Below are 57,671 nucleotides of genomic sequence, written 5' to 3'. Positions count from 1 at the left end.
ACCAGCGCCAACTTTTCAACGAACCAGCGGCGATCCGCGCGATTCTCCGCAAGCTTCTCATGCGTTTGCACCAACGTCTCGGCTTCGACGAACCTCCCGGCTTGGATCAAGAAGCTCACGTACGCAGCGAAGGGTTCGTAGTCGGCGCGCGGAAGCCGGCCGCCGCGAGCCTGCACGTAGTCGGCGAGTTCGGCTTGGAAGAGCAGTAGCGCTTCGTCTCGAAGTTCATAACTCTCGAACAAGAGCCGGCCGAGGTCCGCCGCGATGTTCAGCCGGTCGCGCGAACCCGGCTTCGCTTCCTGCCGCAACTGCTTCAGCTGTCGCAATTGCTCGTCGCGCAGCGCCACGTGCTTCGCTGTACCGAGCCCCTTCAAGAGCCCGGCCCTTTGGCGCGTTTCCTCTTCCGACCTCGGGCCTGGTTTCGTCCGCTCGAGCAATGCAAGACACGCCGCCGCGTGAGGGCCGGGCTGATCCAATACCTCCGCGGCTTTCCATTCGACGACCAGTTCCAACAAGTCGAGCGCGCGGCGATCGACCGGCGTCAACTCTCTTTTGCGTAACTCTTCGATTCGGGCTCGAATCTCATCGGTCGCTGCTTCGTTGCGCACGGCCGTGAGCAACCCGCTCGAAAGCCCTTGCAGATACTCATAAATCTGCTGGGGGGAACGTCCCAGCGCCCCGTCGGGAATCCAGCGCAACAATCGCGGATCGCGCACCGTTTCGTACGTCTCGCGCAACGACGAAGGGTAATGTTCCGGGCTCGCCGCCTTCGTCAACAACGCTCCGAACGCGAACAGCGTATCTTCGTCGAACGAGATCGGAAGCCCTTTCGCCGTTTCCGCGTTGCGCCGCTGCTCGGCGCGATAGAGGATGTTCGAGAGAATGTTTTCCGGCAACCGGGCAAACGATTCCAGCTTGGCGCGCCGATAGTCGTCGGGCCGCTTCGTCGCCAGATACCAATTCGCAAGTCGGCGGTAATCCTCGGGCGAAAGCAACCGATCTTTCTCGGCCGCTTCGAACAGCGCGATCGCCTCCGCAAGGTCGCCGCGCTCGGCGCGGACTAAGGCGAGCTCCTGCCGCCACGGAGCAGTCGTCGAGCCGGCCCGAATCCACGCGCGCAGCTCGCGCTCCAAATCGTCGGGCCGATCCAGCGCCGTGAGCAACCGATACTTCTCCCTGCGCCACGCATCGGCGAACTCTTCGCCGCCGGCTCGATGCTTAAGATCGTCTGCGCTTCGTCGCGCGATCTCCGCATCGAGATAACGCAAGAGCTGCTCGGCAAGCTCCGGCTTCGCGCTCTTGCGCGTTGCGAGATACATCCATGTCGCCAGCATGCGCTGTTGCAGCAGCTCCTTGATTTCCGCTTCGACCCGCACTTCCGCAGCGATCTCTTGGTCCTCGGCATCGGGTATCGGTGTCGCGGCAGCTTGGTCGAGCGCGGTGCGACAGAACTTCAGCACCCCTTCCGTGTTGCGCTCCAATTGCACATCGAGCCAAGCCCTTTCCATTCGGAGCCAATCGGTCGGCAGCTTCGCTTCTCGCTCCGGCTGGTCGACGCTCCCCAAGCGCTTCGCGACCCCTGCGAGCGCTTCCTTCCGCAGCGCAGCTTTTCTTTCCGCGAGCTCCTTGCGCGTGAGCTTGTCGACTTCCCCACGATCGGCGAGCGCTTTCATCGCGGCCTCTTGTCGGCCGCGCAGCATCGCATCGACGAAGCGCTGCAACGCGCCGATTTCCGTCGCCACTCGGATGTCCGAGCCTTCGTTCCCGAGCGCGCCTATGAGCCCGAACGCTTCGGCTTCTTTTTCTTCCGTCCACGCGCCGGAGACGAGCGTCTCGAACAGATCCTGACGTTCGTCCTGCTTCCGCGCCGGCGGTGCGACTTCCAGCTTGCGCCGGAGAAACGGCAGCAGCTCCGTCTCGGCGAAGCGGCTCGCATAGATCGATCGGAGCGCTCCGGCGAGCTCGCGCCGCTCGGTGTTTGTCGGCAACGAGCCGTCGAGCGGGATCTCTTCCGGCGGCATCTTTTCCCACCGCGCGCGCAGCCCGTCGGCGATCGGCTTCCAGACCTCGTTCGGAATCGCGGCGGCGTTCATTTCCTTCCGTCCGGCGAGCCGATTCGGAAACACCAGCCGATCGTTACCGACCTCCCTGAGCAGGAACCGGATGCGGTGTTGCGCGAGGGTCGCAACTTCCTTTTGTAAGATCGTGAAGAACTCGCCCCGAAGCCGATCGCGGATCTCTCCGGAGAAGTCGATCGCCTCGCGCACGATCGTCCGTTCGTCCGGATCGCGCAAGAAGAACCGCGCGGTCTCGGCCATCGGCTCGAACCACCGCTCGTCCATGCGCCGACCGTAACCTCGGTTCCCATCTTCTTGAGCGAAGGAGATCGCTCCCAGCAATCGCGCGCGTCGTTCATCGCTCAGCTTGCCTCCCGAGCGGGCCTCGCGCATCCATCGCAGCGCGAGCTCGTCGGCCTGCTTCTCTTCCCCGGCATATTGCAAGGCCGTGAGATGTTGCAGATAGGCATATTCGAGATTCGGCCGATGCGCGATCCAACCCGCCGTGAACTTCACCAGCTCCGGCTTACGAGAAAGGGTATAGAGCAGGTCCACATACGCTCGTCGCAGCGATTCATCTTCCGCGCCGGCTCGGCGTGTCCGTTCGACGATCGCCTGGTCGAGCCAAGCGAGCGCGCCGTCGAACTCTCCTTCTCGCTGGAGGAGTTGAGCATACGACACCTGCAAATGCTCGCTCCACGGTTCCCGCTGCGCCGCACTTTTATGCTGCGCTAATGTTTCTTCGCCGCGGTCGGTTCGGGCCCATGCTTCCCGTTCCTCGGTTTGCCATTTCGGGAGCGCGTGCAGGTCGTCGGGATGGCGCTCGTAGACCGGTTTCAAGAGCGCAAGGAATTGCAGGTGCTCGTGCGTCTCGGAAACGCCGGCGTGCTCCGCGAGCAAGAAATCGGCCGTCGCACGCTCTGCGGCTTTCGGTTCCGCGACGAGGCGCTGCGCTTCTTCCGACAGCAAGCGCCGGGCCTCTTCATTGCGCCGCATCATGCCGAGCAGCGCGATCCGCATCCGGCGCAGGCCCGGCTTCGGCGTGTCGTTTGCTCCTCGGCCGTCGAGCTTCTCGATCGTGTCGTAGAGCGCGAGCGCTTCCGCCCATTGCTGCTTCCCGCAATAGCCCGAGAGCAATACCATTCGGTCTTCGAAACCTGCCGAACCTTCCGCTTGCCTTCGCCGCGCGGCGGCCAACGTCGGCAGTCGGCCGTGCAGGAAGCAAACGTCGTCTTTCGCTATCGACTCAGCCTTTAGGCGGGCCTCGTAGTGCGCCGGTTCGAGTGATTGAATCGCGAACCGAGTCTCCGATAGCTTTCGACTTCGGTCGTCGGTCGCAACGACCTTCGTGGCCCACCACGTTCCGCCGACTTCGACGAACTCGCTCCGCTCGCTCGTGCCGTGGAGTTTGTCATCGTGGAACCATTGCGTGCCGAGCAGCACGTGTTTCGCCGTATCGATCAGATAGCGCCAGCTCGAGTGTTGATGGGGCTCCGAAACGATCAGCAGCGCCTGATTCTGCGCCGGATGCTCGACGCGCGCTTGTTGATACGGATGCGCTTCGTGCAACGGCTCGATAGATCCGTCGTCGCGCACGAGCGGCTGCGGACGCAAGTCCCCCTCGACGGCGGCCCGGCTTCGGCCGAGCAGCAGCGACGGAAAATACGTCCCTCGTTCCCGCTCGTTGCCGTAGTCGACCGTGAAGAGCCCGTCGGAATGAACGGTTTTCGTCAGCCAGGCCTTGGGGGCGTATAGCGCCGTCGCAGACGAGTGCGAGGTGCGCCGGTCCCAGATCGGATCGAAGTCGTCGTGCCGCTCCTCGACGAGGATCCCGCCGGCGAGCTTCGCAAGGGCCGATGTGCGGAGCAGACTCTCGGAAAGTTGCAACGCTTCCGGCGACCACGCGGCGAGCCAACGTGGAGGATTCTTTTCCGGCGCTCGCGCCGCCAGGGCCGGCTTCGGCGGGAGCGGGGGGAAGAACCGTTGCAGGTTACGCGCTTGATCGGCAGGGTCGAGATAGCCCCCTCCGACCATTCCACCGGCGAATCCGCCCCCTCCCCTTCGATTTACTTCCGAGGCCCAACCTCGCGGCTCGAACAACATCTGCGCCTGCCGTTCGCCCCCTCCGAAGCCGAGCGATAATCTTCCCTCGCCTGCTTCGGCGAATGTCGCTTCACGGGAGATCCGAAAGGAATCGGCGTCCCCATGCGCTCGCAGCAGGTCCTGCTCGCCGGGTCGAGCGTACTCTTCATCGCCGTCGACGACGCTCTCATCCCGATCCTCCCGTTCCAAATTCTCATCACTCTCACTCCCCGCAAGTTCTCCTGAAGCCGCCAATAATAAAGTCCGGCTCACGGAACTATCGTCTCCCGCGGCGCCTCCGAGGGTGAGCGATCCCTCCGAGATCACGAGCGAACCACTACCCGTGAAGGTGTTGCTCATCCTGAACGGAGGAACGCCGTACAAGTCGGCCGGATAGTATCCGCGGCGATGAAACACGTCGCCGTCGCGCCCGAGCGCGGCGAGTTGGCGTAAGACGCTGCGGCGCATGTCGAGCCGCCAATCGCCGGCGCGGCGCATCTGCTCGGCGGCCAGCTCGAAATCGGCCTGCGCTTTTCCTTCGCGAAAGAATTGCTCGCCGTCGCGCATCTCGAAACGCCGCTTCACGCCGAAGCGTTCCCGATCGGCGTCGGTTTCCAAGACCAAGAGCGACGTGTACGGCGTGATGATGTGGAACTCTTCGGAGAGCGCGATGATCGCGCTTTGCAACGCCGGGCTGCTCCCCTGCTCCAACAGATGATCTAGATGCGAGCGAGCCCAGAGCCGGGGAATAAACGAGTTGCCGGCCTCGGCGTCGCGAAATTCGACGCGCGCCGCGTAGCGCACCGGCTCGTTGTTGAGTCGGCCCGTCACGACGATCTCGCCCGACTGATCCTTCCCTTCCGGCAAGTAGCGGGCCACGAGAATTTGTTGCGTGCCGACGGCGATGTTCGGCAGCCGCTCGGGATACATCGCGCCGACCTTCACGCCGCGAAACTCGACGGCCAGATCGCGCAAGCCGGGCCGCGCGATCTCGTTCAGCAACTCGCGCGCGACGACCTGCGGCGTCTGCTCGCCGGCGATCGCGCGGATCGAGCCGCCGCCGACCGTGGCGATGCCGCGCATCACGACCGCTTCATGGATGTTGCCGATCGTGACGGCGTGCAGCGTCGGGCCGGCGACGTCGCCCGAAGCAGACCCGTTCGTCGCGCGCCGCGCTTCGAGCATCTTCTTGAGCCGACGCACGAACGCCGCCGGATCGCGATCGCCGGCGGTGGGGATGCCGTCGCCGATGTAGACGATCTGCGCGCCGGCCGGCGCTTTCGCCAAAGCGGCCTCGAACGCACGATCGAGGTTCGTCCAACCGAGCGAGACGCGCTCGTCGAGAAATAGGCATGCGCGGCGAATGTTGTCGGCGGCCGGCGAAAGCAAATCCGGCAATGCCCAAACCGTGCCGACGTCCGTCGCACCGAGCAGAAATCGATCTTTGTCGCCGAGCGATCGGAGCATGGTCGCGACGAGCTCGGCCTGTTGCTTCCGTTTTTCGGAATCGATCGAGCCCGAGGTGTCGCACAGCAAGACGAGCGTGATCGGCTCGCCGTCGGGAACCAGCTCGCGTTGCCAATTGCCGGCGCTGCCCGGCGGCGAGAGTTGCACGAACAAGTAGCCGTCGTCGCCGCGGCGATGCGGCACGACGACGACGTCGTTTTGCCGGCCGTCGACTTCGCAGACGACCTCGAAATCGCGATCGGGCGAGGTTCCCTGCGCCGAGTAATCGACTTGCGCCGAGTGTGCGGTGCGTTGCGTTCGAGCAGAATGCGTCGTACAGGCGACTTGCTTCAGGGCGCGCGAAGATTGGATCGTGACGTTCACCGATAACTGGCGCAGCGGCTTCATCCGGAGCAGGTCGCTGCGCAGGCCGTATTGGTAGCGAAACTTATCGCCTCGCAGCGGCAACACCTGCGTGTAGACGATCTTCACGCGCTTCTCGGAATTCGCTTCGATCGGAAACACCCGGGCCTTAAACAGATTGCCGCTCGTCCATTCGAGCAGACCGGGATCGCGCCGCTCGCGCAGAATCGTTTCGTAGATCTCGCGAGCCCGTTGCTTTTCGACGACGTCGGCCTCGACCAATTCGTTGCCGATCCACATGCCGAAGCCGGAGATCGACGCGTCTTGCGGGAGCGGAAAATGAAACGTTCCTTCGAGCCGTGAGGAAGTGTGATTGACGAACGATTCCTCGATCGTGGTCCGTGCGATCTGATCGCGAATCTCGACGTCGACTTTGTGGTAGCCGATCGTGAGGGGCTCGTTGCGCCCGTCGGGCAAGTTCACGATGAGCGACCCTAGCGATTCTTGAGTCGACGACCCCTCGAAGCCCGCGAGCCATTTCGGCAACGTGCCGGCTGCGGTAAGCGTTTGGAGCGAGTGTGTCCGATCGACGACGCGATGAAACGTCTTCGTACCGCCGGCCAGCGACAGTTTGTCCGCTTCCTTGCTCGGGTTGTTCTTATCGGGCCCGAGCAATACGAACGGCGAAACATTGCCCGGCGGTGCCCGATTGGCCGTGGACAACGGCAAGTAGTTGACTTGCAACTCACCGGTTTGAATGTGAGCATGAAGCGGCGCAACGCATTCGACGAGCGTGCCGGGCCCAAGCGTGAGTTCCACGCCCGACGTGAGGCGCAGCTTCACGGCGTTCGGGCCGCGAATGTCGGTTCGGAGCCGATCGCCCGGCCGGAGCGCAACGCCGCGCCCGATCGGCGTCCAGCGTTCGGCGGCCGAGGGACGAAGCGAGACGAGCCCTTGCACGTCGACGATCTTGCCGATGTGTCCGTCGTCGGAAAGAGACGCGCTCGGCTTAACCTCGCCGGCAACGGGATCTACGGCCGAAACCGAGCCGCCGAAATACGCGAGGCCGCCGGCAAGAAAAGCCGCCGAGATTGCAACGGCCATTCCACGGCGAAACGTGCGCGAAACCATAATAAAACTCGATGCGTTTCGAGAGAGATCGAGACGAGGCGTAACACGGGCCGGCGGCAGCGCCCACCGCGCTCAGACGCGCTGAACCGGCAAATAATTCCCGCAATTCCGAGCGATTCGCGTCCGCGGACGATCCGATCGGCGACGGGTTACTTGCGCGGTGACCAATCGATCTTCGCGGCGATCACCTTATTTCGCTCCGCCTTCCGCTGGCCGAACGCCAGACCTTCCGCCGCGACGACCCACGTTTCGGTCGGGCTCACCTGCACGACGCCGAAGTTGCCGAGGTCGGCATGGTCGTGCGGAATCAGAATTTGCTCGGTCGCGCGAAGGATGCAGAGCCGGTCCGGGTCGACCTTCGCGATGAACAACGGCGCGCGATGCCGGAAGATATGATCGTTTCCCGCGCCGCGGCGGGTGTAGACGAGATAGAGCCCATCGGGTTCGTGTGCGACCCAATGTTGCTGCGTGTTGTAGGTGCCGATGAGGGTGCCGTCGTCGTATTTCCAATCGATCGGCGGCTCGTACGTGAGGCCATCGTCGCTGCGTGTGACATAGCCGGTCACTTCGTTGCGGATCGTGAGAAAGTAGCGATTGCCGAACTTCACTAGCGACGGCTCGCCATAGCCACGGCCGTTGGTCTTCACGAGTTCGTTGCCGTGCTCGACGTAGCTCAAGGTCTTGCCGTCGAACTTGCAGCGGGCGACGAATGCCGTGTAGTCGGTCGCTTCTCGACCGCGGCGGTAGCGAATCGGCAACAGAATATCGCCATCGGGAAGATCGACCCGCTGCATGCAACCGGAGTTCGGCGAAACGAGCGGATAGCCGGCCTTATCGACCTCGGGCAATTTCAAGATCCGCAGTTCGCTCCATTGGCCGCTCGAGGCCTTATCGGCGTTCCCCGGCACATACACGGCATACGATACTTGCTCGGCGAGCCGATCTTCCTTGGTGCCGCCGCGAAAGGTGAACGTCTTCCCTGTCGCGAGCACGGTCTTCGTCCGGGCGTGCCAGGTCGGCGTGACGTCGCCGATCGCCAGTTCGTCGCCGTTCGGTAGCTTCGTGCGCGCTAGGCTCTCGATTCGCGCCGGCTCGCTCCACGATGTCCCGTGGTCGCGGCTTTCGATCGCCCAGAGATCGCGATAGCCGTGCGAGCCCTCTTTCTCCGTCTCTTGCGAAACGATCATGATCCGATCGCGCGGCGCGCCGGGAATCACGGCGCCGCGCGATTGCGTGAAGTAATATTTCTCAAGGCCCTTGAGCACGACGGCCCGCTCGATGCGCAGCGCCGGCTCGTCGGCTTGCGCCGGAGAAGCGAGCGCGAGCACACCGAGAAGCAGGGCCGACCTCTGCAGGAAGCTTCCCATCGCATGGTTCTCCTGTCCGCAAAACCACGAGCGGCGCGGCGGTTCGGTTTCAAGCCATCACGGCGGTAACGTTAGTGGCCGAAGAGCGAGCGCAGCAGCCGAGGCCGCGCTCGGCCGGTCGGGCGCACGGCGGTCGTCGTGTCGGGATACGTCTCGAACTTGATGTTGCGATACCAAACCTCGGTGCCGTGGTCGGTGAGCATGAGTTTGCCTTTCGGGTACATGCCGAAGTTTTTCACGTCGTTGAATTTGCTCTCGGCGACCCGCTTGTGCCAATCGGCCGTGCCGACGTTCGCCGCGGCGATGAGCTCGCCGTTGAGCCAATGCTCGAGGCGGTTGCCGCGTACCGTGATCTTGGCCGTGTTGAACTCTCCGACCGGTTTCAATTTCTTCGCGGAGTTCGGCGCGTAGAGATCATAGATCGAGCCGGCCGAGCCCTTCGCCGGCGACTGCGGGGGATCGTCGTAGATCTGATACTCGATGCCGAGCAGCTTGCCGTCGTAATCGCGCACCCGATATTTGATGCCGCTGTTGCCCCCCTTCGCGATCTTCCACTCGAACGAGAGGGAAAAGTTGCCGTACTCTTTCGCCGTCACGATGTTGCCGCCATGCGCACCCGGCGGCAAAAAGATTGCGCCGTCTCGGGCGACCCAACCGGTGACGGGCTTGCCGGCCGGCGTCGTCCAACCGGCGAGCGACTTGCCGTCGAACGGATTCGCATCGGACGGCGGCACCGCCGGCGATGATTCAGCGGACGGTTGCTCGGAAGCTTTGACAACGGGCTTTTCGACCGTCGGCGGCGCGGGCGCGGCAGCCGACTTCACCGTTGCGGGCTTCACCGTATCGGGCTTCACAGTTTCCGGTTTTACAGTCTCGGGCTTTGTTTCCGGTTTCGTTTCGGTGGGCTTCCCAGTCGCCGATTTCGGAGCAGTCGGCTTTTCGACGATGGGCTTCTCTTCAACAGTCGGCGCGGCGGAAGGTTTCTCGGTGGCAGGCTTGGCGGCGGGAGGCTTCGGAGCGTCCGATGGGACGGCAGCGGGTTTCGCGGCTTCCGGCTTCGCGGCTTCCGGTTTCACGGTGCTCGTTGGCTTCGGAACAGATGGTTTCGCCGTGCCGGTCGGGGCCGGATCGGCCGCCGCGACTTGCGCACTCTGCGCTTCGCCGGCGATCAACGACAAACCGAATACGAAAAGTCCGGCGACGAAGAGTCGACGAACCAGCGACGAAGGAGAGCGCGAGGCGTGCATAAAAACTTTCTTGAACGGAAGGAGTGTGCGATGTGCCCTGCGGCGGCGGAACCGCATCTATAGGTCAATCACCGCGCGATTTCAACCATTTCGACGGACGAACTTGCCGAACGTAACCTGCTGCCGGCCTTGTGTTTTCGGGCGAAAGCTGATATTTGTCGAGCTTTGGTCGGCCCCGTGCCGCCTTTCGCCGTGGAGACGCGTTTCCGGAACCGGGGGCTCATGCCCGGCGGCTGACGACCGTGGTCTCCTCCCCTTCTCGGCCGACGTAAGCTTCATCATGTCATCCCCTATCCAGCACGAGGTCGCGCGACGTCGCACCTTCGCGATCATCTCGCATCCCGACGCCGGCAAAACGACCCTGACCGAAAAGCTGCTGCTCTACGGCGGTTGCCTCGAGATCGCCGGCAGCGTGCGCGGGCGCAAGACGCAACGGGCCGCCACGAGCGATTGGATGGAGCTCGAAAAGCAGCGCGGCATCTCCGTCAGCAGCACCGTGCTGCCGTTCGAATACGACGGCTACCACATCAACCTGCTCGACACGCCGGGGCACCATGACTTCAGCGAAGACACCTACCGCACGCTCATGGCCGCCGACTGCGCCGTGATGGTGATCGACTTGGCGAAGGGAATCGAGACGCAAACCGAAAAGCTGTTCCGAGTTTGCGCGCTGCGGAAGATTCCCGTCATCACGTTCGTCAACAAAGTCGATCGCGCGGGGTTCGCGCCGCTGGCAATCCTCACGGAGATCGAAAGCAAGCTCGGCATCGAAACGGTGCCGCAGAATTGGCCGATCGGCACGGCCCACGAATTCTGCGGCGTGATCGATCCGGCGACCTCCGTGGCCGACATCTTCGACGAGCGCGACGGTCAGCGCCGTATCGAGCCGCGCTCGATTCCGCTCGCCGACTTGCCCAACGAACCGAAGATCAATCCGAAGGTCGTCGCAGCGGTGCTCGAAGAGATCGAGCTATTGCAAGACGCCGGCGTGAAGTTCGACGAAGAGCGATTCTTGTCCGGTGCGATCTCGCCGGTCTTCTTCGGCAGCGCGCTGACGAACCACGGCGTCGCTCACTTTCTCACCGGCTTTCTTAAGCTCTGCCCGCCGCCCACGCCGCGCAACAGCGACCTCGGCCCCATCGAACCGACGCGTCCGGAGTTCGGCGGCTTCATCTTCAAGATCCAAGCCAACCTCGACCCGAAACATCGCGACCGGATCGCGTTTGCCCGCATCTGCTCGGGCCGGTTCGAGCGCGACACGGAAGTGCTCCATCCGCGCACCGGCAAGAAGATCCGTTTGCCGCGCGCTTATCGCGTGTTCGGCAAAGAGCGCGAGACCGTCGACGAAGCGTTCGCCGGCGACATCATCGGGCTCATCAACCCGGGCGACTTTCAACTCGGCGACACCCTCTGCACCGGCCCGGCCGTGAACTTCGAGCAGCTGCCGCAGTTTTCGCCGGAGTTCTTCACCGTGCTCCGCACGAGCGACACCGACCGCCGCAAGCAATTCGAGCGCGGACTGCAACAGTTGCTTGAAGAGGGAGCGATTCAGAAGTTCGTCGATCCGAAAGCTCAGCGCCACGAGCCGATGCTCGCCGCCGTCGGTGAGTTGCAGTTCGATGTCGTGCGGTTCCGCTTGGAGACGGAGTACAACACGGCAACCACGATGCAATGGCTGCCCTATAAACTGGCCCGCTGGATCGCGACGCCGGGTATCGAGCCCGATCAAATCAAGATTCCGTATACGGCGAAGGTCGTGCGCGATCAGCTCGGCTATCTCGCCGTGCTGTTTACCTCGACGTGGGAAGCCGACTACTGCAAGAAAGAGAACCCGACGATCGAGTTCGCCGCCGTGCGCATGGCGAACATGGGAGCCGCGGGAAATAAATTGAAACCGGCCGGTGCGACCTGATTACTACCTGCGCAGCAAACGGCCTCGCGGCGATCGGCGTAACGGCCGACTTATGATCACGCTGATAACCCAGGTTTACGTCGACGGTCTCAAGGCGAAACAGATTTTCGAGTTTCTGTTGAATGCCACGGACCGCGACTACCAAGCGTGGTGGCCGGGAGTTCACCTGCGTCATACGACGCTCAAGCACTGCCCGAACTACGTCGGCAACGTCATCTTCATCGATCAGTACATCGGCGACTATCGGGTCAAGGAAACGGATCTGATCGTCGAAGCGATTGCCGATCGAAAAATTCTGCGGCAAGTCGTGAATGGCGTTCGCTTGCCGGTGCGGGTCGTCATGGAGTTCGACGACGACCCTTCGGGCGTGACCATCACGCACACCATCGAAGCCGGCTTCGCGGGCCTGGGCCGAGTGCTGGATCCGTTGTTCCGCCTCTACTTTTCCCCGCGCTTCGCGGCCGCGATGGACGAGCACGTTAGAGCCGAGTTTCCCCGGCTCCGAGACTTGCTGCATTCCGCGAGCGAAACCTCGGCCTGACGGCGCCAACCTCCGCCTCGCGGCCGGCGAGAAAAAAGGAGCGACCGCGGCAATCGTGCGCGGTAAGCTTACGCCCAAGCAGACGGAGGCTTGGGCCCACGCATCGCACTGCGAACTGCCTCGTCCTCCGCTGCCGACATCTCACCACGCAACATCCCGCCACCCAACATAGCAGTTCCTACCATGCACGATTTCATCGCTTCCGATCGTCGCCGCTTTCTTCAAACGTCGTCGCTGCTCGCCGCCGGAGCGATGCTCCCTGGCGGCGCTTCGTTTGCCGCCGACGAAGGGAGCAAGAACCGCATCAAGAACGCTCTCGCCGGCAAACTCTATAAGACGCTCAAGATCGGCATGATCAAAGTGCCGGGCACGCTTACCGAAAAGTTCGCAGCGGCCAAAGCGGCAGGCTTCGCCGGCGTCGAGATGAACGCGCCGGGAATGGATGTCGCCGAGACGAAGAAAGCGATCGCGGAGTCGGGCCTGCCGGTCGACGGCACCGTCTGCGGCGATCACTGGTCGGTGCGGCACACCAGTCCCGACGCTGCTACGCGCGCCAAGGCGCTCGAAAGCTTGAAGACCGGCATTCGCGACACGCACGCCGTCGGCGGGCATAGCATTCTGCTCGTCGTCGGCAAAGGGGAAGACGGCGCGGAGAGCGAGATCTGGCCGCGCTCCGTCGAGAACATCGCGAAGGCGGTGCCGCTCGCGGCCGAGCTCGGCGTCTCGATCGTGATCGAGAACGTCTGGAATCAGTTTCTCTACGACCATGCCGGCGGCGCGGATCAGAACGCCGCGAAGTTCGTGAAATACGTCGACGAGTTCCATTCGCCGTGGGTCGGCATGCAATTCGACATCGGCAACCATTGGAAATACGGCAGCATGGGCGATTGGATTCGCCAACTCGACAAGCGCGTTTACAAGCTCGACATCAAAGGCTTCTCGCGCAAAGACAACAAGTTCACGCCGATCGGCGAAGGCGATATCGACTACGCCGATGTGCGCAAGGCGCTCACCGAAATCAACTTCCACGGGTGGATCGCGGCGGAAGTCGCAAGCGGCGACCTCGCATATCTTAAGGGCGTATCGCAACAGATGGACGAAGCGTTCGGGCTCTAAGGCGAGCAACCGATCAGCCGGAACGCGTTAGCGTCCGGTTACACGTGTTATTTCCAACTTGAGATTAGGCCGCAGAACCGGGGGCTAACGCCCTCCGGCTAATCAGAGTTGCCAGGCTGGAATTTGGCGTTCCTAGGAAGTCGACCTCTATGCGCATCTCGCTCTTACTTGTGTTCGCATGCGCGGCACTCTTTCCACTCGCACCGGTGACTACGATGGCCGATTCTCCTCCCGTCGCTCCGGTGAAGCCTGTCGTCGACGACTACTTCGGCACGAAGATCACCGACCCGTATCGCTATCTGGAAGCGTTCACCGATCCCGAGGTGCAAGCGTGGGTCAAAGGCCAAGCCGACTTCGCCGCCCACACGCTCGGCGCGATCCCCGGTCGCACGGCGCTCTTGAAACGGATCGACGAGCTCGACGCCGGGGCGCCGTACTCGATCTACGGCATCGCGCGCCGCCCGAACGGCGATCTGTTTTACTTCAAGCAACTCGCGTCGGAGAACGTCGCCAAGGTTTACGTTCGCGATGGCGCGTCGAACGTCGAGCGTTTGCTCGTCGATCCCGAGACGTTTCCCAAGGCCGAACCGAGCGATCACTTCACGCTGAGCTTCTACCGTGTCTCACCCGACGGCGCGTATCTGCTCTACGGCTTCGCGGCTTCCGGCTCCGAGCAAACCTCGCTCAAGGTGCTCGATCTGAAAACCGGCAAGGCTCTGCCCGATACGATCGATCGTCTCGAAGCGGAGTATGCGCTGCCGTCGTGGCTGCCCGACGGTCGCTCGTTCTACTACAGTCGGCGGCGCAAGCTGGGTCCCGCCGATCCCGTGACCGAGGGCTATAAGTTCACGCAGGCCTTTCGCCACACGCTCGGCACAGACGTCGAGAAAGATTCGCTCGTATTCGGTCGGGGAGCGGCGGGCTCGCCCGAGATGGGAGAGATGGATTTCCCGGCCGTCCTCATTCCGACCGGGTCGACCTTCGCCATCGGCCAAGTGAAGCATGGCGACGAGACCGACATCACGCTTTACGCTGCGCCGCAAAGCGCGCTCGGCACCGCCGACGTGAAGTGGACGAAAGTCTGCGATCGGGCCGATCTCGTCACGGAGTTCGCCGTGCGCGGCGACGATATATATCTTCTCACGGCACTGAACGCGCCCCGTTTCCAGGTGCTGCGCACATCGTTGGCGAAGCCCGACATCGCATCGGCCGCTGTGGTCGTACCGGCCGATGAATACGTCGTCGATTCGATCGCCGTAGCGCAAGACGCACTCTACGTCGGCATCTTGAGCGGCGTGCCGAATAAGATTCTCCGCGTCCCTTACGAGGCCGGTGCGAAAGCGGAGCCGATCGCGCTGCCGACGGACGAGCCCTCGGGCAACGTCGAAACTGCGCGGCCCGACATGCCGGGCGCGCTCGTTCGCACCCGCTCTTGGATTCGCGAAGGCCGGCTCTATCGCTACGATCCGGATACGAAGTCGCTCGTCGATACGAAGCTTTCGCCGGAGGGGAAGTACGACCGGCCCGCAGGTCTCGCGGCGACGGAGGTATTGGTCGCGAGTCACGACGGCGTGCGCGTGCCGCTGTCGATCATCCATCGGGCCGACATCAAACTCGACGGCTCGAACCCGACGAACCTCTCCGGCTACGGCGCTTACGGTCACACGGCGTCGATGGGTTACGACCCGACGAACTTGGCGTGGCTCGAGCGCGGCGGCGTGATCGCGGTGGCGCATGTACGCGGCGGAGGGGCCTTCGGCAAGACGTGGCATCATGCGGGTCGCAAATCGACGAAGCCGAACACCTGGCGCGACTTCATCGCCTGCGCCGAGTATCTCGTGAAGCAGGGTTACACATCGCCGGCGAAACTCGCAGGCCGCGGCGGCAGCGCCGGAGGGATTCTCATCGGGCGCTCGATCACCGAACGGCCCGAACTCTTCGCGGCGGCGAACATCGCGGTCGGCTGCACCGATATGCTGCGCTTCGAGACGACGATGAACGGCCCGCCGAACGTGCCGGAGTTCGGCACGGTGACTAAGGAAGAGGAGTTCCGCGGCTTGCTGGCGATGAGCACCTATCAACACATCCGCGACGGTGTGAAGTATCCGGCCGTCATTCTCACGCACGGCATCAACGATCCGCGCGTCGAGCCGTGGCAATCGGCCAAGACGACGGCCCGCCTACAAGCGTCCGAGGCGAATGTGTCCGACGCGCGACCGGTCCTGTATCGAGTCGACTATCATGCCGGCCACGGCATCGGCTCGACCCGCTCGCAGCGCCACGAAGAACGGGCCGACATTTGGTCGTTCTTCCTCTGGCAATTCGGCGCAGAAGGCTTTCAACCTAAGCGGTAGACCGCTCGTCTAGACCGGTGCGCTGGGCGCGGAGTCGATAGATCAGGTACGCGACGATCGCGAGATTCACTACGAGAATCGCGACCTTCTCGATGCTGACGTGCTTCGCGAGCGAGTACAACTCCAGCGGCACCAGCGAACCCGTCGCGACGACCGTGAGATACTCGGCCCAACGCCGTTCGAGATACAGTCCGATCCCTTCGGTGAGAAACACGGCGGCGTAAACGAAACAGCCGATGCCGAGCATCTTGAGTCGGGCATCGCTCAGGCCGCTCATACGCGCAAGGACGTATTGCAGCACTTTTCGTTCATCGGCGATCGCCAACTCCGCGGCCCAATGATCGACCCGTTCCGCAAACTCGGGCTGCAGCATGCGTAGCGCCCCGAAGCCGGTCGCGACGAGCAGCGCGACTTTCACGAACTTAAAGATCGCGATCAGAAGCAGGCCCCGATCGTGGCGCGCAGGCGGAACCGTAACCGGCCGTTTGATCGAATCTTCCGCCGCTCGATGTTCCATCGGTATCCTTACGCTCACGGCCCGCTCTCCTTCCTGCAGATCGTACGTCGTTCTATCTTCGCTGCCAACGGCTTACTTGCGCTCGCCGAGCTTGAGAACCCAGCGGCGAATCGTTTCCGAACCTTTGGGGTCGACAGCGAACGCTTCCGAGCCTTCCTGAGCGAATAGCGACCGAACCGCCAACACAACGGCAAGCGCGAATTTCGCGAAAAAATAACGTCCGGCTTATGTAGCAGGAAGTGAAGCAAACTCCGTACCGACCTGAGAAAGCGCTACCCCGTGTTGCGGGCTAGCTGTCGAGGGATCGGCATTGCGTGAAACTCGAGAATCGGTGACCTTGAGACCTTCACCGAAGCGACGTGAAACGCAGCGAACCGCCGAGACCTTCATGCAGCCGAACGACCAGCTCACGCCGACGGAACTTGCCGACCTCCATGAACTAGCGGAACTGTACGGAGTCGAACGGGAATACATCGATGCGATGTATCAACGCCGGCACGCCTCACCGGCCGCGCTGGTTCGCGTACTCCAAATTCTCGGCACTCCGCTCGCAAGCGCCGGCGACGCGCCGGTCGCGATTCGGGCCTGGAAGCAAACTTATTGGCAGACACCGCTCGAGCCGATCGCGATCGCTTGGGACGATCAATCGAACCACCTAGCGCTGCGCAGCGAGCAGAGCCGCGGCGGCGAACGCTTCGACGCGAGCTTGACGTTGGAATCGGGCGAGGTACGCACCTGGAGCGCAGTGCTCGACGAACTCCCGACGACGCGATGTGAACACTTCGACGGCGTCGAGTATGTCGTGAAGAGTTGCCCCCTTCCCGAAGGCTTACCGCCCGGCTATCACCAACTCGCGCTGACGTTGAACGGCACGGCCTATAGCTGCACGGTCGTCAGCGCACCGCGCCGGGCTTATGAGCCCGACGCCGGCGGGCAACATCGCAACTGGGGGAGCTTTCTACCTCTCTACGCGCTCCACTCTGCGCGGAGTTGGGGAGGGGGCGACTTCACGAACTTGAAAGAGCTGGCCGCTTGGGTCGGGCGCGAAGGAGGCGAAGCGGTCGGCACGTTGCCGCTGCTCGCGCAGTTGCTCGACGAACCGTTCGAGCCGAGCCCCTACTCGCCGGCCAGCCGACTGTTTTGGAACGAAGCATATCTCGATCTCGAAGCGATTCCGGAGTTCGCCGCCAGTGAAGCCGCGCAAGCAATCGTTCGCTCCGACGACTTCGTGCGCGAGCTGGCCGAACTTCGCGACGCAGCGCTGATCGACTATCGTCGGCAACTCGCGCTGAAGCGCAAGATTCTCGTCGTGCTTGCCGCCGAGTTCCTGCATACGGCGTCGGCAACGAGGCGCGCCGCGTACGAAGCGTTTCTGCAAGCACGACCCGACGCCGAACACTACGCCCGCTTTCGGGCCACGATGGAGCGGCGCGCGGCGCCGTGGACGAAATGGCCCGAGCCGCTTCAGAGCGGCACGATTCCCGAAGAGGCGTTCGACGCCGACGTGCGCGATTATCACTTGTACGTGCAATGGATCGCGGCGGAGCAGATGCAAGCGGTGGCGGACTCGATGCGCAGCGCCGGGGTGAGCTTGTATCTCGATCTGCCGCTTGGCGTGAACGGCGATGGTTACGATGTGTGGCGCGAGCGCGAAGCGTTTGCCGTCGGCGCGGCCGGGGGTTGCCCGCCCGACGTCGTGTTTCGCAACGGCCAGGATTGGGGCTTCCCGCCGATGCATCCGACCGGCATCCGCAACCAGCGTTATCGGTACATCATCGCTTACCTGCGCCATCAACTTCGTCATGCCGGGATGTTGAGGATCGATCACATGCCGGTCTTCCATCGGCTGTTTTGGGTGCCCGAGGGAATGACGGCCCACGACGGCGTGTACGTCCGCTATCCGGCCGAAGAGCTGTATGCGGTGTTCAGCTTGGAATCGCATCGGCACCGGACGCTGCTCGTCGGCGAAGACCTCGGGACCGTGCCGCCCGAGGTGCCGAGTTCGATGCAGCGGCACAACGTGCAAGGGATGTTCGTCGCGCAGTACGCATTGCAACCGAACCCGTGGCATCCGTTGCCGGACGCGCCCCGTACGTCGGTTGCCGGTTTGAATACGCACGACATGCCGCCGTTCGCGGCTTATCTGACCGGACAAGACGTGCGCGAGCGCGAGGCGCTCGGCATGCTCGGCGATCTCGATCCGCAAGCGGTGCTGGCCGAGCGGCGCGCGACCGTCGAAGCGCTGGCGAACCATCTCGGGGTCGGGCATTCCGGCGAGCGCGACTTCGCCGGCGCGACCGGCGCCGAGCTGCTCGTCGCCACGCTGCGTCGATTGAGCGCCGGGGCGACGCGCACGGTGTTGTTGAACCTCGAAGATTTATGGCGAGAAACGGCTTCACAAAACATTCCCGGCACCAACGACCCGACGTCGAACTGGTGTCGCAAAGCCCGCTATTCGTTCGAGGAATTCACAACCGACGAGCGCGTGTCGTCGTTGCTTCGCGAAATCGGGAAACGAGGCTCGAGCTCTTAAGATTCTTAAGCTGCGGCTCGACGGAAGTTTCCGGAGGGCCGGCCGATGCGCGCTCAGTACTCTATCCTAATGAGGCTCGACCGACCGCCGCCACGCTCACGGACCACCCCAGCCACGACATGTTCTATATCGATACGGTTATTCTCGTCGCAGGAGCATTGCTGCTCACGGGAATCGCATCGAGCAAGTTCTCGACTCGCTTCGGCGTGCCGGTGTTGGTGTTGTTCTTGGCGATCGGGATGCTCGCCGGCTCGGAAGGGTTGGGGGGGATCGAGTTCGAGAACTACAAGCTGGCTCATGCGATCGGCACCCTCTCGCTGGCGTTGATTCTCTTCGACGGCGGACTCAGTACGACGCTCGCCGGCATCCGCTCCGCTTGGCGCCCGTCGCTGGCGCTGGCGACGGTCGGCGTCGTAATCACGGCGCTGATTACGGGTCTGATCGCCGCGAAAATCTTAGGGATTTCGCTGCTGCAAGGCTTGCTGCTCGGCAGCATCATCGGCTCGACCGACGCCGCGGCCGTGTTCGCGGTGCTGCGCTTGGGCGGGGTCGCACTGCCTAAGCGACTGCAATCGACGCTCGAAATCGAAAGCGGCATCAACGATCCGATGGCGATCTTTCTCACGCTCGGCTGCATCCATCTGAGTACCGGAGACATGCAGCTGGGGCCGGATCTGTTTTGGCTGTTCACTCGGCAGATGACGATCGGTGCGTTCGTCGGACTCGCGGGCGGCTACGTCGCGGCAAAGGTCGTGAACCGGATCAATCTCGATATCGGCGGCCTGTACCCGATCTTGGTCAGCGCGTTTGCGCTGCTGATCTACGGCGTCGCCGCGCATTGGGAAGGGAGCGGATTTCTCGCCGTGTATCTCGCGGGCATCGTGCTCGGCAACGGCCGGCTTGTGTTTAAGCGCGGCATCTTTCTCTTTCACGACGCACTGGCTTGGCTCTCGCAGATCACGATGTTCGTCGTGCTCGGGCTGCTCGTGTTCCCGAGCCGGCTGCTGGCGGTCGCTTGGCAAGGGCTCGCCATCGCCGTCGTGCTCTGCTTGCTCGCACGACCGATCGCCGTCGTACTGTCGCTGTTGCCGTTTCGCTTCAAGCCGCGCGAGTTGGCGCTGTTGTCGTGGGTCGGGTTGAAGGGAGCGGTGCCGATTACGCTGGCGACGTTTCCGCTGCTGTACGGTGTTCCCCAAGCTTCGGTCTTGTTCGACGTCGTGTTCTTCGTGGTCGTCGTCTCGGCGCTCGTGCAGGGTTGGACATTGCCGCTCGTAGCGAAACGGCTCGGCTTGATGACCGCGGCCGAGCCGTCGCCGCCGGTGAGCCTTGAAATCAGTTCGCTTCGTTACGTCGAAGGAGATATCGTCGACTACACGGTGACGGAAGACTCGCGCGCGGCCGGCAAACATGTGCGCGAACTCGCACTTCCCGACGGCTGCACGATCGCGATGATCGCTCGCCAGGAGCAATTGATTCCGCCGCAAGGACAAACGCGGATCGAGCCGGGAGACCATGTGATCATCGTGCTCCGGCCGGGTGTCGGCGCGCTGGTGAATCAGGTCTTCGCCCGAGTCGAGGCGCGCGAAGAGCTGCCCGTGCGGCTCGAGTTTCCCTTGCGGGCCTCGATCTCGGTCGGCGAACTCGAAGAGTTTTACGGTTTCAGCCTCGACGCACCGCCGACCGACACGCTCGACGCGGCGATTCGGCGCATCCTCGGGGACGAGCCTCCGCGCGTCGGCAGCATCGTCCGCTTCCAAGAGATTGCGCTGCATGTGCGCGAACTCAACCGGGCGGGCACGATCACGCAAGTCGGCATGGTCGTCCTGTCTGCGGCCGACGAAAAACGCTAGCCGATCCGTTCCCGGACCGCGAAAACAGGCATTTCGACGTAAACCGAAAGTTTCACCTCGACAACGCCCGCGTACGTTTTCTGCTGTCATTCCCCCTGGTAAGCTCGTTATCATGAATCAATCCTTTTGGGGGAGCTCATCCGTAGAGGTGCATGAGATTCTCTGTGGCTTGGATCCGCACAGGTTATGGCTGTCTCGAGCGAACAATTCGGCAAGGCACTCACGACGTCGCAACTGATGACGGCCGACGAAGTGCGCGCGGCCTGGGGTGCGATTCCCGCAGGCGAACGCCCGAAAGACGGCGAAGCCTTTGCCCGGCACTTCATCGCACAAAACAAACTCACCGAGTTTCAGGCCCGTGAGATCCTCGCCGGCCGGGGGGCGCGGCTGATCATGGGCGACTACACCGTGCTGGCCGAGATCGGCGCGGGCGGGATGGGGCAAGTCTACAAAGCGCGGCATCGACGGATGAAACGAATCGTGGCGCTGAAGGTGATGTCCGGCGCGGCGATGAAAGACGAAGCGGCCGTGAAGCGGTTCCAGCGCGAAGTGCAAGCCGCGGCGCGGCTCGAGCATCCGAACATCGTCACGGCGTACGACTCCGGCGAGGCCGGGAGCGTGAAGTATCTCGTGATGCAATTCGTCGACGGCGGCGACCTCTCCGACTTGGTCAAGAAAAACGGTCCGCTCACGGTCGAAGTGGCGATCGACTACGTGTTGCAAGCCGCGAAGGGCTTGGCGTTCGCCCACGGCGAAGGAGTAATCCATCGCGACATTAAGCCGGCGAACTTGCTGCTCGACAATAAAGGGGTCGTCAAGATTCTCGACATGGGGCTCGCGCGCATCGAAGGGGGGGACGACGGTCTCACGGCGACCGAGCAGGTGATGGGGACCGTCGACTATATGAGTCCCGAGCAAGCGACGAATACGAAGACGGCCGATGCGCGGGCCGATATCTATTCGCTCGGCTGCACGCTCTGGTATCTGCTCACGGCGAAGAAGGCCTACGAAAACGACACGATGATCGGCCGGCTCATGGCGCACCGCGACGCGCCGCTGCCGTCGCTCGTGAAGACGCGCGACGACGTTCCCTGGCCGCTCGAGCAAGCCTTCCACAAGATGATCGCCAAGCGACCGCAAGATCGCTTTCAGTCGATGAACGAAGTGATCGCGGCACTGATGCCGTTTGCGAAAGACGGAAGCTCCGCGACCGGCGGCTCGCACGGCGGGGCCGGCGGTTCGCGCGTCGGGAACAATGCCGAGCTCGCGTCGTTCATGAACGCGATGGGAAGCGGGCCGACGAAGCCGGGAAGCGCGACCTCGCAAGTGAAACCGGCGTCGGCGTCGAAGGCTTCCTCCACGGCACAGTTCGACGCCACCGCACAGTTCGATCAAGCGGAAGTGGAAACCGATCCCAAGAGCGAAATGCTCGCTCCGGCGGCGAATGCCGCCACGCGCGCGAGGAACGCATCGACTTCGGCTCGGCCTCCCACGAAGAGTGCGAAGTTCACCGGCGCGAACAACAAGACGAAGCTCATCGCGGCCGGGATCGCAGGAGCCGTGCTGTTGCTCGTGGCGGGGATCATCGTGAAGGTCCGCGATAAAGACGGCAACGTGGTCGCGGAGTTGAACGTGCCCGGCGGGGCAAGTGTCGAAGTCGTGCCGACGACCCCTGCACCGGCCGCGACCATACTCGCGGCGGCGGAAGTGCAAAGGAATCGCGCCGCCGCGGAATGGTGCCTGTCCGAGAAGGCAACCGTCAGCTGCGACATCGCTTTGGCGGCGAGTGCCGCTTTCGGTTCGACCCAAGTACGGAACAAATCGGAGCTTCCGCGCGAGCCGTTCTATGTGCTCCGTATTATGCGCGATAACGGCAACGTCTCCTCGCTCAAGGTACTCAGCGGGTTAACTCGGCTTACATCCATCAGCATTAAAAACACCCGAGTTTCCGATACCGTTCTTCAGCAGTTGAGTGATTTACCTAAACTCGAAACACTCTGCCTCGCGGGAAGTGGGCTCACCGATGACAGCCTGAAGTGGGCCGCAGACCGATTTAAAACATTGAGCGATTTGGATCTTCGTAACGTCACCGGAATCACCGACTCGGGCCTCAAGCATCTTAGTCAGTTGCCGAACCTGAACTATGTGTGGCTCGACGGTACGGGTGTCACCGCGGCCGGAGTGGCGGAGCTAAAGAAAGCACGACCCAATTGCCTCGTCGAGTGGACTACGCCGACCGCAACGCCTTCGACCCTCGCAACCAATCCTCCTGCCATGCCGTTGACCGATGGTTGGCAAAGCCTGTTCAACGGCCGCGACCTCACCGGCTGGACTCCGCAAGGGCTCCACGGTTGGCGCGTTTCCGGCGGGGTGCTCGTCGGGCAAACGAGCGGTACGCCGGGCTGGTTGATGTCCGACGCCGAGTACGACGATTTCGAATTCGAAATGGACTATAAACTCGGACCCGACAGCAACAGCGGCGTCTTCTTTCGGGCCTGGCCCGAGGGAAAGATCTCCGGCGCCGACTTCCAAGAAGTTCAGTTGCTCGACGACAACTCGCCGAGGTTCGCGACGATCGGCGGGACGAGCCGAACCGGCGCCATCTACGGCTCCGTCGCGCCGCAGCCGGAAGTGCGCCCACCCGCCGGCGCGTGGCATCGATTCCGCTTAGCAGTCTTCAAAGACAGCGCACGCATCTCGATCAACGGCACGCTCGTCGTCGCCACGGAGCTTGCGCCGGGGAAGCGCACGCGCGGCCGACTCGGCTTGCAGCTCTATCCGTCGCAGCTGGAGTTCCGCAATCTCCGCCTAAGAGAACTAAACTCCGACGGCACGCCGCGCACGGCGTCCGGACCGTCCTTGAGCCAACCGGTCGCATCTTCTTCGCCGGCTCTAATCGCCGATGCGGCATTAAGTTTCAACGGGGTGACTAGCGAAATAGTCATCCCCAAACTCCAACGCGACGGCGAATCATGCACGTTGGAATGTCGTGTACGAGACTTCAGCGTTAAAACGATGCCGATCGTGCGCGTCAATGGCCGGGCCCCGGTCCAACTCCATTTTGCGAATCGCAATCCCCACGGCGCGGAACGAACCGCCGACGACAAAGTCGGTCGTGATCTATTCGGCCCGCCCGTGTCGGCGGACCGCTGGACGCATTTGGCGTACGTCGTCGATGCGGGCGAGTCGCGATTGTTCGTCGACGGAAAACTGGTCAAGAAGCAAACTGGGTCGTCAACGCCCTCAAACGCGGCAAAGTTCGACGGTACATGGATCGGTAGCGAGCGACTCGGGGGTTTCCCCTCGCGCTACGACGGCAAAATCGACGAAATCCGCGTCTCATCGACAGCTCGCTATGTCGTCGACTTTGAGCCTGACGAGCGCTTCGCGCCGGATGCGAATACGCTCGCTCTGTATCACTGCGACGAGGGTTCGGGGACCGAACTTCTCGATTCTTCCGGCCACGGACGACACGGACAAATCATCGGTACGACATGGGTGCGCAGTGGAACGACGCCCGCTGCTGCCGAAGCGCCGGCTTCGTCCGCGGGCGTCGTTCGGCTCTTCAACGGTGTCGATCTCACCGACTGGACCGGCCGGCCCGGCGTTTGGAGATGGGAAGCCGGCGAGCTGGTGGGAACATTGCAGCAACAAGGAATCACTTTCCTTTACGGCACGAAAACCTATCGCGATTTCGAATGCGAATACGAGGTGAAGTTGCAGGGCGATCGAGCCAACTCGGGATTGCAGTTCCGCAGCACGATCTTCGACCCGACGACGCTCATGATGACCGGCCCGCAAGCCGAGATCGGCGCCACCGGCAAAACGGGATACGGCGGACTCTGGTGGCAAAGCGGTCCGCGCAACGGAGTCTTATCGGCCGCTCCTCCCGAGACTCCCGCCAAGCTGCACAAAGAGAACGACTATAATCGGATGACGGTGCGCTGCGTGGGCAAGCACCTGACGATCACGGTCAACGGCAGCACGACTACCGACGGAGATTTCGACCTTCCCGATCAAGGCCTCCTCGGTTGGCAACTCGTCTCTCAAGGCACGCCGGTCGAGGTTCGTTTTCGCAACATCGTCTTCCGCAACCTTTCGGGCAAGGGTTCCGTTACGACCGTTGCGAAGCCTGCGGCGGCAGCAACGATCGATCTTCTCGCGGCCATCGAGATTCCGCGCGATGTCGTCGCGGGAGGTTGGACGAAGCAAGGCAGCGTACTCGTCACACCGAACAACGGCGGCGGCAACGGACAAGCTCGACTCTACTTGCCGACCCCGGGAGCGGTTCCGGCGGAGTATGAAGTCGAGCTTGTCATCGAGCGCAAGATGCCGGGAGGCACGGGAATGGTCCTAGGCTTCGTTTCCGGCGGCCGGCAAGCGACTGCGATGATGGACTCGTATAACGCTTCCGGACGCTGGGGGATCGAACTGCTCGACGGTGAAGGCCTGAACAACGATCGCAATCCGACGAAGAATCTCGGCTCTCGACTTCCGCTCGACCAGCGCAAGACGGTGCGCGTTGAAGTGCGCTCCGGCGGCGTCAAGGTATTTTGCGACGCCGAGAAGGTCGTCGATTGGCAAGGACGGCCGGATCAACTCTCGACCAAGTTTTGGGACCTCCCGAACAAGCAATCGTTGTTCCTCGGATCGCATACGCCGTTTCACATCCACTCGATTCGGCTCACCCCGCTCGCTACGAAGCGCTCGAAGTAACGGCCGGCTTACGCCGGTCGCCGGCCTCAGAGCTTAAGCTCGGGCAGCGTGTCCGCCAGGATCTCGCGCACTGCGCGGCGATCTTCCGGCGATAGATGTCGGAAATTCTCGCTCTCGTCTTTGCCGCTCAAGATCTCGGCCATGCGTCGAAACACGTACTCCTTCGCTTCCTTCGGCAGGGCCCGAAAGCTCGACGAATAGATCAGGTAGCTGCACGGATAGCGGAACATCCGGCTTTGCATATCGAGGTCGCGGAGCGAGCGCCCGCGCCGATCGCGCGGCCCCGGCCGCGCAAACTCCGCGGCGAATCCGCTCGTCCCCTCGAGCTTGTGCGTCAGCGGAGTTTCGTCGCTGAAGAAGAGATATTCCAACAGCGGCTCGCACACGCTCCTGATGCGGCTCTGCGTGCTCTCGCGCGGCTCGTCGGGCGGCAGACCCAGTTCGCGATTCAAGCTCTCCTGATCGTGCATCGCTTGCCGCGTCGTGAAGTTGGCGCGCGTGATGAAGTTGTGCGCTTCGGTCTGATGCGCCAGCACCATCAGCGCCACGATGTCGCTATGCGGCGTCGGGTAGTTCTTCGTTTCCAGCAGATGCCCGAGGTCGACCACGTTCTGCCCCGCGGCGTTGTCGGCTCGCTCGGGATTGCCGTAGCCGGTATGCACGATATTGCCGAGATGCTTCTGCTCGCCGTGCGTTCCGGTAACGTACCAACCTCCCCAGCGACGATCGAAAGGGCTCGACTGATCGGTGCGGTAAGTGCCCGACGACAGAATCGGATAGCCGGCCGCATCGCTATAGACGGAGCGCAGCGTGTGGCCCGGCACTCCCTTGGTCGGCGTGGCGGCATGGCAGATCAAGCAGGTGTCGGTCTGCCGGATGGCCGACGGAACTTTCTCCGGCTCTTGCGCAAGCGTGTAGAAGACCGCTCCCAGGTCGTCGTCGACGGTCGAGATCTCGAGCACGTCGCCGTCTTGGCAGTAGCCGATGTAAGTGTCGTCGTTGAAGTACAGGGCTCGCGGCGTGCTCGCCTTGATGTAGTGGCGCTGCAAACTGGTTTTGGAAAACACCAGCGTCTGCGACGAGACGGGCACGGCCAGCTCGGCCAAGAGCGAACGGAGATAGCCGAACTCCGCGTCGTGCTTCAACGTCTTCTTGCCGACCTGCACATCGGCCATCAATTCGGAGACCCGATTCCTAGGGACCCGCTTCGCGTACTCGATCGGCGCGCTCTCGAAATCCTGAGCCTGCCCGCTCGCAGCGAACAACCCGACGAGTAAACACGCCGCCGCCGAGCCGACCGAAAAACAACGACGAATCGCACGCTTCGACATCAGGCAGGGTCTCGTAGGCGGGAGCGCCGAGCAGGCTGTTCGCGGCGGCATCCCTCCATGTTGCCCACGGCCCACGCCGAACACAAGTGGTTTTGCCGCCGTACGACGCAACCCGCAGCCGGCACCGACGATGCAACGGAGCCGACTAGCCCGGCAAGTCCACGTTGTGATAGATCTCCTGCACGTCGTCGCAATCGTGCAACATAGCCAGCAGCTTTTCGAACGTGGCTAAGTCGTCCGGCTCGAGCGTCTTCGTGGTCTGAGCTAAGAAGGTGATCTCTTGCACTTCCAACTCGGTGCCCGGAAACGCTTGGAGCAATGCCGTCTTCGCTTTGAAGAACTCGGAGGGGGGCGCAAAGACCGTCACGTGGCCGTCCTTGCATTCGACGTCGTCCAGATTGACGTCGGCGTTCAACATCGCTTCGAGCACCGCGTCTTCGTTCCCTCCTTTGAAGGAGAGCACCGCCAGATGATCGAACGACAACGCGGCGGAGCCGGTCGCTCCCATCTTCGAACCGGTCTTCGTGAAACAATTGCGAACCTCGGAGATCGTCCGTTGATTGTTGTCCGTCAAGCAATCGACGATGACCAACGACCCGCCCGGCCCGAACCCTTCGTAGCGGGCCGTCGCGAAATCTTCCCCGCCGGCACCGCGGGCCTTCTCGATCGCCTTTTCGATCACGTGGGCGGGCACTTGATCTCGCTTGGCTTTCTCGATGAAGCTGCGCAAAGCCGGATTGAGGTCAGGATCCGGAGCGCCGTTCTTGGCGACGACGTACAGTTGCTTACCGTACTTCGAGTACAACTTCGATTTCTGCCCGGCCGTCTTAAAGATCGACTTCTTGCGATTCTCGAAATTTCGTCCCATAGCGATCGCCGACCTATCTCGTAGCAGAGTGCAAGGAATTTTCCGTATCGTAACACACCGAAGAACCGGCCCGGCGGTGAGCCGATTCTAAAGAAGAATCATGGCACCCCCGGCCACGACGATCAACCGCAGATCGGGACATTCGCTGAGGAAAGCATGCCCGCTGCTTTCCCAACTCGATTCTGCCGCCGCATCACAGGCCGATCGAGTTTGCTCGGCACACCGCCGCACGACCGCAATCACATCGAAATGTCGGGGTGGCAGGACGCGGAATGGCACAGATAACACCGTCGTCGAAAGGAAAAGGGATGTGCTACTTTGAAGTAACACATCCCTTTTTTCGTTAGCGACGACCTACCAACTCTATTCGGTAGGTGGCTTAAATGAGATCGAGCCATCCCCGAGCAGCCAAAATCGACTACCCCTCAAGTGACGAATCGTCTCGTGAGTAACCTCATATTCTTGATCGCCACCGACTTTACCGTTGGTCGGCTGAACGTACTTAAACTTCAATTTCTGTAATGCATCACCAATCAAAGATTGTTCCTTCGTCGCTGCGACGCCGCCAGCTCCGACGCCAGGAGGCTTCGTGAAGGTGATGGAACCGTCGCTCTTCACCCAGAATTGAGTTCGCCGAAGAGCGGCGATAGTTCCTTGAGTTGCCTTATACTCTTGCGGGCCGCCGATAGTTCCGTCCCTCGGCTTGATAAATTCAAATTCAAGTGCGTCTAAAGCACCGCTCACCGTTGCTTGGTCCGCAGTTGTGGCCAACGCGACACTCGTAGTCGCAAGTAATAAAAAGACACTAAAAAGTAGTTTTTTCATCGAGTCTATCCTTTAAATAATCCAAGAAAACAAACTGATGCCTAACGCGAACTCGTTCGTACCAATTCCCCCTCCTTTGCATTAAAATTCCATTTGACGCATTAAAATTGCGATGTAGACTTAAATTGCCATCCTGCAATTCCAATCGTAGCGCACAGGCCGCAGAATTGCAATAGTGAAATCGATTGCTAAATAGAAATTTTATGCCTAAGGGGATTTTCGACGCGGAAGGATTCTTTGCAGCCCTAGAAGATCAGCGACAATCGCGCGATCTAACATGGAAACAAGTTGCCGAAGAGTCCGAGGTAAGTGCGTCGACGTTAACTCGTATGGCGCAAGGCCGACGGCCAGACGTGGATAGCCTAGCTGCACTTCTAAAATGGTCCGGGTTGTCCGCCGATGAATACATCATCGATGGGGACAAAAATCAGCCCGGCCTTCTCTCACCGGTGGCCAATATCGCTGCCCAGTTTCGACGAGATAAAAACCTCTCCCCGCAAGGAAAGAAAGCGATTGAGGCAACGCTGAAAGCGATGTATCAACACTTCAGTTCCGAGAAATCCGAATGATCAAATTGCGGCGAGGTTTTAAAGCTGAAGCAAATTCACACGCCGTCGCGTTACGACGCGAACTGAATTTGGCTGCGCATGCGCCGATCTGCCCTTGGCGCGTGGCTGAGCACTTGGATATCCCGGTAGTGCAGCTGAGCGACGTAGAAAAATATGAGCCGGAGGGAGTTCGTTACTTAAGAGGGAAAGGGCGCGACCTATTTTCGGCCGTGACTATTTTTGTGGGAAGGCACGGCCGAAAGCGTATCGTTTTTCACAATGACGGCCACGTGAAAGCGCGACAAGCGGCTAATCTTGCTCATGAATTAGCACACGCCATCTTATGCCACGCACCGACGCTACCGTTTGTACCTGATTCAATTTTAGAAGCGGAGGCGGAATGGCTCGGGCCAACTTTGTTGGTGCCCGACGCCGCAGCGTTGCATATTCTTGAGCAGAAAATGTCGAATGAGACTGCGACTCGTGTTTACGGCGTAAGCAATCGACTTTTGGATATGCGCCTAAATTTAAGCGGTGCTCGTGTTCGCATCGCACGGCGGCAAAATAACTAACGTTCGCAATGGAGGCAGACATAGTTTTTGGCCACGGCCGCACCGACGCGAAACGACTTAGAGCAACTCAAGACAAAGTGGTTGGCCACGTTGAGACGTAGTGGTTGGCCACCGGATCGATTTGGGACAAAGTTTTTGTCACCTGGCGCGCAGTCGCTCCGCTTGTTTCGAACGATAGCACAAGCAGACTTCGCCAGCAATCGGCTGGCATCCACCCGCTGGAGCTGGGTATCAAAATCTCAGATCTTCGCTTCAGCCGTCGTCTTGCGGTACAGCGTCGGCGGATCACGGCGATGCATTCGCCGCTTTGAGCTTCATCGCCAACTGCGAGATGCGATCAACTTGCTTCACCAAACGGACGTAGCTGTCGACGCTCGGCATGATCTCGGCCAATTCAGCCAAGTTTTCCGGCGGCTGCTCAAGTGCGTCACCTAGAACTTGCCGATAGCGAAGGGCGAGCAACATGAGGTCGGCGTTGACCACGCCGACGTTGGCCTCGAACGGATCGCCCACCTCCAGAGACTGCGTCACATAATCTGCAATGCGTTGCTCGCGCGCCACCGCCGAGTCCGACGATTCCGGAGAGTTTTCAACTGCTTGCGTCGCTTCGGTAACCTGCTGTTCTTCTTCCATGATCTAAATCTCCTTTTGCATGATGGTCGGCTGCGCAATCGTCGCGTTGCGGCCTCGAGGGTTGCGAATTGCCATTCCGTGAAATTTCAATCCAGCTCGATCCAAAAACGGTTCCAGGCGTCGTTTCGTCTCTCCCAGCTTTTCGGTCAAATCGTGGTTGAGGTCTCGTAATTGCTTCTTGATGCGACGACCACGTTGCAGCGTCTGTATAAGTCTCTCGACGCAATCCGCTTTGTCGGCGTCAGTACCGAGGTACCGCACTCGCTGCCGACCCTGCAAACGGAATCGAAGCTTGTAGATCACGCGGCCGACCCGTACCTCGCCGGTTACGAATCCTTGCTGCCTCAGCGCCGCGATCTCTTCGCTGCCGAGTCCGAGGGCTTCAAGGTCGGCGGCAACTTCATCGACTTCAGTAACTTGGCGATATTCTTTGGCTTCTTGCCTCGGCATAAGTGAACTCCTTCCGCCATTGCGATCATATGGTCCGCGAGTGCGACGAATTGTCGAAAATCCTCGGTAGGCAGCTGAGTCGATGCCTTCAAGCCGTTATCTCGAATGGTCTTCGCAAACTTTACCGACATGAGCGTTGCCTGAGGGTGAAACATACGACTGACTCCACTCAGCGCCGTTAGCAGCATCTGCGGCAGCAGCTCCGATTCCTTGTGAGCCTGCTCTAACAAGGGCGTAATCAGTTCGGATTCCTGAAAGCGTAGTACTCGGTCCCATGCTCTTTTGCGGCGCGAATTGTCTTCACTCGCGGCGCATGCCGTCCATTCCCGAAGTGCCTCGAGGTAACCTCGCGGCTCCGGGCACGCGCTGGCTTTCGACGCGGCGCCGAAGGTCGGGCTCGCCGCACTGCTGTCGACGATCGCATCCAAGACATCGCTCGGTTGCCCGAACGTGATTCGAAACTTGATCGTTTCAATTTCCTGGGCTGTCGGCGTCCAAATAGCGCCGCCCCTGAGGTCGACGCCGAGATGGCGATGCAGGCCCAAGAAGTGACGTTCTACTTCTCGGGCGTTTGCATAATCCTTCGGTGCGAGCTCAGCGAGAGACCAGTTGATCAATACCGGATAGCTCGTCATCGTGAGCCCACTCGGGGCTCGGTCGGTGTCGAATTCGTCCGACGATCGCCGTAGCTTCAAAGCCTGACACATCACATCCAGTGCTTTGCCGCCGAGATTCTCCAGGCCGGTTGACGGAATCGCCGGCAAACCGATGCTCCAGGCAACCGCCAAATCGGCCTGCGAAAAGGCGACGAATATTTGCGAATCGACGTTCTCACGGATCTCCGCCATCCGCGGATCATCAAGCGCTGCAGCGACGCTCCCCTGATGCCGTCCGATCGCCTGCATGCCAGCGACCAGCTGATGACAACCCCCTTCGAGCGCCTTCTCCGTTGCCAAGAGACAGTGACCATGCTCGATCAGTAATGGATTGACGCTCGTTTCGCCTGGAGCCGTTTGAACAAGAACTCCGGCCCCGATGAGGGCTTCATCTTTGAACTTTCCCTTTAGATGTTTGATCGTCCGCGATAAGTCCTCCGGCAGGCGAACGAACGCCGAGTGACACTGCAGTTCCGTCCACGGCACCGGGAGCACGCACGGTTTTGCGTCTTTCAGCAGTGTCTCGTAGATGCTGTTTCGTTCCATCGTCGAATTCCTTATAGCCTCGCAAGCCGTTGCGGGAGCACGTCATACTCCCGTGAGACAAATCAACGGCTTGCGTTTGGCGAGATTTCAAAGGCAAACACTTGCTCCGGTCGAACTTCTTTTCTTTTAGATGGCCACGAGCAAGGGCTCGTGCATTTGCTCGCTATCGAATTCCTTCTCGGCGAGTTCGTTCATGTCTTCGATGACTTCCTTCATCGCTTGGTACCCCGTGATGCTCACGATGGTCGGGTCGGCGTCGGCACCATGCGATCTTCCCTCAAATGCAACAACCGGCTGAGAACTCCAGCGCAACCGGGCTAACGGTGATTCCGCCACCCGGCACTGCACCGCTTTCCAGTGAGCCTGTTCTTGGTAGCGTTTCAACTCCTGCGTTGCTTGCCGCCGTGCAGCCCCGCCGACCGCTCGCCGTTCGGCTTTGGACATCTTTTCGCTACGTCGAACCGCCTGGAACTCAGCAGCTTGCTCGAGTCGCAGCTTCTCAAGTTCAACGCGGTCTCGAGCTTCGGCGCAGCGTTGCGCGAGTTTCTGTTCTGCTAAAGCCTGACGTTTCTCGGCCGCCATGAGGCTCACGTGCAACTTCATGAAGAACAACTGAGACCGTTCGGAGTCGACCGGCAAGTTCACTGCAACGTCGAACTTTTCGTTCAACTTGATCCTGCGCTGAAACAGCCGATCACCCTCGTCTAGGCAAACGCCGCTCTGCATGTCCAGCATCCCGCGAACGGCGATCGGCCCGGCCATCAGCGCCACCTTCAACTTCGACGCCAACTCCGGGTTACCGGCTTTCAGTTCTGGTTCGATGATATTGTGTGCCAGCCAGCCGGTGGCTTGGCGCTGGCCTCGAGCATCGAAGAACAGCGATTCCCATGTCTTCAAGATTGAGATCTCGACGTCGCTACGGGCGTGCTTCTCGTCGTGCGACATGTCGGCCGCAACCATCAACTTCAATACGGCCGTCTTCTCATGATCTTCGTTCAAGCGCTCTGCAGCGGCGATGATGGGAAAGAGTTTCGCAGCTCGGGTGTTGCCAGGGCCGTCTCCTCCCTTGATCCGAAGGTACTTGCTGAAATCCATCAGCAATTCATCGGCGACTTCGGCCTGCCGCGTGCCGCCGCGGATCTTCGTATGGGCCGCGATCCGAGCGCGCCATGATGGGCCTTTTATACCACGCTGGTAACGGACGAATTCATCTCGATTGAGCGGCATTATGACCCACCTTGTAAATCGTTAGCGCTGAGGAACTTCCCGCGTCGACGACATGTTGAGTGAGGCTACGGCCTCAACCCGTTTTTTAGAACGCCAGCCCCGAATCTCGTTTCCTTGACGACGAAGTCCCATCTGTTCAAGCTCGGCGTCTAGACTCTGCCGAGCAAGTCGGGCTCGTCGCCGGAGTGCGCAGCGCAGTTCCGCCAATTGGAGGCTCTCCAGCCGCTGCCTTTGCAATTGCGATAAGTACCCCCGCACGAGACGGATAAGCTCTTCGTCAGTCCCGAGATAGATCGCGATTTGGCATCCCTCGATCCGACAGCGCAACTGAAAGAAGGGACCGAGCTTTCGACCATCTCGATGCCGATACGTCGGGACGACGACGCCTTGTCGGCTTAGCGCGTCACGATGTTCAGCGAGGAAGCGCTCGATCCTCGTCCGGCGTTGGTCAACAGATCTTCTGATTTCCATTGTCGTTGAACTTTACTAGATCAGCGGCTCGGGGAATCGGAACGGCGGCGGGAGCTTGCGGATCCGCAACAACGCATTCAAAGCCGAGTTTTTCGCCCCGATCAATTTCAGGAACTGAGCGAAGGTCTTGTCACGCTTTTCTCGATCGACACCGGCGTTCGTCTGTGCGAGGTCCATCTCGCGCCCGATTTCGAAGTGATTAAGTAGTTCTTCGGCGAGCAGGAAGACGAAGCTCGCTCCCATACTCCGTTCCAAAGCGTTACGCGCCCCGAGCACCAGCTCGGCGTAGGCCGGCTCGACGATCGTTCGGAAAGCGACTTTGACGGACTCGGGCAAGGCCTCGAAGTCCACGTTTTCGGGAACGAAGTAAGGGCGAGCCGCCGGTTGCGGCTCTTCGTCGCTATCCATTTCTGCATCCTTGGGGGATGAGGTGTGATGACTATCGATCGTCACAAATCATGCGCATGTAACGCTCGCGCGCCCACGTACAGATTTTGGAACGGCTATTCCAACCGTTCGACCATGAGCCGATAGCCCTTCCCACCCTTGCTCTCAATAAGATCTAGCAAGACGGAAGGAAGCGTGTCCCGTATTCGATCCATGCGAACACCTTCGAATAATGGATCGGCGTGAAATTTCCGAGTCGATATCCATACGCCCGGCGCCTTTAACAGCAACTGCATGAATCGAACTTGCTGCAGCTCCACCACATAGTGGCGACCGAACACGACGATCGAAGATTCTTCGACATCGACTTGCACGGCGGTCGAAGGTGTCAGCACTGGGTTTTGAGCAAGCTCCTTGTTTTCGGCCGGCACGTACCCCAGAAGCATTTCGATCAGCTGCATGAGGTCCGTATAGTGGGGAGGACCGGATAACATTAAGCCGAGCAACAGACACTTAAAGGGGTCGTTGACGATGATTCCGGGAAGCGGAATCGACTTCAAATTCGAAGTACCGGGTGGAGCGATGGCGATCTCGTAACCGTCGTACATCGAGCGAATGTCGATCCGATGGGCAGGTTCATCGATAGGGCGTCTCGGATCCAGGGCATACTGCGCCGCCATTTGCCGCAAGCGCGTCGGACTGGGGCGCGAATGCCGCAGTTCCGCATGAAGCTCCAGCAACACCTGATCAGCTGCGACGAAATAGTCGACGATAGCGTCCCGGGTCGTGCAGTTCAGGGATCGCAGGTGCGCGACCAGCTGAATGAGATTCGCGGCTACATTCTCGGCGTCGGAAGCGGCTTCCGCTTCGATCTTCTCGATGATCTCATCGAGAACGGGATCGGTAAGGTCGACAATCGGTTTCCGAAACAGAATCGAGACCGCCTCGCGGAGGCCTTTTCGATCCGGTTTCTTCGCTGAACGCACCTCAGCCAAGCTGGTGCTCTGACCAGTCCGATTGTGCCGTTCACTTAAGACCTCAAGTACGATCGCATGCATCGACTCAGACGACGGCGCGATCACTTCATTACAGGCGTTCTCTTGGATTGGCTGAACTTGCTTCGGGATTGCGGCGTTCGCAATTTTCGATTTCGGCACCTTCAGCACAGTTACGGACGCCTTGGGGATAGGATCGCCATCGACTTGATTGTTCGGATGACGTTGCTGAACCGGTGCCGCCGTTGGTCTGCTTGCGATCGTGTCCGTCTGCCGCTCGGCGACCTCGTTCATTACGGGCACAGTAACAGAGTCTTTGGCAGCACTCCTGGGCATTCGTTTTTTCTTCATAAGACTTTCAGCACTCGCTTGGATTCTTGAACTCGGATGTCGACAGCCGGTCCTTCCACTTCGCCGCATCGACGGTCGGTTCTTTGATCGATCCCACGCAATGTCTTCGGAGAGTCCGTATGAAGGTCTATCCGTTCGCGAGCAGCGAAGTGCATCGCGGCTACGTGTTGCACCACAGCCCGGCGGCATTGCTCGTGGAAATTGTCACGGCTACCGCCGCCGAATCAAAAAAGCGAACCGTGGCAACCCCTTGCTGTGGCGCTCCTGAGCGCCCCCATATTTCAAAGGACTTATGACGATGCCGGCAGTGCTAATTGCGATTGGACACTTAGTACGACTTTCCGTTTTTCGCGATCAGATGCGTGTGATATTCGATCATCGTCGCGCCAAGATATCGCGAGTGTAGGAGCGGCACAGACATCGCTAAGCCTAAGAGCATGTCGGCCGCCAGCGCGCTGCCCCCGCGCGCGAAGGGTGCCGGCGGTTGGGAACAAAGATTCAGGGGGTTCGGCCGGCCTGCAGATCAACGGTGAGGAACCATGGCGCTCTCAGCTCGGATGCGTCGCCGCCGCTCAGCACCATGGTTATCCGATCGAGACTGTCCATAGGCCCTTGCTACCGGAACGAGTACTCATGGCATCCGCTCTCCGTAAGCCGACGATCGTTCGCCCGGCGGCCGTTCATAAACCGACCGTTCTGAAGCAGACGGCGGCGACCCGAGTCGAGCCAGCGATATTGCCGTTCGGCGACGACGTGCGCGATGTACTCGACTTGACCTTTGAAGAGGGTGCGCAGCATCGCAAAGGTCTAGATACCGAAGATTCGATGCTGAGAATCGCCTCGGCATTCGGTAAGAAGGTCAAAGGTGTGATTCGGCAACGCGTTTGGCCGCCGCGCGAGTTCAGCCGCGGCGAATGGGACGCGATTATCCTGACCGATGCCGCCGTGTATTTGATCGACGCCAAGCGGCACAGCGGACGGATTGAGGTGCTGGACCCGACGCGCGAGCAAATCACGATTCACCGCGCCGGCAAAGTCGAACAGACGCGCAACCCGACATTCGCGCTTGCCGGAAATGCCCGTCAATTTCACGAGCAGATGGTCCGAGCTCCCTGGTGGCAATCGGTCGGCAAGCTCACTGAGCAGTCGAACCTCGGCCCGACGATCCCGACGATCCCGGTTGTCTGCTTCGGTCCGTCCAAGGAGATCGACAAATTCGTCGACCCGACCGACTCGATGATCGTCTGCACGACGCGCAACTTGAAGAGCAAGCTGGATCGCGACTACGCCCGCCGCGAGAAGATCATCGGCATGGCGGGGCTCTTGGGCCATCTGACCGCGGCATGGAAAACGGTCGGGATGCTCCGCGTAAAGGGACGCACCGGGTTTCTGCGCGCCACACTCGTCGGCACCGAGGGAGCGGCCACAAGCTTGTTGAATGTCGTGGACATCAAGGGATTGAATACCGGCAAAGTCGACATCACCTACGGCGACAAACGGAAGTACTCGACCAAGAAGATCAAGGCGATCGTCATCGAAACATTTCAACCGAATGCTGGCCTCGTGCGAGCCAGGCTGAAATGCGACCGCGGTTTCGCATGGACGGCGAACGGGTGATTTGCGTCGCGCGATTCTTTTACCGCCGTCTAAGCCGTCCTGTTATCGGCTCCCTAGAACTCGTATGTGGCAAGCGATCGATCGACGACTCCTCTGCGGCAATACCGGCGAGCGGGGCACTTCCGGGACTCCCTCACTCATACAATCGCCGTAACTCTAACGGGAGCCGGCCGGATTTCCCCAACAAACGAGGCTCCCAACGGCTGCGCGGGTTTCTTGACACAAGCTGTCGAGACAACGGCCAGAAGAAAAACCAGCGGTGCGGAGTGTCACGACCTTCTGGAGTTTTCTGCGCGAGTTCTCGCCATTCTAGACGAACCGAACCGGCAATTGACATCAGCCCGGTTGCTTGGCCGGTGGGGTTGGTCATGATCGAGTGATGGCCATCACAACTCGCACGCAACGCCGTTACGATCACCGTCTCCGGAATCTGGTCCGCACCACGCGGGACATCGGTTGCGCCCTACAACGAGGCGTACCTCGTTCGACCGCACGTGGCTGGCTGACGGATTCAGACGTCCCCGTCGTCACCGTCGAGGCCCTCAACCTGGACGGGACTCAGTGGCAGCGGGAAGTATTACAGCTACGCCGACGCGTTCAGAAACTGATCGCGCTGCTGCGGGTGTCAGCGGCGATAAACCGATGCTAGTTGCCGATGGCGGCGTCGAGAACTTCAACGGAGCCGTCGACGAGCTGATTGCCTCGGGCCTGCTGAGCCGAGTCCTGGCCCAAACCGAGATCACGTTCTCGAATTCGATGATCGAATCTTGGTGGCGCGTGCTCAAGCACCAGTGGCTGTTCCTGAACCCGCTAGATTCGGTTCGTAGGGTCGAGACGCTCGTGGCGTTTTATGTACAAGCGCACAACGCCACAATCCCGCATTCCGCGTTCCCCGGGCAGACGCCGGACGAAATGTACTACTTCGGCACGGGAGACAAGATTCCTGGAGAACTGGAAGCGGCTCGGCAACTGGCACGTCAGGCACGAGTGGAGGCCAATCGGAAGCGGACCTGTAGCGTCTGTGAACCCGTGACCGTGAGCCTCAACTGAGCTTGGACAGGTGAAAACGCGAGGCGATCCGTGGCAGGAGTACGCGCGGTTTGAGAACAGCGGGGAAAAAGCGGCGCTAAAACGCCGGACTCGCTGAGAAACCACGGCTCAGGTATTCCAAGCCGGGACGGATATGGGCCAGGTGGCGAGAACTCGCGCACAAAAGTCCAGAATGTCGTGACACACTGCACCGCAAAACCGCTGAACAGGCGTCAAGCGAAAAGTCGGTGGATCAGCGCACAAGCCAAATGGGGAATCCCGGTTGAAGAGAAGAAATGGAAAAGTTTTCGGCTGATCGCAAGGTGTTTGGTGCTGGAGGGTTGGTGTTTTGTAAAAACGGAACATTCAGTACGAAACCATGATGAACGGCATTCGCTGCGTAACGCCGTGGCTGTTTTCTGCAATCAGATGCCGTTGAGGGGCGTTCGAGTTGATTGGTCTGGAGCCGCATAGGAATGAATGGTGTTTCATGGATTCGTTCGTTCTTGATCTGCGCCACCGTCGTTGGACTGTGTGTCTCGACCGAGGCTGGCGAGTTCTTTATTCGCGATGGTGAACGGGTCGCATTTCTCGGCGACAGTATTACCGAGCAGGGAAAACCAGGCGAAACCGATCGAGGTGGGCTGTATACGGTTTATATCGAGTCCTATGTCCTGACTCGTTTTCCGACATGGAAACTGGACTTCCGAAACTTTGGCATCGGTGGTGATTCTGCGGCGCTCATTCAGCGCCAGTCGGAACCGATTGATTGGGCCACGCTTAGATCGGGTGATGATACGTTGCGGAAACCGAAGATCGAGGCGTATGTCGCTCATGGCCTGAACCGCGACGTGTTGCCGTGGCAGCCAACGCTGGTCACGATTCAATTCGGCATGAACGATTTTGGTTATCAGAATTTTAATGATGCCAGCTATCGGAGATTCATGCTGGCTGAGAACGCGTTGGTGAAAACGTTACGCGACCGTAATTGTCGTGTCGCATTATTCACGCCGCAACCGATCGAGCATACGCCGGACAAGCCCAATCCCAACGAGGAGGGGAGCAACACGGCGCTGCGAAAATTTGCTGATGGCTTGAAGGAAGTCGCCACGCAACAGAAGGTGTTGTTCGTCGACCACTTTGATCCCTACATGACCTTGGTGCGTCAGGCTCGCGCGGCCACACCACCGGAATATTTCGGTGGGGGCCGGGATGCCGTTCATCCCGGAGCACCGGGGCATGCCGTCATGGCTTGGGTGATTTTGAAAGAACTGGGCGCTGGCTCGGAAGTCTCTGCGGCCGAAATCGACGCCGCTGAGAATCGGGTCGTGGCGACAAGCAAGTGCCGGATCAAAGAGTTGGTAAAACAAGCAGACGGTACGATCCGTTTCGAGCGAATCGACGACGCGCTGCCGATGCCCATCGACGCGCGGGCGGAACCGGCCTTAAAGCGAGCAACGATTCTTGCGGATCTGAATCGCTATCTGTTGAAAGTCACGGGTCTTGAAGCCGCGCGGTACGAGGTGCTGATCGATGGCGAAATGGCCGCGACGGTCGACTCCGGTGAACTGCAGCAAGGATGGAACATGGCGACCGCGAAAGGTCCTATCACTGCCCAATCGCAGCAAGTGATGCAGTTGGTTTTGAAGAAGAACGCGATCGTCTTCCGACGTTGGCAAGAACTGCTGACCCAAACGGATCCCCGGCTGACCGAACTCGAATCCCAGCTTCGTCACGCTCGACTTCCGCGAGCGCATCAGTTCACTTTGAAACCGGTCGCCCATGTGAATAAGTAGTGGAACCGCGTTAAAAGAGACGACTCGAAAAAGTTCGCCTATCTCGTCACTCGTTCCGCCATCTATCCGACACCCTATCAGGTTGAGAAGCTCGGCACTTACTTGGGGCACGCCGGCTCCCACTGTCCGGAAACAGCTTGAGAAACGAATCACCGAACTCCGCGCGGCCTATGTGGCGTGGAATGGCGGCGACGGCGACGAACACGAATATCGCGGCGTCGGTCTGCCGCTTTCGCAAGTGCACTCGCGCTGCTACGGCCCAAAGCCGACGGCACGAAGATCGGTGGACTAGCGCAGGGCTAAGGAATAACCCATTCGCTCAACGTGTTGTGCCGGGTCACTCGGGCATTGTAAAATTGAGCGATATTCCTGTTCGTTTTGGCGGAGATCGCGATGCCAAGAGTGCGCTTCAATCTATGTACGATAGTGTCGCTGATGCTGGCCACAATGTCCGTGTCAGTGCAGTCCGCGCACGCCGCCGAGCCAATACCGTTCGCCAAAGTTTCCGGGCTACTCAAACAGCATTGCCATAAGTGCCACGGTTTGACAGACAACAAACCGAAGGGGGAGTTGCGGATCGACGAGCTGAACCCGGATCTCATCCAAGGGAATGACGGCGATCACTGGCAAGAGGTGCTCAATCGACTCAACTTCGGCGACATGCCTCCCAAGGACGAGCCTCAGCTTGCGAAAGCGGAACGCGAGCTGATCACGGGCTGGATCGTGCAAGAAATGCGGAGAGCTGCGCTGACCAAAAATCCAGCTACCCACTTCCGTCGGCTCACGCGCCGTGAGTACGAACGGACGATGCAGGATCTGCTGGGATTGTCGATCGAGTTTGGCAGCCGGCTTCCTGAAGATGGACGTTCCAAGGAAGGCTTTCGCAATGACGGCGACGCCCTGCGGATGTCGCCCCTGCAGTACGAGATGTACCTGCAAATCGCCGATGAGGCCCTCGCCGAGGCCATTGTCACCGGACCAGCTCCCGAGGTGCATCGGTATCGCCTCGAGGCGAAGAAGCCGGTCGAAGTCTTGCCAAAGCCCGCGGATTTGCCAGGCGAAAGCTATGACTATCGCGCTAAAGACAAGACGTTCACGATTGGCGATGACTGCCAGTTCGGAAAAGATCAGAAGAATCAGCATCCGATCGGAGTGTTGCTGCCCGACGCTCCACGACCGTTCGGCGAAGCTGCCTTGGCGCGGCCCGACTTTCGCTACGGCTTTCGACTGCATCATCCATTTCGGCGCGGCGAAATGCTGATCCGTGTGCGTGCTGCACGGTTCGAGCCCGAACCCGAACTGGAGTCGACTCGACTACCGCAATTGGCCGTCGGGCTCGGATGCACGAACTTGCATGGCGTTGAACTCAAGCCGGTTGGTTCGCCGATCGTCGTTGATGATTTTGAGTCTCGCACCTATGAGTTTCGTGCCCGGCTTGAGAACTTCCCCTTGCCGAATCCTGGGCCTTTCCGCAATCAAAATTGCAGCATCCTCTACGCTTGGAACGCGGCCCCTAAGCTGGCGAACGAAGCGAATCCGCCGCAGCTGAAGATCGAATGGATCGAATTCGAGAGCCCATTCTTGGAAGAGTGGCCTCCCGCATCGCACACCCGCATATTGTTTCCCAACCGTGACGGACTGACTGAGAACGATTACGCGCGGGAGGTGATCAAACGCTTTGCCACGCGAGCCTTTCGCGGGCCGATCGAAAAGCAGGAACTTGATCGACTAATGTCGTTTTGGACTCGGGCCCGTAGCGAAGCCGACTCGTTGGAAGCGAGCATCCGCGAAACGCTGAGCGTAGTTCTGACGGCAACACGTTTTCTGGCTCTCCCCGCCAGTCGCAGCGGCAGCACGGGCAAAGAACGACTGACCGATCATGAACTGGCGGCCCGACTTTCGTACTTTCTCTGGAGCAGCATGCCCGACGAAACGCTGCTGCAACTGGCGGAGCAAGGCAAGTTGCGAGACCCGCGCGTGCTCGCGGAACAGACGCGACGGATGCTTAAGGACCGCAACGCCTGGCAATTCATCGAACAGTTTGCTGAGCAGTGGCTTGAGCTCGACCGGTTGCAGCGCGTCACCGTCAACAAGAACCGTTACCCCGAGTACAACGACCAGCTCGCCTCCGCCATGAAGCAGGAGACGATCCACTTCTTCGCCCATGTGCTGCAAAATGACCTGAGCATCCTGAATTTTCTCGACGCGGATTTCACCTTCGTCAACGAGATCCTCGCCAAGCACTACGGCATCCCCGAAGTACACGGGTCGAATTTTCGCAAAGTGCAGCTCGATCCACTGCTCGAGCGCGGTGGGTTGCTTACGCAGGCGAGCGTGCTAACCGGCAATTCGGATGGCCTCGACGGGCATCCGATCAAACGCGGCATGTGGCTGCTCAAGAACTTGCTCGACGATCCACCTCCCCCGCCGCCACCCAATGTCCCAGAGCTCGACCGCGCCAGCGATCCCAAGCTCAAAGGGCTGACGATTACGCAGGCACTGGCTCTGCATCGCAATAGCTCGGCCTGTTCCGGTTGCCATAACAAGATCGATCCCTGGGGCATTGCCTTCGAAGAATACGATGCGATTGGCCAATGGCGAAAACAAAAGTCGACTCAGGCGATTGACACCAAAGCGGAACTTCCTACGGGCGTCACGATCAACGGGCTGCGCGAGTTAAAAATCGAGTTGCTTCGCACACGAAGCGATGATTTGCGCCAAGCGGTGCTACGCCGCGTGGCGAGCTACGCTCTGGGGCGTTCGTTGACGCTCAGCGACATGGAAGTGATCGATAGCTTGGTGCCTGCCTTGAAAAAACGTGAAGATCGGCTCTCTGCACTAATTGAACTAGTGATTGCTAGCGAGCCGTTCCAAACCAAGTGAATCCCCCCAAACAGGATTGAGAATGGTCGCGATTCCTGCGAACATATTCAGATTGCGGAACACCCCACCTAGACACGGTTCCCACCATGCCTCACCCCACCTGGCACCTTGACCGACGCACCTTCCTTCGTGGCACGGGGCTCTCCCTGGCGCTCCCCTGGCTCGAAGCGATGGCTTCCGCCGCCCCGACCGCCACGGACAAACCGAAGCGTTTCTGTGCGTTCTTTTTCGGCAATGGTGTCGCCCTGTCGAAACCCAGCGATCCAACCAGCGATTGGAACTGGTTCCCACGGACCGAGGGTCCCGACTACGAATTCACCCGCTCGCTTGAGACGCTTGCCAGACATAAGCAGAATCTCACGATCTTCGGTCAACTTTCCCATCCGACCAGTCGGCAGCTTGTTGGTCACAACACGGGCGACGTCTGGCTCACGGGAGCCGATATTCGCCTCAATCTCAACAACTCGATCTCGATCGATCAGTTGATTGCGCGCCAGTACGGTCTGCACACACGGATTCCCTCGCTGGTGCTCTCGAGCAACGGCGGCACCGGCATGAAGAGCCGAGCCACCACGATCTCGTTCGATCAACAAGGGCGAGCCATCCCCGCAGAGTCGAATCCACGCAGCATTTTTGAACGCCTCTTCGAAAAGCCGGCCGACGGCGACCGCGCGGCTCACGAACGGGCTCTCTCAGCGGGTCGCAAGCGCGTCGACTTCTTGTTGGAAGATGCTCGTTCGCTGCGCAATCGGCTCGGTCGACCCGATCAACAGCGGCTCGATGAATTCCTCTCCTCGTTGAGCGAAGTCGAAAGTCGGCTCAGCAGGGCGCAAACTTGGCTCGGCAAAGCGATCCCCGATGTCGATCGCTCGAAGTTCAATCTCGAAGTCTCTCAGAAGGGGCCGACAGACTATATCCGCACGATGATGGATCTCATCGTGCTCGCCTTCGAGACCGATACCTCGCGCGTGGCGACCTATCAGATTTCATCCGAAGACGGCCACGGAATTTGCGATCGCTTCCCCGGCATCATCAAGATCGGTACGGGCAAACACGGTGGACACCACGGCCTCAGTCACTCTGATCCAACCAAAGATTCGAGCTGGGGTGAGTACGATCGTTACCTCGCCGAACAGTTTGCCTACTTCCTCGATCGACTCTCGGCCATTCGCGAAGGTGAAACGAGCGTGCTTGATCGTACGCTGGCCATGTACGGAAGCGGCACGAGTAACACGCACAACGCGCGGAACTATCCAATCGTGCTGGCGGGAGGCAAAGACCTCGGTTTCCGCCACGGCCGCTACATCAAAGCCCGCGAGGAACGCCCGCTCGGCGACCTCTACGTGACCATGTTGCACCGCCTCGATCTCCCCGTCCGCAAGTTTGCCGATAACGCGAGCGAATTCACGGAAATCGTCGGCTAATCGGCCGATAGCAAGTCGTGAAGAGTTACTAGCGGCAATCCTGGCGTAGCAATTCTCAACCGCAATGAACGCCGACGACACGATCGGTTTCTGACCGTGCTGAGTGTCGCGGCCTCGGCCGGCAGAAAGGACACACCGAAACCTATCGGGGCGCCGAGTATTCCGTTGAGTTCATACCGAAAGTCAAGATCGAGACCGTCGCGAACGACGACAATGCTCAGGCGATCGCTGATCGCTACAACTGACGGTAAGACGCAGGAAACCGGGGCCTTCACACCGCAGGTTTGGACCACGCCGTTTTCCGTAGGTTAGCATTCGGCACCAACTTGCGGGCGTCGATCGGCATTTAAGTATCGATTCGTCGGTCTTTTCTTCACCAAGATCCGGACCGATAGCACGCACGTCATCACATCGACACCCGGTCGGCACGTTGCTGCAAAGGCCTCGCGATCAAAGTCGCTCCGCACGACATGAGCCGCTACTCCGCGGTGATCGCATGGTGGAGTCGCAGAAGCACGATATCGCCCAAAGCAAAAATGCCGGATGGTCTGATCGACAAACTCAAGGCTACGAGGGGATCCGACGGCGCCAGTCTGTTCGACCTCACGGAGGTGGCCTGCCGCTTGTCGGGAGAAGCCTAACGACGCGCTGGCGATCGCTTGGAATGAGCTGCGACACTATTCCTCATGAAGTGCCGGCGTTGTCGCCGTCGATGAAGAAAGTGCCTCGCATGTTAGTTCATCTTCGTCCATGTTCTGCCGATGCGACGATCGCGGCCATTTTTGTCATGGAGAGCGAATAAGGCAGCTTTGCCATCGCGAACTTCGCCGGCTTTGCTTGCGCCCTGGTTAGCAACGGCGCTTTGTTGCTGGGGGCTGTTGCAACCAGGCGTCATGCGAGGTCAGCAAGGCGAAGGTGATGCTCCTTTTGGGATCGGGCCGGTCTTGCAGGGAAGGCGAGATTCGCCGCTGGAGATCGGCGGTCAGTGGTGGATTCACGAGAACTACGCTGCCTTCGATGGCCGGAGGCCGGGCCACGCCGCCGAGCAAAACCTGTTAAACCTCTTTGCAACGATCGACATGGAGAAGTTGGTCGGCCTCGAAGGGGGCCGTTGGTCCTGCCTGTTTCAAAATCACGGCGGCACGAACGGCCACACGCTGGCCGGCGACGAGCAGTTTTTCGATCAGCTCGATGCATCCCCCCACTCGCAACGCTCCCAGATTTCGGAACTGTGGTGCGAGCAAAAGCTGTTCGATGAGCGCGTGCGTGTGAAGATCGGCAAAGTCGACGCGAATAACGAATTCGCCTTCGTTGAGAACGGCGCCGATTTCTTGCACGGGGCATTCGGCAACTCGCCGACGATTTTCTTGTTGCCGACCTATCCCGACCCGGCTTGCGGCGCGAACCTGTTCCTCTATCCGACGAAGGAGACGTACTTCGGCGTCGCCATGTACGACGGTTCGGCGGCGAACGGCAACCTGCCGGGCCTCGCCGGGCCGAGTCGTTTGCTCTCGGGAAATTCGCCGTTGTTTTGGATCGGTGAAGCGGGCTTTCGTTATCGTCTTTCTCGAGGCCGCGACGGTCGCCTCTGCGTCGGCTACTGGTACTCAACAGCGACGTTCGAGGAAGTCAACCAACTGCGCGAAGAATCGTTCGACATCAATGGACATCTCGTCGAACGCACGTTCGGCCGACTGCAATCGATTCACGGCGTCGACGGGCTTTATCTCACGTGGGAGCAAACCCTGTGGCGCGAGAATCCCGACGACGAAGACGATCGCCAAGGGATCCGGGCTTTTTACCAGTTCGGTAATTCCGACCCCCGGATCACTATCTTCCAGTTTTACAACGGCGCGGGCCTAACCCGGACCGGCTTTCTCGCGGGTCGCGACGAGGATGCGATCGGCCTGGGCGTTGCCTGCAGCGACCTCTCGTCCGACCCACAGGCGACGAACTTTCGCCGCGGCCGCATTCGACATTCCGACATGCGCGGCAGTGAAACGGCGATCAACGGTTACTACCTCTGGAAGCATAGCCCAAACTTTTCCGTCTCGCCGCAAGCGACTTACATCATTCCGGCGGCGCAAAGCGCAAGCTACGGTAGCCCGCTGATGCTGACGCTGCGCGTGATTCTAACGTTTTGACTATCCCGTTGGGCGTGCCGCTACGTGAAGTGCGCTCGGCGGGTTGCGGTACCGCGAATTGCTGCAATATATCGGTTCACTCCGGCTCAGTTCCGGGCAGGGACTGCTTGCGGCCGCTGAGCTGCGCTCCCACAATAGCCCGAATGATCCAGTCGCTTTTATTCGGGGTACGCATTCATGACGAAGCCTTTCGCCTTCCTCCTGTCGGCCATTGCCTGGGCAGCGACAGCGCATGCAGCCGGTCCGAGCTATACCGACCCAACCATGACCGATGCCGATTTTCCATTTCAAGGAGAATACGTCGGCACGCGCAAGACCGAGGACGGAGTTTTCAAAGTCGGACTACAGGTCATCGCACTCGGCAAGGGAAAGTTTCACCTCGTTGAATACCAAGGCGGCCTCCCCGGCGACGGCTGGAAAAAGGGAGAGACAAAAATTGAGCTGGGCGGCGAATTGAAAGAAGGAGCGGTCGCCGCAAAGGGAGAGAAAATCGGAGCGAGGATCAAGGACGGCGTCGCCAAGTTACTTTCCGAAGAGGGAAGCGAAATCGCCCAGCTCAAGAAAGTCACGCGTACTAGCCCGACTCTCGGCGCAAGTCCGCCCGAGGGCGCGATCGTCCTCTTCGACGGTAAGTCGGCCGAGGCCTTCGACAAAGGCCGCATGACCGACGACGGTCTCCTGATGCAAGGCTGTTCGAGCAAGCGGAAGTTCGGCAGTTGCAAGGTGCATATCGAGTTCCGTACGCCGTATCAACCGGAAGATCGGGGCCAGGGACGCGGCAATAGCGGGATCTACGTCGGCGCTCGATACGAATGCCAGATGCTAGATTCGTTCGGCCTGAAAGGGGAGAACAACGAATGCGGCGGGTTGTATTCGGTGAAGGCGCCGGACGTGAACATGTGCCTGCCGCCGCTCACTTGGCAAACCTTCGACATCGACTACACCGCGGCGAAGTACGAAGGAGACAAACTGGTCGCCAACCCGCGGGTGACGATCTCGCACAACGGAGTGCTCATCCATAACGACGTGGAGCTTCCTGGTGAGCGTTCGACCACCTCCGCTCCCAACAAGCCCGGCCCCGACCCCGGCCCGATTTACCTGCAGGATCACGGCAACCCACTCCGCTATCGGAACATTTGGGTCGTTGAGACCAAATGAACCGATCGAATGTAAGACCGAGCCATTCCCGTCGGCTTTGTTCCCTGTGATTCATCCGTTGTCGTGACTTCGACGCGATAATCGTCACTGCACATGACGGTGGTGATGCAGATTTGCAACACTTGTTAAGGCCGGTCGATGTGACCGACGCTTATCTCCTTCGAATGATTGTTTTATTAGGCAGTTTTTGCACTGAGCCAAGCTCGTGCCAGCAGCAACGTCAGCACGGCGTGCAACGCTACGGCCGGCCACAGGAGCGGGCCGACCCACTCGCCGCGAATGCCGAGATACAAGAGGTAGAACGTAACCAGCAGGCCGTAGGTCGCCATCCCACCGAGTGCCGCACGCGTCGGCTTTTTGCCCGGCCAGCACGCAATGCTTAGAGATAACAGACTGATACCGGCCACGCGGCCCACGGCATCCGCGACGCCGGAGAGTTCCGTGCCGAGCAGCAGTCGCGCGACGAGTGATGGGGCGACGATGAGCGCTGCGCCGGTGGCGGCTTCGGCGAGCGCGGCGAAAGCGAGCGGCTTGTTCATTCTACTGCCCGATACGCTCATTCTATTGCGGCGTCTCGGTCTTGATCGCGGCAACGTATTCGTGCGGGCCGAGAGCGTATGTCAAACGATTGATCTTGCCGGTGAACTTGAATGGGCAGTCGTAGTGGTACTCGATGAGCGCGACGGGAGTGCGCGTGTCCATTCCGACGTCGAAAGTCTCATCTTCGGGAAAGGTGATTGGCACGGTGTGCTCCAGCGTTTTCTTGGCCGCTTCCTTACCATCGATCGAGAGCGTGCCGGTCCCTCCTTTTCCGAATCCCGGTCCGTCGTACTTGAAGTCGAAAACGATCGTGTGCTTGCCGGCTTCGAGCTTGGGGCCTTCCCACGCAATGCGTTTCCCCAGCAGATTGTAGATGAAGACGACTTTGCCGCGGCCGATGTCGAGTTCCCCTTTACTCAAGAACAATCCATATCCGCCGAAGCGTCCACCTTCGGTTACGATCATCCCTTGAGCACCCCCCTCCGGTATCTCGATCTCCGCTTCGATGTTATACGAGCGTCCGAGAATACTCGGAGCGCAAGCCGGAGGGACACCGCTCAACTCACCGGTATAGGTGAAGCTGGTGCGTCCCGCCGTCGGGCTGGGGCGCGGCGTAAGGAACCGCGCGAGCGTCGAGTTGTCGAGCGGTAGTACGTCGTTCTTCTTTGCCTCCACATAGAAGAGATCCTGCAGCTCCTTGAGCTTGTCGGGCATTTGGGCGGCGAGATCCGTTGACTGCGAGAAGTCCTTGTCGACGTGGTAGAGTTCCCACTTGTAGCCGGAGATCACGTCGGGGGACGGCATGATGCCCAAATCCCAAGGCGTGTTGACCGGAGTGGTGCAGGCGACCCAGCCTTCATGATAAATGGCACGGTTGCCGAGCATCTCGAAGTATTGCGTCGTGCGCTTGGAGGGTGTGGTCGCGTTGGCCTTGTCCCATGAGTAAGCCATGCTCACGCCGTCCATCGGTCGCTGTTTGATGCCGTTGATCGTGTCGGGAACGGGAATACCGGTCACTTCGAGGATCGTCGGCACGATGTCGATCATATGATGGAACTGCGTGCGGATACCGCCCTTGTCGGTGATATGCCCCGGCCACGACATGCACATGCCTTGGCGAGTACCGCCGAAGTGTGACGCCACCTGCTTGCACCATTGGAACGGGGTGTCAAAGGCCCAGGCCCAGCCGGCGGAGTAGTGCGGAAAAGTTTGGTCTGAGCCCCAAAGCTCGTAGAACAAGTATTGGTCGTTCACCGGCACGGTGACGCCGTTGAAGAAGGTGAACTCGTTGGGAGTGCCGTTGATCGTTCCCTCGGGGCTCGCTCCGTTGTCGCCGCTGATGTAGATGATGAGCGTATTGTCGAGTTCGCCCATATCTTCGACCGACTGAATGACGCGGCCGATCTCGTGGTCGGTATAAGCGAGGTACGCGGCGAAGACGTTAGCCTGCTTGATGAAGAGTTCTTTCTGCCTCAGGTCGAGGGTATCCCATTCGGGCAGTTCCTTCGGCCAGGCAGAGAGCTTCGTGTCTTGCGGGACGATACCCTGCTTCTTTTGGTTCGCGAAAATGGTTTCGCGCAACTTGTTCCAGCCATCGTCGAACAAGTGCATATCGCTGATCTTCTTCACCCATTCTTTCGTGGGATGGTGCGGAGCATGTACGCCACCGGGGACGTAATAGACGAAGAACGGCTTGTCGGGCGCAACTTCGTGGAGGCCCTTCATGTGCTCGATCGCTTCGTCGGCCATCGCCGTGGTCAGGTTCCATTCGGGGTTTCCCTCAAACGGATAAATCGGCGTCGTATTGCGGAACAAGTTCGGCGTCCACTGGCTCGTGTCACCGCCGACGAAGCCGTAGAAGTAATCGAAGCCCATCCCGTTGGGCCATTGATCGAACGGCCCTGCCACCGACGCTTCATAGAAAGGAGTGTTATGGTCCTTGCCGAACCACGACGTCGCGTAACCGTTCTGCTTGAGGATTTCGCCGACGGTGCCGCACTCCTTGCGTATGACCGAATCGTAGCCCGGAAAGCCGGTAGCCGCTTCGCCCACGACACCGAATCCTGCCACGTGATGATTGCGCCCGGTGATCAGGGCCGCACGAGTCGGTGAGCAGAGCGAGGTGGAATGGAACTGCGTATAACGAAGTCCGTTATTTGCGATGCGATCCAGGGCCGGCGTGGGGATGACACCGCCGAACGTGCTCGGCGACCCGAATCCGCAATCGTCCGTCATAATCAAGAGCACATTGGGCGCGCCCTTCGGCGGCACTACGCGCGGCGGCCACCACGGCTTCGAGTCGGTTGCTTTCAGATTGATGACGCCGCCGAACTTCGGATCGGGCGGTGGAAGCTGGTTGCCTGGAAGAGCCGTTGTGGCGCCGGGACTGCCCGACTGAGCGGCGATCCGAGGGGTCGCCGATGCCTCCGATCCCGTGGCTTGCTCTTCAACCACCGCGGCCTGGGGCACCGGAGCATCTTCGCTCTTGTCAGCGGATTGCTGCGGACAGCCGGCGGCACTCGCCAATGTCGTCAAGAGGAGCAATCGACCAATGATCGTTTCCCACCGCGGAAATCGTTGCATCGTTTTCTCCCTGCAGTCGTCGGCGAAAGACGCGATTCTACCGATAGCATCGGTGGTTCGATATGCCTTCGCTCGTGCAGTTCAAATTCGCGGCCAATCGTTTGGGACTCGTAACCACCGACCGACACGCGTTCGGCCGACCACGACTCTGCCAGGTTTCGGATTCTGCGTCACGTGCGTCGCCTTAGTCACCACGAGGACGCCGGCGATGCAGATGACGAGCAATTTTCAACTTCAAAGGAGATCCCCATGCTCAAACTCAACGTCGGTTTCACGAAGAAGATCGGAGAAGCGAACTACGGCTCGCGCGGCGCGACCGTGAATCCGGAGCTCGAACTCAACTCCGCCGCTAATCGGCAGGTAAGTTCGCTAAGCTCCGGCCCGTTCTCCGCAACTGCGTGGGATGGGCCGGAGCTCTGGGGGTCGAAGTTGCATCGACCGGTGAGCCGTTTGCTTAGATATCGGAGCGGCATAATCGGAGCGAGAGCAAATCCGCTTGCAGCGCCGAACGATATTGCACGCTTCTGTGTGCGAATCGGCGCGCTTCGACCGATCACCGCTTCGGTGGTGACTGTGAAATTCTTCGGCTGCTGACCTTAGATACGGGCGGAACGTCTCAGCGAGCTCAACGCGCTGCGCAAGGTTCGTGCCGTAGGTAATTCAGCCGCAATCTCGACAAAATGGGTCGCTCGCGATCCACCGACGTATCCATCGCTGCGTCCACGCCGACTGTTTGCCAAAGGCAGATTCACCGAATGGTGTGCGGTTTGCGTTAAAGAATCCCGGAATCCGCGGTTGCTCGCTCCTTCCGAGGAGATCGGGCTCCAGCGCGTTGTTAAGCCTCTTCAATCACGTCGAACGCCGTTCGCCGTCAGCCGCTCAATCCATCCGCGAATTCCAGAGTCGTACGCCGCGACCTCAGTCATACTAATAGCTATAAAAAGGCTTCGCCGCTCCTCGCCCTTGCGGCAACTTAACTCAATCCGCTCTTCTAGATTTCGCAACTAAGGAAAACATCTATGCTCCGAAGCAGTAGGTTTCTGCCCCTCTTCTTTCTGGCCGCGGGCGTGCTGCTGGGATATGTCGCCTCCTCCGGCCGATTGCAATGGAGCCGGCCGGCCGACGCCGCGCCGGCCACTTCGTCGACCTCGGTCGCCAAGCCGAACGGCGCCGCTCCCGGGGCGCAGTCGATAGTCGCAGCAGCCGATAAGGAGCTGGTCGTCGCTCAGGCCGGCGCGCAGCAGCAGCCCACCTCGGGTAAGAAGCCGAATATCGTCGTCATCATGGGAGACGACATCGGCATGTGGAACATCGGCGCCTACCATCGCGGCCTGATGGCCGGCCGAACGCCGCACCTCGACAAGCTCGCTGCTGAGGGCATGATCTTCACCGACTACTATGCCGAAGCGAGTTGCACGGCAGGTCGGGCCAACTTCATCACCGGCGAACTCCCGATTCGGACCGGAATGACGACGGTCGGCCAAGCCGGCGCGTCGGTCGGGATCCCGGCGCAGGCGGTCACGATCGCTACTGCGCTGAGGTCGCTCGGTTACGCTACCGGCCAATTCGGAAAGAACCATCTCGGCGACAAGAACGAGTTCCTGCCGACCGTCCACGGCTTCGACGAATTCTTCGGTTACCTCTATCATCTCGACGCGATGGAAGACCCGTCGCATCCCGCTTATCCGCAGGAACTGCTCGACAAGGTCGGCCCGCGGAACATGGTTCACTCTTGGGCGACGGACGTCGATGATCCGACCGAGATGCCGCGGTGGGGTAAGATCGGCAAGCAAAAGATCGAAGACGCCGGAACGCTCTATCCGAAGCGAATGGAGACCGTCGATGATGAGATTCGCGATCTCTCCTTCAAGTTCATCGAGAAGGCGAAGGCCGAAGACAAGCCGTTCTTCGTTTGGCTCAACCCGACGCGGATGCACGTGACCACCCATCTCTCGGCAAAGTATCAAGCGCTGCGCAATTCGGAAAACGGTTGGTCGATCCAAGAGGCCGGAATGGCGCAGATCGACGACGTCGTGGGTGCCACGATGCAGAAGCTCAAAGACCTAGGCGTCGACGATGACACCATCGTCATCTTCACGACCGACAACGGCACGGAGACCTTCACTTGGCCCGACGGCGGAACGACGCCGTTTGCGCAGTGCAAAGGGACCGTCATGGAAGGGGGCTTCCGCGCGCCGGCCATCCTACGTTGGCCGGGGAAGGTTCCTGCGGAGAAGGTGGAGAACGGTCTCATCTCGGGCCTCGACTGGTTCCCGACGTTCCTCGCCGCCGCCGGCGAACCGAACATCATCGAAGACCTCAAGCAAGGTCGTAAGTTCGGCGACACGACCTACAAGGTGCATCTCGACGGTTCCAACCAGATGGACATGATCACCGGCAAGGGACCGTCGAAGCGAACCGAGATTTGGTACTTCGGCGAAAGCGAGTTGGGGGCCGTCCGCATCGGCGACTACAAGTACCGCTTCATTGATCAGCCTCATGGCTGGCTCGGCGAAAAAACCAAGCCCGACGTTCCATACCTGACCAACCTGCGCCTCGATCCGTTTGAACGACAGGGCTGGCCGGGCAACGGGACCAAAGACGGAGCTCAGAACTATATGAGTTGGTTCCTCTACGAGTTCTGGCGTTTCGTCTTCGTCCAGGATCAGGTGGAAAAGCTCGCCATGACGGCCGTCGAGTTCCCGCCGATGCAGAAGGGGGCGAGCTTCAACTTGGATGCCGTGAAAGAGAAGATCAAGAAGGCTCAAGCCGCAATGGCCCGGTAAACGAGCGTCCCGAGCGAGCGTCCCCAAGAGTGGGACGCTCGCCTCGGGACGACCGGGCGGTCGTTCTCGCTCGCCCGCCGATCCGAGACCTTGATGCGAAGTTTGCACCTGTACCCGCATTCTTGGCCGACGGAATGAATCATAAGCACAAAGCAAAGCGCCAAGAACGACCGAAGGTCATCGAAGCGCGGCGCTGGAGAACTCGCGACGGCGTGTTGCTCGTGGCCATGGCGGCCGTCGGCATGCTGATCGGTGCCAGCTACTGGAACTACGGCGATGGCGCAACGCAGCTTCCGGCTTCGCCCGCGCTCGTCGCCGAATCGCATTCCGCGATCATGAACGTGCTTGCCCACAACGTGCTGCCTTCGCCGATCTAAATATTCAAGATTCAGCGCACGAACGCATCTGCATTGAAGCAACCTCATTCGACACAGGTTGAGCGAAGCGTGAGGTTGTCCCAGACGGTTACCCGCCTGTGGAAGCAATTCGAAACGTGCTGAAGGTGTATCGACGCGAGGATTGATGCGGAATCTCGAGCACGCCACCGATGTACTCAACATAAAATAGTCAAACCGAACTCGAATCGGCACTTTGCTGCAACTGTCTCCGACATAAATAACCTGATGAAACACACCCTCTTGCTACTCATTGCGTTGCTGATGGCTCCGTTGGCCACCCTGTACGCTGCCGACACGAGCACGGAGTCTCCGAGCACTGGGACAACGCTTGGCTTTGCTAGCTCCCCTGTGATCCCGCGAACCCTCACGGAACTCTGGGCCGGCTTTGAGGAATTCGACCGGACCACTCCGCTGGATGTCGAGATTCTCAAGGAGTGGGAACAGGACGGCGTCGTCTGCCGAATCGTTCGATATCAAGTGGGAGTCTTCAAGGGGGCTTCGTCGAGGGTCGCGGCGTTCTACGCTTTTCCGAAAGGCGGAACGAAACTTCCGGCACTCGTCGAGATGCATGGCGGCGGACAGTCGGCTTCGCTCAGCAGCGTCGTGACCTATGCCAAATGCGGCTATGCCGCTATCTCCATCAATTGGGGCGGCAACAAGATGAGTCTTGGCCGAGAGACTTGGAGCGGGCCGCAAACCGACTGGGGAAAGCTCGACGCGACGCATCCGCCGCAACGCAACAAGGCGAACCACTTCGCCGGGTCTCCGACTCCCGATGCATACACTCTCGATTCCGTTGAGTCGCCTCGCAACAGCAACTGGTTTCTCGTGCTGATCGCGGGGCGTCGCGCGATCACGTTCCTGCAACAGCAGCCGGAAGTGGATGCGACGCGCATCGGAGCGCACGGGCATTCCATGGGGGGCAAGCTCACCACGAACCTCGCAGGAATCGACAAAAGGATCAAAGCCGCCGTGCCGTCGTGCGGAGGTTCGGGCGACTTAACGGAGAGCGAAGCCAAGGTGCCCGGCGGAAGCCGAACCCAGCGCACGGAGATGGAACTGGCTTGCATTTCCGACAACGCCTACATCCCGCTGGTAACGTGTCCGATCCTATGGCTTTCGCCGACGAATGACTTTCACGCGCATATCGACAACATGGCTTGGAACTGGCGCAATGTGCCCGACGACCGCGTCCGATTCAGCATTTCGCCTCACCTGAATCACCATCATTCCGATGAGCACTCCATCACCGAGCTTCTGTGGTTTGAAGAGCACCTGAAGGGGCAAGCATTCAAGATGCCGCAGACGCCGCAGCTGGTGCTGGAACTCAAGACTACCACCGGCGTGCCTCGAATCATCGTCACACCGGATGATTCGCAGGCCGTACAGCGCGTCGACATTTACTACTCCCTCGATCCACATGCGCTCACCCGCTTTTGGCGCGATGCGAAGTGCGTGAAATCCGGCACGCAATGGCAGGCCGAATGCCCTGTGATGAATCTTGAGCAGCCGTTCTTCGCCTTTGCGAACGTCGTCTATGAAACACCGGCAGCCTATCGGACGAGTCCGCGGCCGGCGGGGCAGGAATCCAGCGCCACGTTTGCCATCAGCTCGCGCGTCGTCTCAGCGGGGCCCGCGCAACTGCGCTCGGCCAGCGTGAAGGCCACGGACAAGCCCGATCGGCTGATTGACGACGGCGCGCGCGGTTGGCACGACTGGTATCTCTTGAACTGGGGACATCCGCCGCTGTGGAATGCCACGACCCGCAAGCTGAAGGATCCCAAGTGGCAGGGCCCCGATGGCGCCACGCTGCACTTCGAAGTCACTTGCCGGAGCGACAACCAACTCGTGCTGACCTTCAATTGCAACGCCTGGGGTGCCATGGTGCCCGGCCGGCCTGCTGTCGACTACACGGTCGTCCGAAATCTAAACGCCTCCAAAGCCTTGCAGACCGTATCAGTGAAACTCAGCGACCTCGTCGCGACCGATCCCAAAATCACGGCGCCACCTGACGATTGGCGGACGGTCACCGAGTTCAGCATTTCTCCCAGCGGCACGATGGTCAAAGACGGCCGGAAAGTCAAAATTGACGGTAAAGCATGGGAGGGCCCGCGCGAGATTCGCAATCTGCGGTGGGAGGGGGGCGAATATTCGCGCCAAGCGGCCACCGGTACCACGCTGAATCCGGAAGACTTTCAAAAGAACTTCAACGAAGCGATCAAGAAATCCCTGGAGCAAGAGAAGCTCGATCGGAAGCAACCCCGCCACAAGAATATCACCCATGCGATCTTCGCCTCGTGCTTCTGATGGCGAAGAGTTCCGAATACGCTATCGATCTGTCAGCCGATCTGTTTAGGGGAGTCTCGATGCAATTTTCCGGCGCGATGAGCTGTGTACCGAGTGTCTGCGTTTCTTCGGCAGCAATCAATCAGTAACCCAACGCTCGGCAGCGAGAAAGAGTTAGATCAGCACGTCACGGATGACCGATCCGCGACTGATCGGCAACGGACGACCCTGGGGATCGTGCATCAGCGAGTCGGGATGATGGCCGAGGCAGTGATAAACCGTGGCCCAGAGGTCGGCCGGCGTGACGGCATCGCGAGCCGGCTCGCCGCCATGAGCGTTAGAGGCGCCGAAGACCGTGCCGCGACGAATGCCGGCTCCGGCCAGTGCGATCGAGAAGCAGCGGCCCCAATGGTCGCGACCGCCCGCGCCGTTGACTCGCGGCGAGCGTCCGAACTCGCCGGCCCACACGACGAGCGTCTCGTCGAGCAAGCCGCGCGCTTCGAGATCTTCCAGCAGCGCCGAGTAGGTCTGATCCATCATCGGCATGAGCATGTCGCGCGCTTGCTTGTGATGATTCGCGTGCGTATCCCAGCCGCTGCTTTGCAAGCCTTTCACGCGCGTCCAGTTGACCTGCACGAGTGAGACCCCGGCTTCGACGAGTCGCCGGGCCAAGAGCGTGCTCTGTCCGAAGCGCGTCCGGCCGTAACGATCGCGCGTCGCCTCGCTCTCGGCTTTGATGTCGAACGCGCCGCGCGAATCCGACGACGTGAGCATGTCGACGGCTTGCCGCGCGTAGAGATCGTAAGGAGCGCTGCCGGCCGTCTCACTCCAACGATCCAAGCGGCGATTGAGCTCGGTGAGCAGTTCACGGCGGCCGTCGAATCGCGGTTGCGTCAGTTCGCCGGGCAAGCTCAAAGCCGGCACCTGAAACGAAGCTTCGGAAGGATCGCAAGGAATGAGCCATGGATCGTGCTTCAAGCCGAGGAAGCCGGCGTCTTGGCCGGGCCAGGAGATATTGCCGTCGTTCCAAACATGCTCGGGCAATACGATCGACGCGGGGAGCTTGCCACCTTCGGCGCGCAACGATTTGACGATCGAGGCGGCGCACGGTGCGATGTTCGGCGCTTTCTTCGTCGCGTTCTCGACGCCGAGCGGCACGTGAGGTACGCCGGTCAGCATCTGATAACCGCTCGACGAGTGGCTGTTGTCGCCGGTGATCATCGAGCGAATCACGGCGAGCCGATCGGTCAGCTTCGCGGTGCGCGGCATGAGCTCGCCGACCTGCAGACCGGATAAGCTCGATGCGATAGGCTTAAACTCGCCGCGCACTTCGGCCGGAGCGTCGGGCTTAGGGTCCCAGGTATCGTGCTGCGACGGGCCGCCGAGCAGAAAGAACAAGATCACCGACTTCGCGCGGCCGAACGAAGCGGCGGATTCGGAAAGGAGTGAACCCGATGGTGCTGCGAAAGCCGATAGGGGCCGGGATGCGGAACCGAAGGCCGCCAGCGAGATCCCGCCGGCGCCGCCGATGCGCAGCGCCGCACGCCGCGAGAACATCGTGAACGGAGCGGAGTGAGCGTCGTGTGATTCCGACATGGGAGCATTCCGAAGTAACTGGTTAACCCGCTTAGGCGAATAAGCCGTCGATGACTCGGCCGTCTGCGATCGGGGTAGGTCGCGGGAGTCGCGGGAAGTAAGTTCCGTGCGGATCGATTCCCAGCGCGTGGTAGATCGACGCCGCAACGTCGCCCGGTGTGTAAGGTCGTGCGGCAGGGACGGCTCCGTTCCGATCGGTCGCGCCGATCACCACGCCGCGCCGAATCCCGGCACCGGCCATGAGGACGCAGCCGGCGTTCGGATAATGATCGCGGCCACCGTCTTTGTTGATGCGCGGCGTACGTCCAAATTCCCCCATGACGACGACGAGCGTGGTCT

The 57,671-nt window shown here is 60.3% G+C and carries 38 protein-coding genes and 1 pseudogene (1 of these 39 running past the window's edge); 22 read left to right on the top strand and 17 right to left on the bottom strand.

Annotation, left to right across the window (positions count from 1 at the left end):
- The 3 genes from K8U03_22310 to K8U03_22300 form a co-directional block, all read right to left on the bottom strand.
- Positions 1–7,079: the 5' portion of a VIT and VWA domain-containing protein gene (locus tag K8U03_22310; protein ID MCE9607630.1), read on the bottom strand. It extends 1,858 nt beyond the left edge of the window; the window shows 7,079 of its 8,937 coding nt (coding positions 1–7,079); it begins with the start codon at positions 7,077–7,079; its stop codon lies beyond the left edge, outside the window.
- A 149-nt stretch (positions 7,080–7,228) separates the two neighbouring features.
- A complete protein-coding gene (locus K8U03_22305; GenBank protein ID MCE9607629.1) occupies positions 7,229–8,446 on the bottom strand; it encodes a glycoside hydrolase in 1,218 nt (405 codons plus the stop codon).
- 71 nt (positions 8,447–8,517) lie between these two features.
- Entirely contained in the window at positions 8,518–9,693 is a 1,176-nt protein-coding gene (locus K8U03_22300; GenBank protein ID MCE9607628.1) for a DUF1080 domain-containing protein, read from the bottom strand.
- 280 nt (positions 9,694–9,973) lie between these two features.
- Here K8U03_22300 and K8U03_22295 point away from each other — a divergent pair, with 280 nt between their 5' ends.
- From K8U03_22295 to K8U03_22280, 4 genes are all read left to right on the top strand, one after another.
- Positions 9,974–11,605: a peptide chain release factor 3 gene (locus K8U03_22295; protein MCE9607627.1), complete on the top strand. Its 1,632-nt coding sequence runs from the start codon at positions 9,974–9,976 to the stop codon at positions 11,603–11,605.
- Between the two features lie 52 nt (positions 11,606–11,657).
- Complete coding sequence (locus K8U03_22290; GenBank protein MCE9607626.1) at positions 11,658–12,146, top strand: hypothetical protein; 489 nt, start codon at positions 11,658–11,660, stop codon at positions 12,144–12,146.
- Between the two features lie 183 nt (positions 12,147–12,329).
- The gene (locus tag K8U03_22285) at positions 12,330–13,262 is read left to right on the top strand and encodes a sugar phosphate isomerase/epimerase (protein ID MCE9607625.1); all 933 of its coding nucleotides are present in this window, start codon (positions 12,330–12,332) and stop codon (positions 13,260–13,262) included.
- Between the two features lie 215 nt (positions 13,263–13,477).
- Complete coding sequence (locus K8U03_22280) at positions 13,478–15,616, top strand: prolyl oligopeptidase family serine peptidase (GenBank protein ID MCE9607624.1); 2,139 nt, start codon at positions 13,478–13,480, stop codon at positions 15,614–15,616.
- On the opposite strand, the gene K8U03_22275 is transcribed toward K8U03_22280, so the two are convergent.
- The gene (locus tag K8U03_22275; GenBank protein ID MCE9607623.1) at positions 15,606–16,151 is read right to left on the bottom strand and encodes a DUF2127 domain-containing protein; all 546 of its coding nucleotides are present in this window, start codon (positions 16,149–16,151) and stop codon (positions 15,606–15,608) included. The genes K8U03_22280 and K8U03_22275 overlap by 11 nt on opposite strands.
- Before the next feature lie 319 nt (positions 16,152–16,470).
- Between K8U03_22275 and malQ the strand changes: the two genes are divergently transcribed.
- The 3 genes from malQ (at position 16,471) to K8U03_22260 (ending at position 25,232) form a co-directional block, all read left to right on the top strand.
- Positions 16,471–18,666 carry a 4-alpha-glucanotransferase gene (malQ, locus tag K8U03_22270; protein ID MCE9607622.1) on the top strand — a complete coding sequence of 732 codons (2,196 nt, stop codon included), beginning with the start codon at positions 16,471–16,473 and terminating at the stop codon, positions 18,664–18,666.
- Between the two features lie 119 nt (positions 18,667–18,785).
- The gene (locus K8U03_22265; GenBank protein ID MCE9607621.1) at positions 18,786–20,516 is read left to right on the top strand and encodes a potassium/proton antiporter; all 1,731 of its coding nucleotides are present in this window, start codon (positions 18,786–18,788) and stop codon (positions 20,514–20,516) included.
- 186 nt (positions 20,517–20,702) lie between these two features.
- Complete coding sequence (locus K8U03_22260; GenBank protein MCE9607620.1) at positions 20,703–25,232, top strand: DUF1080 domain-containing protein; 4,530 nt, start codon at positions 20,703–20,705, stop codon at positions 25,230–25,232.
- A gap of 26 nt (positions 25,233–25,258) precedes the next feature.
- On the opposite strand, the gene K8U03_22255 is transcribed toward K8U03_22260, so the two are convergent.
- From K8U03_22255 to K8U03_22245, 3 genes are all read right to left on the bottom strand, one after another.
- Positions 25,259–26,563 (bottom strand): hypothetical protein, encoded by a 1,305-nt coding sequence (locus K8U03_22255; protein ID MCE9607619.1) that lies wholly within the window; start codon positions 26,561–26,563, stop codon positions 25,259–25,261.
- Positions 26,564–26,708: 145 nt separating this feature from the next.
- The gene (locus tag K8U03_22250) at positions 26,709–27,431 is read right to left on the bottom strand and encodes a YebC/PmpR family DNA-binding transcriptional regulator (GenBank protein ID MCE9607618.1); all 723 of its coding nucleotides are present in this window, start codon (positions 27,429–27,431) and stop codon (positions 26,709–26,711) included.
- A 363-nt stretch (positions 27,432–27,794) separates the two neighbouring features.
- Entirely contained in the window at positions 27,795–28,256 is a 462-nt protein-coding gene (locus tag K8U03_22245; protein ID MCE9607617.1) for a hypothetical protein, read from the bottom strand.
- A gap of 203 nt (positions 28,257–28,459) precedes the next feature.
- On the opposite strand from K8U03_22245, the gene K8U03_22240 reads away from it, so the two are divergent.
- Positions 28,460–28,825, top strand: coding sequence for a helix-turn-helix domain-containing protein (locus K8U03_22240; GenBank protein ID MCE9607616.1), 366 nt, complete (start codon positions 28,460–28,462; stop codon positions 28,823–28,825).
- On the top strand, positions 28,822–29,376 hold the full coding sequence (locus K8U03_22235) for an ImmA/IrrE family metallo-endopeptidase (GenBank protein ID MCE9607615.1): 555 nt from the start codon (positions 28,822–28,824) through the stop codon (positions 29,374–29,376). The genes K8U03_22240 and K8U03_22235 overlap by 4 nt, the downstream gene beginning before the upstream one ends.
- 285 nt (positions 29,377–29,661) lie before the next feature.
- On the opposite strand, the gene K8U03_22230 is transcribed toward K8U03_22235, so the two are convergent.
- The 6 genes from K8U03_22230 to K8U03_22205 all read right to left on the bottom strand — a co-directional run bounded on the left by K8U03_22230 (position 29,662) and on the right by K8U03_22205 (position 35,092).
- Positions 29,662–30,009, bottom strand: a complete 348-nt coding sequence (locus tag K8U03_22230; protein MCE9607614.1) for a hypothetical protein — start codon at positions 30,007–30,009, stop codon at positions 29,662–29,664.
- A 3-nt stretch (positions 30,010–30,012) separates the two neighbouring features.
- Positions 30,013–30,459, bottom strand: coding sequence for a hypothetical protein (locus K8U03_22225; GenBank protein MCE9607613.1), 447 nt, complete (start codon positions 30,457–30,459; stop codon positions 30,013–30,015).
- Positions 30,354–31,661 carry a hypothetical protein gene (locus K8U03_22220; GenBank protein ID MCE9607612.1) on the bottom strand — a complete coding sequence of 436 codons (1,308 nt, stop codon included), beginning with the start codon at positions 31,659–31,661 and terminating at the stop codon, positions 30,354–30,356. Before K8U03_22220 ends, K8U03_22225 begins: the two co-directional genes overlap by 106 nt.
- Before the next feature lie 126 nt (positions 31,662–31,787).
- Complete coding sequence (locus tag K8U03_22215; protein ID MCE9607611.1) at positions 31,788–32,888, bottom strand: hypothetical protein; 1,101 nt, start codon at positions 32,886–32,888, stop codon at positions 31,788–31,790.
- A 486-nt stretch (positions 32,889–33,374) separates the two neighbouring features.
- A complete protein-coding gene (locus tag K8U03_22210) occupies positions 33,375–33,767 on the bottom strand; it encodes a hypothetical protein (protein MCE9607610.1) in 393 nt (130 codons plus the stop codon).
- 95 nt (positions 33,768–33,862) lie between these two features.
- Complete coding sequence (locus K8U03_22205; protein ID MCE9607609.1) at positions 33,863–35,092, bottom strand: hypothetical protein; 1,230 nt, start codon at positions 35,090–35,092, stop codon at positions 33,863–33,865.
- A gap of 119 nt (positions 35,093–35,211) precedes the next feature.
- On the opposite strand from K8U03_22205, the gene K8U03_22200 reads away from it, so the two are divergent.
- From K8U03_22200 to K8U03_22160, 9 genes and pseudogenes are all read left to right on the top strand, one after another.
- A complete protein-coding gene (locus tag K8U03_22200; GenBank protein ID MCE9607608.1) occupies positions 35,212–35,388 on the top strand; it encodes a hypothetical protein in 177 nt (58 codons plus the stop codon).
- Between the two features lie 337 nt (positions 35,389–35,725).
- Positions 35,726–36,709, top strand: coding sequence for a hypothetical protein (locus K8U03_22195; protein MCE9607607.1), 984 nt, complete (start codon positions 35,726–35,728; stop codon positions 36,707–36,709).
- Positions 36,710–37,270: 561 nt separating this feature from the next.
- On the top strand, positions 37,271–37,759 hold the full coding sequence (locus K8U03_22190) for an integrase core domain-containing protein (protein ID MCE9607606.1): 489 nt from the start codon (positions 37,271–37,273) through the stop codon (positions 37,757–37,759).
- Positions 37,760–38,214: 455 nt separating this feature from the next.
- Positions 38,215–39,534 (top strand): SGNH/GDSL hydrolase family protein, encoded by a 1,320-nt coding sequence (locus tag K8U03_22185; protein MCE9607605.1) that lies wholly within the window; start codon positions 38,215–38,217, stop codon positions 39,532–39,534.
- Positions 39,535–39,960: 426 nt separating this feature from the next.
- On the top strand, positions 39,961–42,417 hold the full coding sequence (locus K8U03_22180; GenBank protein ID MCE9607604.1) for a DUF1592 domain-containing protein: 2,457 nt from the start codon (positions 39,961–39,963) through the stop codon (positions 42,415–42,417).
- 86 nt (positions 42,418–42,503) lie between these two features.
- Positions 42,504–43,841, top strand: coding sequence for a DUF1552 domain-containing protein (locus K8U03_22175; protein MCE9607603.1), 1,338 nt, complete (start codon positions 42,504–42,506; stop codon positions 43,839–43,841).
- 101 nt (positions 43,842–43,942) lie between these two features.
- A pseudogene (locus K8U03_22170) lies at positions 43,943–44,086 on the top strand (P-II family nitrogen regulator).
- 699 nt (positions 44,087–44,785) lie between these two features.
- Positions 44,786–45,985 (top strand): carbohydrate porin, encoded by a 1,200-nt coding sequence (locus tag K8U03_22165; GenBank protein ID MCE9607602.1) that lies wholly within the window; start codon positions 44,786–44,788, stop codon positions 45,983–45,985.
- Between the two features lie 177 nt (positions 45,986–46,162).
- Complete coding sequence (locus K8U03_22160; GenBank protein MCE9607601.1) at positions 46,163–47,143, top strand: DUF1080 domain-containing protein; 981 nt, start codon at positions 46,163–46,165, stop codon at positions 47,141–47,143.
- Between the two features lie 176 nt (positions 47,144–47,319).
- On the opposite strand, the gene K8U03_22155 is transcribed toward K8U03_22160, so the two are convergent.
- Positions 47,320–47,682, bottom strand: a complete 363-nt coding sequence (locus K8U03_22155) for a hypothetical protein (GenBank protein MCE9607600.1) — start codon at positions 47,680–47,682, stop codon at positions 47,320–47,322.
- A gap of 22 nt (positions 47,683–47,704) precedes the next feature.
- Entirely contained in the window at positions 47,705–50,266 is a 2,562-nt protein-coding gene (locus K8U03_22150) for an arylsulfatase (GenBank protein ID MCE9607599.1), read from the bottom strand.
- Between the two features lie 249 nt (positions 50,267–50,515).
- Here K8U03_22150 and K8U03_22145 point away from each other — a divergent pair, with 249 nt between their 5' ends.
- From K8U03_22145 to K8U03_22130, 4 genes are all read left to right on the top strand, one after another.
- On the top strand, positions 50,516–50,860 hold the full coding sequence (locus K8U03_22145; GenBank protein ID MCE9607598.1) for a hypothetical protein: 345 nt from the start codon (positions 50,516–50,518) through the stop codon (positions 50,858–50,860).
- 425 nt (positions 50,861–51,285) lie between these two features.
- Positions 51,286–53,052, top strand: coding sequence for an arylsulfatase (locus K8U03_22140; protein ID MCE9607597.1), 1,767 nt, complete (start codon positions 51,286–51,288; stop codon positions 53,050–53,052).
- Positions 53,053–53,186: 134 nt separating this feature from the next.
- Positions 53,187–53,429 carry a hypothetical protein gene (locus tag K8U03_22135; protein ID MCE9607596.1) on the top strand — a complete coding sequence of 81 codons (243 nt, stop codon included), beginning with the start codon at positions 53,187–53,189 and terminating at the stop codon, positions 53,427–53,429.
- Positions 53,430–53,798: 369 nt separating this feature from the next.
- On the top strand, positions 53,799–55,757 hold the full coding sequence (locus K8U03_22130; GenBank protein MCE9607595.1) for an acetylxylan esterase: 1,959 nt from the start codon (positions 53,799–53,801) through the stop codon (positions 55,755–55,757).
- A gap of 153 nt (positions 55,758–55,910) precedes the next feature.
- Here the strand turns inward: K8U03_22130 and K8U03_22125 are convergent, their stop codons facing one another.
- Positions 55,911–57,332, bottom strand: coding sequence for a DUF1501 domain-containing protein (locus tag K8U03_22125; GenBank protein MCE9607594.1), 1,422 nt, complete (start codon positions 57,330–57,332; stop codon positions 55,911–55,913).
- A gap of 31 nt (positions 57,333–57,363) precedes the next feature.
- A partial coding sequence (locus tag K8U03_22120; protein ID MCE9607593.1) for a DUF1501 domain-containing protein occupies positions 57,364–57,671 on the bottom strand: 308 nt, incomplete at its 5' end.

This window comes from Planctomycetia bacterium (genome assembly GCA_021413845.1).
GTDB lineage: Bacteria > Planctomycetota > Planctomycetia > Pirellulales > PNKZ01 > PNKZ01.
Note: the sequence above shows the minus strand (reverse complement) of the source record. Positions and strands in the feature narration are given on the sequence as shown.

Coding starts and splice junctions, on each gene's coding strand:
- K8U03_22305 (MCE9607629.1), bottom strand. CDS start 8,446: ATGGGAAGCTTCCTGCAGAGGTCGGCCCTGCTTCTCGGTGTGCTCGCG.
- K8U03_22300 (MCE9607628.1), bottom strand. CDS start 9,693: ATGCACGCCTCGCGCTCTCCTTCGTCGCTGGTTCGTCGACTCTTCGTC.
- K8U03_22295 (MCE9607627.1), top strand. CDS start 9,974: ATGTCATCCCCTATCCAGCACGAGGTCGCGCGACGTCGCACCTTCGCG.
- K8U03_22290 (MCE9607626.1), top strand. CDS start 11,658: ATGATCACGCTGATAACCCAGGTTTACGTCGACGGTCTCAAGGCGAAA.
- K8U03_22285 (MCE9607625.1), top strand. CDS start 12,330: ATGCACGATTTCATCGCTTCCGATCGTCGCCGCTTTCTTCAAACGTCG.
- K8U03_22280 (MCE9607624.1), top strand. CDS start 13,478: ATGGCCGATTCTCCTCCCGTCGCTCCGGTGAAGCCTGTCGTCGACGAC.
- K8U03_22265 (MCE9607621.1), top strand. CDS start 18,786: ATGTTCTATATCGATACGGTTATTCTCGTCGCAGGAGCATTGCTGCTC.
- K8U03_22260 (MCE9607620.1), top strand. CDS start 20,703: ATGGCTGTCTCGAGCGAACAATTCGGCAAGGCACTCACGACGTCGCAA.
- K8U03_22255 (MCE9607619.1), bottom strand. CDS start 26,563: ATGTCGAAGCGTGCGATTCGTCGTTGTTTTTCGGTCGGCTCGGCGGCG.
- K8U03_22250 (MCE9607618.1), bottom strand. CDS start 27,431: ATGGGACGAAATTTCGAGAATCGCAAGAAGTCGATCTTTAAGACGGCC.
- K8U03_22245 (MCE9607617.1), bottom strand. CDS start 28,256: ATGAAAAAACTACTTTTTAGTGTCTTTTTATTACTTGCGACTACGAGT.
- K8U03_22240 (MCE9607616.1), top strand. CDS start 28,460: ATGCCTAAGGGGATTTTCGACGCGGAAGGATTCTTTGCAGCCCTAGAA.
- K8U03_22235 (MCE9607615.1), top strand. CDS start 28,822: ATGATCAAATTGCGGCGAGGTTTTAAAGCTGAAGCAAATTCACACGCC.
- K8U03_22230 (MCE9607614.1), bottom strand. CDS start 30,009: ATGGAAGAAGAACAGCAGGTTACCGAAGCGACGCAAGCAGTTGAAAAC.
- K8U03_22225 (MCE9607613.1), bottom strand. CDS start 30,459: ATGCCGAGGCAAGAAGCCAAAGAATATCGCCAAGTTACTGAAGTCGAT.
- K8U03_22220 (MCE9607612.1), bottom strand. CDS start 31,661: ATGGAACGAAACAGCATCTACGAGACACTGCTGAAAGACGCAAAACCG.
- K8U03_22215 (MCE9607611.1), bottom strand. CDS start 32,888: ATGCCGCTCAATCGAGATGAATTCGTCCGTTACCAGCGTGGTATAAAA.
- K8U03_22210 (MCE9607610.1), bottom strand. CDS start 33,767: ATGGATAGCGACGAAGAGCCGCAACCGGCGGCTCGCCCTTACTTCGTT.
- K8U03_22205 (MCE9607609.1), bottom strand. CDS start 35,092: ATGAAGAAAAAACGAATGCCCAGGAGTGCTGCCAAAGACTCTGTTACT.
- K8U03_22200 (MCE9607608.1), top strand. CDS start 35,212: ATGAAGGTCTATCCGTTCGCGAGCAGCGAAGTGCATCGCGGCTACGTG.
- K8U03_22195 (MCE9607607.1), top strand. CDS start 35,726: ATGGCATCCGCTCTCCGTAAGCCGACGATCGTTCGCCCGGCGGCCGTT.
- K8U03_22185 (MCE9607605.1), top strand. CDS start 38,215: ATGAATGGTGTTTCATGGATTCGTTCGTTCTTGATCTGCGCCACCGTC.
- K8U03_22175 (MCE9607603.1), top strand. CDS start 42,504: ATGCCTCACCCCACCTGGCACCTTGACCGACGCACCTTCCTTCGTGGC.
- K8U03_22160 (MCE9607601.1), top strand. CDS start 46,163: ATGACGAAGCCTTTCGCCTTCCTCCTGTCGGCCATTGCCTGGGCAGCG.
- K8U03_22155 (MCE9607600.1), bottom strand. CDS start 47,682: ATGAACAAGCCGCTCGCTTTCGCCGCGCTCGCCGAAGCCGCCACCGGC.
- K8U03_22150 (MCE9607599.1), bottom strand. CDS start 50,266: ATGCAACGATTTCCGCGGTGGGAAACGATCATTGGTCGATTGCTCCTC.
- K8U03_22145 (MCE9607598.1), top strand. CDS start 50,516: ATGCTCAAACTCAACGTCGGTTTCACGAAGAAGATCGGAGAAGCGAAC.
- K8U03_22140 (MCE9607597.1), top strand. CDS start 51,286: ATGCTCCGAAGCAGTAGGTTTCTGCCCCTCTTCTTTCTGGCCGCGGGC.
- K8U03_22135 (MCE9607596.1), top strand. CDS start 53,187: ATGAATCATAAGCACAAAGCAAAGCGCCAAGAACGACCGAAGGTCATC.
- K8U03_22125 (MCE9607594.1), bottom strand. CDS start 57,332: ATGTCGGAATCACACGACGCTCACTCCGCTCCGTTCACGATGTTCTCG.